Source organism: Azospirillum sp. CT11-132 (genome assembly GCF_047302835.1).
In the GTDB taxonomy this organism is placed as follows: domain Bacteria; phylum Pseudomonadota; class Alphaproteobacteria; order Azospirillales; family Azospirillaceae; genus Azospirillum.
Genome location: NZ_JBGLZA010000003.1, coordinates 2336216 through 2390791 on the forward strand (window position 1 = coordinate 2336216; position 54576 = coordinate 2390791).

Annotated in this window: 57 protein-coding genes and 1 tRNA gene (2 of these 58 only partly in view); 28 read left to right on the forward strand and 30 right to left on the reverse strand. The window is 67.9% G+C overall.

The annotated features are described in order from the left end of the window. The 4 genes from cobT to ACCD06_RS17035 form a co-directional block, all read right to left on the reverse strand. Window positions 1-1080, reverse strand: partial view of a cobaltochelatase subunit CobT gene (gene cobT / locus ACCD06_RS17020; RefSeq protein WP_413341985.1) — the 5' portion only. 792 nt of this gene lie to the left of the window's left edge; the window shows 1080 of its 1872 coding nt (coding positions 1-1080); it begins with the start codon at window positions 1078-1080; its stop codon lies off the left edge, out of view. An 81-nt stretch (window positions 1081-1161) separates the two neighbouring features. Continuing rightward, complete coding sequence (locus ACCD06_RS17025; protein ID WP_413341987.1) at window positions 1162-1557, reverse strand: GxxExxY protein; 396 nt, start codon at window positions 1555-1557, stop codon at window positions 1162-1164. A 111-nt stretch (window positions 1558-1668) separates the two neighbouring features. Next, window positions 1669-2673 carry a cobaltochelatase subunit CobS gene (cobS, locus tag ACCD06_RS17030; RefSeq protein ID WP_109074988.1) on the reverse strand — a complete coding sequence of 335 codons (1005 nt, stop codon included), beginning with the start codon at window positions 2671-2673 and terminating at the stop codon, window positions 1669-1671. Between the two features lie 75 nt (window positions 2674-2748). Continuing rightward, on the reverse strand, window positions 2749-3333 hold the full coding sequence (locus ACCD06_RS17035; protein ID WP_109074989.1) for a DnaJ domain-containing protein: 585 nt from the start codon (window positions 3331-3333) through the stop codon (window positions 2749-2751). Between the two features lie 211 nt (window positions 3334-3544). Here ACCD06_RS17035 and ACCD06_RS17040 point away from each other — a divergent pair, with 211 nt between their 5' ends. Further along, a complete protein-coding gene (locus ACCD06_RS17040) occupies window positions 3545-3820 on the forward strand; it encodes a BolA family protein (RefSeq protein WP_109074990.1) in 276 nt (91 codons plus the stop codon). A gap of 255 nt (window positions 3821-4075) precedes the next feature. Further along, entirely contained in the window at window positions 4076-4558 is a 483-nt protein-coding gene (locus ACCD06_RS17045) for a ribbon-helix-helix domain-containing protein (protein WP_413341990.1), read from the forward strand. A gap of 61 nt (window positions 4559-4619) precedes the next feature. Here ACCD06_RS17045 and ACCD06_RS17050 read toward each other — a convergent pair whose 3' ends face one another. The 5 genes from ACCD06_RS17050 to ACCD06_RS17070 all read right to left on the reverse strand — a co-directional run bounded on the left by ACCD06_RS17050 (window position 4620) and on the right by ACCD06_RS17070 (window position 8444). After that, window positions 4620-5237 carry a DUF2889 domain-containing protein gene (locus tag ACCD06_RS17050; RefSeq protein WP_109074992.1) on the reverse strand — a complete coding sequence of 206 codons (618 nt, stop codon included), beginning with the start codon at window positions 5235-5237 and terminating at the stop codon, window positions 4620-4622. Window positions 5238-5357: 120 nt separating this feature from the next. Next, a complete protein-coding gene (locus ACCD06_RS17055) occupies window positions 5358-5819 on the reverse strand; it encodes a CBS domain-containing protein (RefSeq protein WP_109152042.1) in 462 nt (153 codons plus the stop codon). Window positions 5820-5985: 166 nt separating this feature from the next. Next, a complete protein-coding gene (locus ACCD06_RS17060; RefSeq protein ID WP_413341993.1) occupies window positions 5986-6474 on the reverse strand; it encodes an SRPBCC family protein in 489 nt (162 codons plus the stop codon). Between the two features lie 118 nt (window positions 6475-6592). Next, a complete protein-coding gene (aroB, locus tag ACCD06_RS17065) occupies window positions 6593-7738 on the reverse strand; it encodes a 3-dehydroquinate synthase (RefSeq protein ID WP_413341995.1) in 1146 nt (381 codons plus the stop codon). A gap of 49 nt (window positions 7739-7787) precedes the next feature. Further along, window positions 7788-8444 (reverse strand): shikimate kinase, encoded by a 657-nt coding sequence (locus tag ACCD06_RS17070; RefSeq protein WP_413342518.1) that lies wholly within the window; start codon window positions 8442-8444, stop codon window positions 7788-7790. A gap of 360 nt (window positions 8445-8804) precedes the next feature. On the opposite strand from ACCD06_RS17070, the gene ACCD06_RS17075 reads away from it, so the two are divergent. The 3 genes from ACCD06_RS17075 to ACCD06_RS17085 are packed head-to-tail and all read left to right on the forward strand — an operon-like array spanning window position 8805 to window position 11904. Then, window positions 8805-8945 (forward strand): hypothetical protein, encoded by a 141-nt coding sequence (locus ACCD06_RS17075; protein WP_199230887.1) that lies wholly within the window; start codon window positions 8805-8807, stop codon window positions 8943-8945. After that, window positions 8926-10800: a hypothetical protein gene (locus ACCD06_RS17080; RefSeq protein WP_413341997.1), complete on the forward strand. Its 1875-nt coding sequence runs from the start codon at window positions 8926-8928 to the stop codon at window positions 10798-10800. Before ACCD06_RS17075 ends, ACCD06_RS17080 begins: the two co-directional genes overlap by 20 nt. Window positions 10801-10842: 42 nt before the next feature. After that, on the forward strand, window positions 10843-11904 hold the full coding sequence (locus tag ACCD06_RS17085; protein ID WP_413341999.1) for a site-specific tyrosine recombinase XerD: 1062 nt from the start codon (window positions 10843-10845) through the stop codon (window positions 11902-11904). Window positions 11905-12078: 174 nt separating this feature from the next. On the opposite strand, the gene ACCD06_RS17090 is transcribed toward ACCD06_RS17085, so the two are convergent. Both ACCD06_RS17090 and ACCD06_RS17095 read right to left on the reverse strand, forming a co-directional pair. Continuing rightward, on the reverse strand, window positions 12079-12390 hold the full coding sequence (locus ACCD06_RS17090) for a polyhydroxyalkanoic acid system family protein (RefSeq protein ID WP_413342001.1): 312 nt from the start codon (window positions 12388-12390) through the stop codon (window positions 12079-12081). A gap of 103 nt (window positions 12391-12493) precedes the next feature. Beyond that, complete coding sequence (locus tag ACCD06_RS17095; RefSeq protein ID WP_413342003.1) at window positions 12494-12796, reverse strand: 4a-hydroxytetrahydrobiopterin dehydratase; 303 nt, start codon at window positions 12794-12796, stop codon at window positions 12494-12496. Window positions 12797-12952: 156 nt separating this feature from the next. On the opposite strand from ACCD06_RS17095, the gene ACCD06_RS17100 reads away from it, so the two are divergent. After that, a complete protein-coding gene (locus tag ACCD06_RS17100) occupies window positions 12953-13303 on the forward strand; it encodes a metallopeptidase family protein (RefSeq protein WP_083896940.1) in 351 nt (116 codons plus the stop codon). Window positions 13304-13332: 29 nt separating this feature from the next. Here ACCD06_RS17100 and ACCD06_RS17105 read toward each other — a convergent pair whose 3' ends face one another. Together ACCD06_RS17105 and cobB are read right to left on the reverse strand one after the other, a co-directional pair. Continuing rightward, a complete protein-coding gene (locus tag ACCD06_RS17105) occupies window positions 13333-13944 on the reverse strand; it encodes a uracil-DNA glycosylase family protein (protein ID WP_109074377.1) in 612 nt (203 codons plus the stop codon). Continuing rightward, entirely contained in the window at window positions 13937-14677 is a 741-nt protein-coding gene (gene cobB, locus ACCD06_RS17110) for a Sir2 family NAD+-dependent deacetylase (RefSeq protein ID WP_413342006.1), read from the reverse strand. Before cobB ends, ACCD06_RS17105 begins: the two co-directional genes overlap by 8 nt. 108 nt (window positions 14678-14785) lie before the next feature. On the opposite strand from cobB, the gene ACCD06_RS17115 reads away from it, so the two are divergent. Both ACCD06_RS17115 and ACCD06_RS17120 read left to right on the forward strand, forming a co-directional pair. Then, the gene (locus ACCD06_RS17115) at window positions 14786-15283 is read left to right on the forward strand and encodes a low molecular weight protein-tyrosine-phosphatase (RefSeq protein WP_413342008.1); all 498 of its coding nucleotides are present in this window, start codon (window positions 14786-14788) and stop codon (window positions 15281-15283) included. A 69-nt stretch (window positions 15284-15352) separates the two neighbouring features. Continuing rightward, on the forward strand, window positions 15353-16549 hold the full coding sequence (locus ACCD06_RS17120) for a sensor histidine kinase (protein ID WP_413342010.1): 1197 nt from the start codon (window positions 15353-15355) through the stop codon (window positions 16547-16549). Window positions 16550-16565: 16 nt separating this feature from the next. Here the strand turns inward: ACCD06_RS17120 and ACCD06_RS17125 are convergent, their stop codons facing one another. The 5 genes from ACCD06_RS17125 to ACCD06_RS17145 form a co-directional block, all read right to left on the reverse strand. Beyond that, window positions 16566-17039, reverse strand: a complete 474-nt coding sequence (locus tag ACCD06_RS17125; RefSeq protein WP_413342012.1) for a DUF2000 family protein — start codon at window positions 17037-17039, stop codon at window positions 16566-16568. Window positions 17040-17083: 44 nt separating this feature from the next. Next, complete coding sequence (locus tag ACCD06_RS17130; RefSeq protein ID WP_413342014.1) at window positions 17084-17929, reverse strand: AraC family ligand binding domain-containing protein; 846 nt, start codon at window positions 17927-17929, stop codon at window positions 17084-17086. 13 nt (window positions 17930-17942) lie between these two features. Next, window positions 17943-18965, reverse strand: a complete 1023-nt coding sequence (gene fliG, locus ACCD06_RS17135; protein ID WP_109074382.1) for a flagellar motor switch protein FliG — start codon at window positions 18963-18965, stop codon at window positions 17943-17945. 190 nt (window positions 18966-19155) lie between these two features. After that, on the reverse strand, window positions 19156-20535 hold the full coding sequence (locus ACCD06_RS17140; protein ID WP_136704885.1) for a leucyl aminopeptidase family protein: 1380 nt from the start codon (window positions 20533-20535) through the stop codon (window positions 19156-19158). 704 nt (window positions 20536-21239) lie between these two features. Further along, complete coding sequence (locus tag ACCD06_RS17145; protein WP_413342017.1) at window positions 21240-21917, reverse strand: alanyl-tRNA editing protein; 678 nt, start codon at window positions 21915-21917, stop codon at window positions 21240-21242. Window positions 21918-22153: 236 nt separating this feature from the next. On the opposite strand from ACCD06_RS17145, the gene ACCD06_RS17150 reads away from it, so the two are divergent. Beyond that, window positions 22154-22804 carry a glutathione S-transferase family protein gene (locus ACCD06_RS17150; protein WP_413342019.1) on the forward strand — a complete coding sequence of 217 codons (651 nt, stop codon included), beginning with the start codon at window positions 22154-22156 and terminating at the stop codon, window positions 22802-22804. Continuing rightward, entirely contained in the window at window positions 22801-23331 is a 531-nt protein-coding gene (locus ACCD06_RS17155) for a GNAT family N-acetyltransferase (protein WP_413342021.1), read from the forward strand. Before ACCD06_RS17150 ends, ACCD06_RS17155 begins: the two co-directional genes overlap by 4 nt. Window positions 23332-23566: 235 nt before the next feature. Here the strand turns inward: ACCD06_RS17155 and gltB are convergent, their stop codons facing one another. Both gltB and ACCD06_RS17165 read right to left on the reverse strand, forming a co-directional pair. Further along, entirely contained in the window at window positions 23567-28114 is a 4548-nt protein-coding gene (gltB, locus tag ACCD06_RS17160) for a glutamate synthase large subunit (protein ID WP_413342023.1), read from the reverse strand. 97 nt (window positions 28115-28211) lie between these two features. Further along, a complete protein-coding gene (locus ACCD06_RS17165) occupies window positions 28212-29660 on the reverse strand; it encodes an NAD(P)-dependent oxidoreductase (protein WP_136704889.1) in 1449 nt (482 codons plus the stop codon). Window positions 29661-30045: 385 nt separating this feature from the next. Here ACCD06_RS17165 and ACCD06_RS17170 point away from each other — a divergent pair, with 385 nt between their 5' ends. After that, complete coding sequence (locus tag ACCD06_RS17170) at window positions 30046-30846, forward strand: undecaprenyl-diphosphate phosphatase (RefSeq protein WP_109074389.1); 801 nt, start codon at window positions 30046-30048, stop codon at window positions 30844-30846. Between the two features lie 3 nt (window positions 30847-30849). Here the strand turns inward: ACCD06_RS17170 and ACCD06_RS17175 are convergent, their stop codons facing one another. The 3 genes from ACCD06_RS17175 to ACCD06_RS17185 all read right to left on the reverse strand — a co-directional run bounded on the left by ACCD06_RS17175 (window position 30850) and on the right by ACCD06_RS17185 (window position 33971). Then, window positions 30850-32037 (reverse strand): MFS transporter, encoded by a 1188-nt coding sequence (locus ACCD06_RS17175; RefSeq protein ID WP_413342026.1) that lies wholly within the window; start codon window positions 32035-32037, stop codon window positions 30850-30852. A gap of 102 nt (window positions 32038-32139) precedes the next feature. Continuing rightward, window positions 32140-32967: a sulfite exporter TauE/SafE family protein gene (locus ACCD06_RS17180; RefSeq protein ID WP_413342028.1), complete on the reverse strand. Its 828-nt coding sequence runs from the start codon at window positions 32965-32967 to the stop codon at window positions 32140-32142. 17 nt (window positions 32968-32984) lie between these two features. Beyond that, window positions 32985-33971 carry a complex I NDUFA9 subunit family protein gene (locus ACCD06_RS17185; protein ID WP_136704892.1) on the reverse strand — a complete coding sequence of 329 codons (987 nt, stop codon included), beginning with the start codon at window positions 33969-33971 and terminating at the stop codon, window positions 32985-32987. A 287-nt stretch (window positions 33972-34258) separates the two neighbouring features. Here ACCD06_RS17185 and ACCD06_RS17190 point away from each other — a divergent pair. The 10 genes from ACCD06_RS17190 (at window position 34259) to ACCD06_RS17235 (ending at window position 42488) form a co-directional block, all read left to right on the forward strand. Continuing rightward, a tRNA-Leu gene (locus tag ACCD06_RS17190) sits at window positions 34259-34345 on the forward strand. 120 nt (window positions 34346-34465) lie between these two features. Further along, window positions 34466-35092, forward strand: a complete 627-nt coding sequence (locus tag ACCD06_RS17195; RefSeq protein WP_085087104.1) for a ribonuclease D — start codon at window positions 34466-34468, stop codon at window positions 35090-35092. A 306-nt stretch (window positions 35093-35398) separates the two neighbouring features. Continuing rightward, complete coding sequence (locus ACCD06_RS17200; RefSeq protein WP_109074393.1) at window positions 35399-36439, forward strand: KpsF/GutQ family sugar-phosphate isomerase; 1041 nt, start codon at window positions 35399-35401, stop codon at window positions 36437-36439. 52 nt (window positions 36440-36491) lie between these two features. Continuing rightward, on the forward strand, window positions 36492-37241 hold the full coding sequence (gene lptC / locus ACCD06_RS17205) for an LPS export ABC transporter periplasmic protein LptC (protein ID WP_247871209.1): 750 nt from the start codon (window positions 36492-36494) through the stop codon (window positions 37239-37241). Next, window positions 37238-38113 (forward strand): LptA/OstA family protein, encoded by an 876-nt coding sequence (locus tag ACCD06_RS17210; RefSeq protein ID WP_413342031.1) that lies wholly within the window; start codon window positions 37238-37240, stop codon window positions 38111-38113. The genes lptC and ACCD06_RS17210 overlap by 4 nt, the downstream gene beginning before the upstream one ends. After that, window positions 38110-38901, forward strand: coding sequence for an LPS export ABC transporter ATP-binding protein (gene lptB, locus ACCD06_RS17215; protein WP_109152708.1), 792 nt, complete (start codon window positions 38110-38112; stop codon window positions 38899-38901). The genes ACCD06_RS17210 and lptB overlap by 4 nt, the downstream gene beginning before the upstream one ends. 33 nt (window positions 38902-38934) lie before the next feature. Next, window positions 38935-40551: an RNA polymerase factor sigma-54 gene (gene rpoN, locus ACCD06_RS17220; RefSeq protein WP_136704895.1), complete on the forward strand. Its 1617-nt coding sequence runs from the start codon at window positions 38935-38937 to the stop codon at window positions 40549-40551. A gap of 152 nt (window positions 40552-40703) precedes the next feature. Next, the gene (gene hpf, locus ACCD06_RS17225) at window positions 40704-41294 is read left to right on the forward strand and encodes a ribosome hibernation-promoting factor, HPF/YfiA family (RefSeq protein WP_109074397.1); all 591 of its coding nucleotides are present in this window, start codon (window positions 40704-40706) and stop codon (window positions 41292-41294) included. Window positions 41295-41329: 35 nt separating this feature from the next. After that, the gene (gene ptsN, locus ACCD06_RS17230; RefSeq protein ID WP_109074398.1) at window positions 41330-41788 is read left to right on the forward strand and encodes a PTS IIA-like nitrogen regulatory protein PtsN; all 459 of its coding nucleotides are present in this window, start codon (window positions 41330-41332) and stop codon (window positions 41786-41788) included. 154 nt (window positions 41789-41942) lie between these two features. Continuing rightward, the gene (locus ACCD06_RS17235; protein ID WP_413342034.1) at window positions 41943-42488 is read left to right on the forward strand and encodes a Uma2 family endonuclease; all 546 of its coding nucleotides are present in this window, start codon (window positions 41943-41945) and stop codon (window positions 42486-42488) included. On the opposite strand, the gene ACCD06_RS17240 is transcribed toward ACCD06_RS17235, so the two are convergent. Both ACCD06_RS17240 and ubiG read right to left on the reverse strand, forming a co-directional pair. After that, on the reverse strand, window positions 42433-44199 hold the full coding sequence (locus tag ACCD06_RS17240; protein WP_413342036.1) for a hypothetical protein: 1767 nt from the start codon (window positions 44197-44199) through the stop codon (window positions 42433-42435). The genes ACCD06_RS17235 and ACCD06_RS17240 overlap by 56 nt on opposite strands. A gap of 202 nt (window positions 44200-44401) precedes the next feature. Then, window positions 44402-45196: a bifunctional 2-polyprenyl-6-hydroxyphenol methylase/3-demethylubiquinol 3-O-methyltransferase UbiG gene (gene ubiG, locus ACCD06_RS17245; RefSeq protein WP_413342038.1), complete on the reverse strand. Its 795-nt coding sequence runs from the start codon at window positions 45194-45196 to the stop codon at window positions 44402-44404. Between the two features lie 183 nt (window positions 45197-45379). On the opposite strand from ubiG, the gene ACCD06_RS17250 reads away from it, so the two are divergent. The 4 genes from ACCD06_RS17250 (at window position 45380) to ACCD06_RS17265 (ending at window position 51225) form a co-directional block, all read left to right on the forward strand. Next, a complete protein-coding gene (locus tag ACCD06_RS17250) occupies window positions 45380-46615 on the forward strand; it encodes an aspartate kinase (RefSeq protein ID WP_109074401.1) in 1236 nt (411 codons plus the stop codon). A 53-nt stretch (window positions 46616-46668) separates the two neighbouring features. Then, window positions 46669-47754 carry an NAD(P)H-dependent flavin oxidoreductase gene (locus ACCD06_RS17255; RefSeq protein ID WP_109074402.1) on the forward strand — a complete coding sequence of 362 codons (1086 nt, stop codon included), beginning with the start codon at window positions 46669-46671 and terminating at the stop codon, window positions 47752-47754. A 41-nt stretch (window positions 47755-47795) separates the two neighbouring features. Beyond that, window positions 47796-50075, forward strand: a complete 2280-nt coding sequence (gene ptsP, locus ACCD06_RS17260) for a phosphoenolpyruvate--protein phosphotransferase (protein ID WP_413342520.1) — start codon at window positions 47796-47798, stop codon at window positions 50073-50075. A 340-nt stretch (window positions 50076-50415) separates the two neighbouring features. After that, window positions 50416-51225 carry a transglutaminase-like domain-containing protein gene (locus ACCD06_RS17265; RefSeq protein ID WP_109152700.1) on the forward strand — a complete coding sequence of 270 codons (810 nt, stop codon included), beginning with the start codon at window positions 50416-50418 and terminating at the stop codon, window positions 51223-51225. A gap of 19 nt (window positions 51226-51244) precedes the next feature. Here the strand turns inward: ACCD06_RS17265 and ACCD06_RS17270 are convergent, their stop codons facing one another. Both ACCD06_RS17270 and ACCD06_RS17275 read right to left on the reverse strand, forming a co-directional pair. Then, window positions 51245-51601: a hypothetical protein gene (locus ACCD06_RS17270; RefSeq protein ID WP_413342041.1), complete on the reverse strand. Its 357-nt coding sequence runs from the start codon at window positions 51599-51601 to the stop codon at window positions 51245-51247. A gap of 4 nt (window positions 51602-51605) precedes the next feature. After that, the gene (locus ACCD06_RS17275; RefSeq protein ID WP_413342042.1) at window positions 51606-51845 is read right to left on the reverse strand and encodes a hypothetical protein; all 240 of its coding nucleotides are present in this window, start codon (window positions 51843-51845) and stop codon (window positions 51606-51608) included. A gap of 95 nt (window positions 51846-51940) precedes the next feature. Between ACCD06_RS17275 and ACCD06_RS17280 the strand changes: the two genes are divergently transcribed. Further along, window positions 51941-52183, forward strand: coding sequence for a hypothetical protein (locus ACCD06_RS17280; protein WP_413342044.1), 243 nt, complete (start codon window positions 51941-51943; stop codon window positions 52181-52183). 167 nt (window positions 52184-52350) lie between these two features. On the opposite strand, the gene ACCD06_RS17285 is transcribed toward ACCD06_RS17280, so the two are convergent. Next, on the reverse strand, window positions 52351-52950 hold the full coding sequence (locus ACCD06_RS17285; RefSeq protein WP_413342045.1) for a hypothetical protein: 600 nt from the start codon (window positions 52948-52950) through the stop codon (window positions 52351-52353). Between the two features lie 99 nt (window positions 52951-53049). On the opposite strand from ACCD06_RS17285, the gene ACCD06_RS17290 reads away from it, so the two are divergent. Continuing rightward, window positions 53050-53385: a Crp/Fnr family transcriptional regulator gene (locus ACCD06_RS17290; RefSeq protein ID WP_413342047.1), complete on the forward strand. Its 336-nt coding sequence runs from the start codon at window positions 53050-53052 to the stop codon at window positions 53383-53385. Between the two features lie 41 nt (window positions 53386-53426). After that, entirely contained in the window at window positions 53427-53861 is a 435-nt protein-coding gene (locus ACCD06_RS17295; RefSeq protein WP_413342049.1) for a hypothetical protein, read from the forward strand. Between the two features lie 16 nt (window positions 53862-53877). Here the strand turns inward: ACCD06_RS17295 and ACCD06_RS17300 are convergent, their stop codons facing one another. Together ACCD06_RS17300 and ACCD06_RS17305 are read right to left on the reverse strand one after the other, a co-directional pair. After that, window positions 53878-54279, reverse strand: a complete 402-nt coding sequence (locus ACCD06_RS17300) for an MAG6450 family protein (protein ID WP_413342051.1) — start codon at window positions 54277-54279, stop codon at window positions 53878-53880. A 1-nt stretch (window position 54280) separates the two neighbouring features. Continuing rightward, a protein-coding gene (locus ACCD06_RS17305; RefSeq protein WP_413342053.1) for a Panacea domain-containing protein crosses the window boundary here: on the reverse strand, window positions 54281-54576 show its 3' portion. 172 nt of this gene lie beyond the right edge of the window; the window shows 296 of its 468 coding nt (coding positions 173-468); its start codon lies off the right edge, out of view — the gene reads right to left on this strand; it ends in the stop codon at window positions 54281-54283.

The window sequence follows — 54576 nt, forward strand, 5'->3', positions numbered from 1 at the left end:
CAGCCGGCGCTGCAGCCGGTTCGCCAGCTTGGAGATCACGCCCTGCAGATGCTGCAGCTGCTGGTCCAGCAGGTGGCGCAGCCGCTCCAGTTCCGCCGGGTCGCAGAGGTCGGCGGCGTCCACCACCTCGTCATACTGGGTGGTGAAGGCCTTGTAGGCGTTGGGGTCGGGTTCGTTGCGGCGGTTGACGTCATTGCGCCAGGGCTGGCCGGGGCCGGCGGGCTCTTCCGCCCCCTCGCCCTCGCCCATCTCCATGTCGCCTTCCTCGCCGGCGCCCTCCTCGGCGCTTTCGCCGGCCTCCGACGAATCCTGCATGTCGGAGGACGCCATGGATTCGGAGTCGGACTGGTCCTCGTCCTGGCCGCGGGTCTGGCCGTGCTCCGGCGATTCGTCGTTCTCGGAGGACTGGGTCTGCTGGTCCTCCTCCTCTTCCTGGTCGGCTTCCTGCCCGACTTCCATGTCGAGGTCGGCCAGCAGGCGGCGGACGGCCTTGGCGTAGGCTTCCTGGTCGCCGGCATAGTTGGCCAGCCCCTTCATATCCTTGCCCAGCCGCTCCTCGATCCAGGGACGCCAGAGGTCGACGGCATGGGCGGCGGCAGGCGGCGGCGGCGCACCGGTCATCGCCTCGCGCGCCATCAGCCGCAACGCTTCGGACAGCGGCACCTGCCCGCGATCCTCGACGCGGTCGAGGCCCTGGCGGGCGTAGCGGTCTTCCAGCGCCGCTTCGAGGTTATGGGCGACACCGGCCATGTCGCGGCTGCCCAACGCTTCGCAGCGCGCCTGCTCCAGCGCGTCGTAGGCCTGACGCGCGGCATCGCCCAGCGGCATGCGGTGGGCATGCACCGTGGAATCGTGATAGCGCAGCCGCAGCGCCACGGCATCGGCCGCCCCGCGCAGCTTGGCGACCTCGACCGGGTTCAGATCGCGCGCCGGCAGCGGCACCCGCACCCGCTGGCCCGACAGCCCCGGCGGATCGGACGAAAAGCCCACCTGCACCTCCGCCCGGCGGGACATGGCGCGCACCGTGGCGGTGGTGGACCGCTTGAAGGCCTCGACGGGGGTGTCGTTCTGGGTGGTCATCGCGGGGGCGTCTTCGTTCTTGGGAGAGTTACGGCGCGGTGGGCAAGATTGACACGGATGTCACGGATTTAGACACGGATTTCACGGATGTCTTGACCGTGGCAGTACACGCCTGATCGCAAGGCGCGGCTCAGCAAAGTTGAAAAGGAGAGCCGTAGGCAAACCACTGACATGGAGGTAGTTCAAGACCTGCCTGACATGTGAATCGCCCAACGCTTCGCATGCTTTCAATTCGATGATGACCTGTCCTTCCACAACGATATCCGCATAGTAGCTTCCCACCGGGTCGCCTTTGTAACGGACTTGGAACGGTACCTCGGCAGCGGCCTCCAGTCCGCAGTCCGCCAGTTCGCGCAGCAAAGCCTTTTTATAGACTGCTTCGACGAAGCCATGACCGAGGCCGTTGTGTACGGCGAACGCGGCGCCGACGATGCGCTTGGTCAATTCATCCAGCGCGTCGCCAAGGCTCACCTTCATCCGTGACATCCGTGTTTAAATCCGTGACATCCGTGTCGATCTTGTGTGCGTGGCCGCGACCCTGCGCAAGGCGGATACTGTCCTGGCGAGTTCCGCGGCCGAACACCATCATCACACGAGGTTCGCCTGGACCCCCGTCTCCGGCAGTTCGACGCCGAAGCAGCGCTGGTAGTATTCGGCGACTGTCGGCCGCTCCACCTCGTCGCACTTGTTGAGGAAGGTGATGCGGAAGGCGAAGGCGACGTCGTTGAAGATGCGCGCGTTCTCGGCCCAGGTGATGACCGTGCGCGGACTCATGACGGTGGAGATGTCGCCGTTGATGAAGCCGGCGCGGGTCAGGTCGGCCAGACGCACCATCGACGCCACCGTGTCGCGGCCCTTGGCGTCGTCATAGGACGCGACCTTGGCCTGGACGATCTTCACCTCGGCATCCACAGGCAGGTAGTTCAGGGTCGCCACGATGTTCCAGCGGTCCATCTGGCCCTGGTTGATCTGCTGCGTGCCGTGATACAGGCCGGTGGTGTCGCCCAGGCCCACGGTGTTCGCGGTGGCGAACAGGCGGAAGGCCGGATGCGGGCGGATGACGCGGTTCTGGTCGAGCAGCGTCAGCTTGCCTTCCACCTCCAGCACGCGCTGGATCACGAACATCACGTCGGGACGGCCGGCGTCATACTCGTCGAACACCAGGGCGCAGGCATGCTGCAGCGCCCAGGGCAGGATGCCCTCGCGGTACTCGGTGACCTGCACGCCGTCGCGCAGCACGATGGCATCCTTGCCCATCAGGTCGATGCGGCTGATGTGGCTGTCCAGGTTGACGCGGATGCAGGGCCAGTTCAGCCGTGCCGCCACCTGTTCGATGTGGGTCGACTTGCCGGTGCCGTGATAGCCCTGGACCATGACGCGGCGGTTGTAGGCAAAGCCGGCGAGGATGGCCAGCGTCGTGTCCCGGTCGAACCGGTAGGCGCTGTCGAGGTCGGGGACATGCTCCGAGCGCTGGCTGAAGGCCGGCACCTGCATGTCGCTGTCGATGCCGAAGACCTCGCGCACCGAGACGGTGGTGTCGGGCGTGTGGTCGAACAGGGCCGAGCTGGCCTGGGTCGCTCCTTGGGAAGCCATGGGTCGGGTTCTTACGTTCCAGCGAGTGTCGGTTGTCCGGCGGCCGCGGGATCGACCCGGCCCGCCAACGGGGTTTCAGGCAGCATAACAGGCTTTCAGCGTATTGTAGGCCTGATTGATTTCTTTCAGGCGTTCTTCCGCAGCCTTGTCGCCGCCATTGGCATCGGGATGATGCTTTTTCGCAAGCTCCCGATAGCGTGCCTTGATGCGTGTGAAGTCCACGGGCGGCGTCAATTCCAGGACCGCCAGCGCCTTTTCCTCGTCGGTGCGGGCGTGGTGGCGCCGGTGCGCCTTTTCCTCATCCTTCGTCTTGCCGGCCTCGTGACCGAATTCGAAACTGAAGCCGTTGACCACGCGCTCGCGGATGAAGCGCTCCTGCGTCGCCCATTTGCCGAGAGGCCAGCTCGGCCGCTGCCAGGTGGTGTCGCGCCGCACCTCGGCCTCGATCTGGTCGGTCGACATGCCGGCGTAATAGTCCCAGGCGCGGTTGTATTCCCGGACATGGTCCAGGCAGAACCACCAGTACTCGTTGAGACTGCTGCGGCTTTTCGGCGCACGGTATTCGCCCGCGGCGACGCACTCGGGGTGGTCGCACACACGGGTGGCCGCACGCGGAGCGGCGTAGCTGTCGTAACTGGAGCGGGTGCGGTTCCTGGTCATCGGCCAAGTATGGGAAGAGCCGATGCCTCTGGCAAGCGCGCCGAATCGGGCTTCCGTCATCCGCAATCCGCGGGGCGTTGTGCTTGACAGGCGCTTGACAGAAGCGGGGCTCGCACCCTCTCCTGGCTGCCGGCGCGGCCGACGGGAATCGCTTGCCCGGCGCCGCCCGTCCCACGCATTCCCGACCAGTGCCCAGACATCAGGACCCGCCATGGAATACGCCACCCGCATCCGCGAAAAGCTGACCGCCGGACTGGCTCCGGACCGGCTCGAGGTCGTCGACGACAGCGCCCGCCATGCCGGCCATGCCGGGGCGGACGCCGCCGGGGAAACCCATTTCCACGTCACCGTCGTCTCCGCCGCCTTCGCCGGCAAGTCGCGGGTGGAGCGCCAGCGGATGATCTACACCCTGCTGGCCGACGAACTGCGCGAGCGGGTGCATGCGCTGGGCTTGACCACCTACGCCCCCGGCGAAGCCGGGGCCTGATCGGACCAACGGATCAGGCGCCGTCACCGATCGACCGTTCGCACGCTCCAAATAATGGGCGGGTGGACGCCGGAAATAGCATACATATGGATGCAACCAAGAGTCGATTTTAGGAAATCATATAAGAATGAAAGACGCTAGCGTGGTTGCATTTCCCGCCACGTTTAGTAAAGTGCGATATATGCAACCATTTATCGCGCCGTGGCGGACACAAACTTCGCATGTCCGCCGGCGGCTTCGTGGAAGGGGCTGCGGATGGCGAAGCGTGGGCCGAAGAAGAAGCGGGTGAACACTCCCCAGACGGGGGTGGAACCGTTGAGGAGCCAGAACATCATGATCGGCGGGCACCGCACGAGCATGCGGCTGGAGCCGTCGATGTGGGATGCTCTGGAGGATATCGGCCGTCGGGAAGGTCTGACCGTCAACCGTCTCTGCACCCAGATCAAGGAGCGGATCGAAGAGCAGGCGCGCCGCCGGGGCATCAACCCGGAGGATGCGGATGTCACCCTGACCTCCGCGGTGCGGGTCTTCATCGCCTCCTATTACCGCCGGGCCTGCACCGAGGACGGCCATCAGCGCGCCGGACACGGCGGCAGCGATCCGTTCGTCGGCACGCCGTTCGACCTGCCGCCGTCCGACGAGGCAGAAGGCGTCAAGACCGCGGTCGCCGTCGGCGGCAATTTCCCGTCACCCGGTCCGGCCCTGACCGGTTCCACCCAATCCCATCTGGACGCCTGAGCGGGACCGATTCGGCACCCGCCCGGCGGATTTCCCCAGCGGATTTGCTGGAGACCGCGGCCTATTCCGCCGCCTCTTCACGGGCATCTTCGTTTTCCCCGCCGGTGTAGTGCGCAGGCCAGTGCTTGCGCACCACCTCCCCGTTGCTGTCGAAGATGTGGCACATGTTCAGCAGGACCGGCCGCTTGCCGTCGTCCTGGGCCGGCTTGCCGGCTGCCTTGGCGCGCTCCGCCGCCTCGCGCGCCAGGATCGGGTAGACGGTCTGGAAGGCGGTGGTCGCCAGCGGCCCCAGCAGCTCCACCAGATGGGTGCAGCCCTTCGCCCCGCCCAGCCGCTCCTTCACCGCGCGGGTCCAGCCCGGCCCGACGCGCAGGCCGACCAGCTGCTGGAAGCGCGGCGTGATGCTGCCGCAGGCCTTGTAGGGGCTGTGTTCGGTCACCGCCTCCACCGCCTGGACGGTCAGCTTGTCGTCCACCGTCAGGCGCATCCACATCTGGTGGATCGGCGTTCCCGGCTCCAGATGTCCGCGCTCCTCCGTGTGGAAGCCGTAGCTCTTGACGTCGGTCAGGTGGCCTTCGATGTCCCACAGCCCGTCGGCGCGCCGGAAGCCCTGGCAGGTGACGCGGCGGGTGTGGATCGGCTCGCGCGCGGCGGGGGCGGACAGCGAGGGCGCGGACATCGGGCGTTCCAGTTCAGCAGTGAGGATGGCTCACCCTCGACTATCGGCGGGGCCGGGCGCCCGGTCAACCCGACCCCGCCGCAACGCAGCGTTACCTATAGGTCAGCCCCCGGCTCGCGCTCAGCCGAGGGTGGCCTCCGCCGAATAGCCGCTGCCGAACATGTAAGCCTCGCGGCTGCGCAGTTCGTCCTCCAGATGGGTGCGCACCACGGCGAACAGGTCGCGGATCGACACCATGCCGACGACCTCGCCGCCCACCGCGATGGGCAGGTGGCGGTAATGGTGCCGTTCCATCAGTTCCAGCGCCGCCAGAGCGGTGGCCGAGGGTTCCAGCGTGTCCGGATCGGCGGTCATCACCGCGGACAGCCGGGTGGTGTCGGGGTCGAGTCCGGCCGCGACCACGCGGGCGGTCATGTCGCGCTCGGTGACGATGCCCTTCAGCGTGCGCCCTTCGGTGACCAGCACCGCGGCGATGCGCTTTTCGGCCATCAGCGTGGCGGCATCGCGCACGGTGGCGCCCGGCGGCAGGCAGGACAGCTCCTGGTTCTTGATGACGTCAGGCATCAGTCGGCGTGTCGGCATGTGTCCCGTCTCCCTCGTGATTGCAGGTTTTGTGGACGAACGATGCACTCGACCGCGATTTCGCAGCGCGGCATACCGATCCTGTCAGCTTGATGCACGGATAGTCAATAGAACCGATTGCTGGGAATTTACCGCATATCGCGGTATGTCTTTGCCGACGGCGCGGTTACTGGGCGGATTCCAACCGCTTGCGCAGCCCGTCGAAGCCGCTGGTGTAGATGCCGGCAATCGCCTTGCGGGCTTCGGCGTCGGAGGCGCCCTTGGCCTCGAAGTGCGAGGACCAGGTGATGCGGGTGGTGTGGGCATCCACCGCGCTCAGCCGGATGGTGGAGTTGTAGTTCTTCACCGGCAGCGGTCCGCTCAGCAGCGTGTAGCGCATCCGGTGCTTGGCGGCGGACAGGCCGGTCAGCCGTTCCTGAATGGCGCCGCCGCCCTTCAGCGCAAGGTCGCGTTCCTGCTTGTTCCCCGTCTTGCGAAGATTGCAGCTCTCCACTGCCGGATGCCAGTCGCCGATGGCGCAGAAGGGGCCGATCTGTTTCCACACCTGCTCGATCGGCGCCTTGATCGTCGCCTGCTCGCGCACCTCCAGCGCCATGGCCGGCGCCGCCGCCAGCAGCAGGACCGCAACGGCCGACATGCCCATCATTGCCTTCATCACCCATCCTCCCCGATTCCGCCGCGGCGGAATGGCCGCGGTCTTGTCGGGGGAGTATGGGCGGGCAACCGTCGGCGCGGCTATTGTGCGAAAGGCGGATTGTCCGTGATATAGCGGATCAGGCGGACCGGACCGACTCGTCCAGCACGGCGCGGACGGCGGTGGCATCGACGTCGCGGCGGGTGAAGGCGTTGCCGATGCGGTCGGCCAGGATGAAGGTGATGCGGCCGTCCTGCACCTTCTTGTCCTTGGCCATCGACCTCACCAGCCCATCGACGTCCCAGGCGACGCCGGGAATGTCGGCCGGGCGCACCGGCAGGCCGACCTCGGCCAGATGGGTGCGGGCGCGCCGGGCGTCCTCGGCCGGGCACAGCCCCAGCCGGACCGACAGGTCGAAGGCCAGCACCATGCCGATCGCCACCGCCTCGCCATGCAGCAGGGTCTGGCCGAAGCCGGTCGCCGCCTCCAGCGCATGGCCGAAGGTGTGGCCCAGGTTCAGCAGCGCGCGGTCGCCGCTCTCCCGCTCATCCACACCGACGATGTCGGCCTTGGCGCGGCAGCTGACCGTCACCGCATGGCGCCGGGCATCGCTGTCTCCGTCCACCACCCGCCGGCCGTTCCGCTCCAGCCATGCGAAGAAGTCGGGCTGGCGGATCAGGCCGTATTTCACCACCTCGGCATAGCCGGCCAGCACCTCGCGGCGGGGCAGGGTGTCCAGCGTGGCGGTGTCGGCGATGACCAGCCGTGGCTGGTGGAAGGCGCCGATCAGGTTCTTGCCGTGGCGGCTGTTGATTCCGGTCTTGCCGCCGACCGAGCTGTCGACCTGGGACAGCAGCGTCGTCGGCACCTGGATGAAGTCGATGCCGCGCAGCGCCGACGCCGCGGCGAAGCCGGTGATGTCGCCGATCACCCCGCCGCCCAGCGCCAGAAGGACGGTCGACCGCTCGATGCCGCGGCCCAGGATGTCGTCCATCAGCTGCTGGAAATGGGCGAAGTCCTTGGTCTTCTCACCGGCCGGCAGGACGATGGCCGGCTGCGGCGCGATCCCCGCCCGCTGCATCGCGGCGTTCAGCGTGTCCAGATGCAGCGGCGCCACGTTGGCGTCGGTCACCACGATGGGCGCCCGGCCGCGGGTGACGGCGGCGATGCGCTCGCCGGCATTGGCCAGCACGCCGTCGCCGACCAGGATGTCGTAGCTGCGGGCGCCCAGCTCCAGGCGGACGGTGTCGGGTGCGGCCGGGGTGGTGGCGGAGACGGAGGTCATCGGGGCAGTCCGCGAAGCTGGTGGATCGGGAAGGGGGCGGAGAAGAGGATCAGGAGGCGTCTGTCTTGGGAGCGTCTGTCTTGGGGGTGTCGCTCTTGCCGGGCCGTCCGCCGCGCGGCGCACGGTGGGGAAGCTGGACGCCGAAATGCGCCTCCAGCGCGTCGATCACCAGTTCCACCGTCACGTCGGGCGGACGTTCGTCGCTGACCACGGTCAGGTCGGCCTCGGCATAGATGGGATAACGCTGCTCCATCAGCCGGCCCAGGATGGCGCGCGGGTCGCCCTGGTTCAGGATGGGGCGGTGGGTGCGCCGGGCGGTGCGGGCGACCAGCACGTCCAACTCGGCGCGCAGCCAGACCGACACGCCGTGCTCGCGGATGGCGGCGCGGGTCTCCGGGTCCATGAAGGCGCCGCCGCCGGTCGCCAGGATATGCACCGGCTCGTCCTTCACCAGACGGCTGATGATGCGGCGTTCGACGGAGCGGAAGACCGGTTCGCCGTCGCGGGCGAAGATTTCGGCGATGGTGCAGCCGGCCGCCGCCTCGATCTCGGTGTCGGCGTCGCGGAAGGGCAGGTGCAGGCGCGTCGCCAGCCGGCGCCCGATGGCGCTCTTGCCGGCCCCCATCAGCCCGACCAGCACCACGGTGCGCGGAAGCAGCGGCTCCGCATCCTCCGCCGCACCCGTGCCCGGACCTTGGGCCGTCATCGCCTTGCGCAGTCCCATCACATCCATCCGATCCGCCACCCGTACCCTTCGATGCCAGCAGGCCCATGTCCCCGGCCCATGTCCCCGGCCCATGTCCTCGCAGGCCGTCACACCGCTGAAACAGACAACACTCATACCCGCCGACAGCTGGCCGGCACAAGCGCCCCGGCCTTGTCCAAAGATCGGGTGGACGGGTTGCGCCGCGGTCCGACCTGTGGCTACACTGCGCCGCCTCCCGGCCCCCGGCCGGGACCGCGGATGCTTTAGCAGAAAAGCCATTGCTTGTCCCAAGCCCTGCGGACGCAGGGCGTGGTAGCTCCGCTCCTCCGTTTTTTTCCGACACAACACGTCCCTGGTGCCATGAGCCGGTTTCTCTCGATCCTCTTCGTCCTGCTGTTGCTGGTGATCGCCGGTGGCGTGGTGTTCCTTGCCTCGTGGGATCTGCCGGCTCCGTCGAAAACGGTGGAGAAGGTTCTGCCGGATGAGCGCTTCCCGCGCTGAACCCCGACCATCGGCCGGGGGCGTCCCCCGGGTCGCGGTTCCGCTGCTGGCCGGGCTGCTGGCGACTGGCTGGGCCATGGCCGCCGCCGCCCAGGCCCTCGGCCCGCCGATCCGGCTGACGCCCGACGTGGCGTCCCCCGCACCCGCTCCGGTCCCAGCCCCGGTCGTCGTGCCGGCCTATCCGCCCGCGGTAACCCCGCCGCCCGCCGTCTCCCCCATGGTGGCGCGGCCGGCGCCCGTCGCGAGCGAGTCGTTGGGTGCGCCCGACCCGGACGGGGCCGGCACCCTCAGCGGCATGCGGGGGTTGGGCGGCGACCCTTGGCGCGGCATCGGCCGGGCGGAGCTTCTGCCCCTGATTGCCGCGCTTCCGGTCGACACCCCGTCCCCCACCGTCAAGGCGCTGGAGCGCCGGCTGCTGTTGAGCGCGGGCTCCCCCGCCGTCGCCACGGGTGAGTCGCCACCGCCCCGCCGTTTCGGCGCCCTGCGCATCGAGAAGCTGGCTCGGCTCGGCGACCCCACCGGGGCGGCCGAGCTGGCCGACCTGCTTCCGGCGGCGTTGGCGGCGGACGAACCGGCGGCCAGGGCACTGACCGATGCGGAGCTGGTGCGCGGCGGCCTGGACTGCACGCGGGCGCTGGCCCGCGGCAGGAGCTTCACCTCCGCCTACTGGAGCAGGCTGGCCCTGTTCTGCCGCGCCCGCGTCGGCGATCAGGCCGGCACCGACGAGGCGCTGGCCACGCTGCGCGGCGCCGGCCGGCGGTCCGACCCGTTCCTGATGGTTGCCGAGGCGCTGGCCGGAGCTGCGCCGCCGCCGGCCCGGATGCTGTCCCTGCAGGGCGACGGCGAGGGGCTGCCGCTGCTGCTCGCCGCCATGCGTACGGCGCGGATCGGCGTGCCGTCCGACCGGCTGCCGCTGGACAGCCCGCCGGCGCTGGCCGCCATCGCCACCAACCCCTCCACCGATCCCACCACCCGCGCCGCCGCCGGCGAGCGGGCGGCGGCCTCGCTGTTCCTCGACGCCCGCCAACTGCTGGACCTCTATGCCCAAGTGCCGGCGGTGGGGGACGAACTGCTGCGGGTGCGCGACATCGCCCAGCGCGACCGCAGCGCCCGCACCCGCGCCCTGGTCCATCAGGCGATGGCGGCGGCGATGGACGGGCGGCGCCGCGTCGCCCTGGCCGCTCTGGCGGTGGAGCTGGTCGATCCGCGCCTGCGCGCCGGCCCGGTCGGCAATGCCGCGGCGGGGCTGCTCGACAGCGTGTCGCCGAGCGGCGACGTCGCGGCGCTGGCACCGGCGGCGGCCCGGCTCTATTACGCGCTGGGCCGACTGGATCAGGCGCGGCGATGGCAGGATCTGGCGCTGCGCAGCGGGCGGAGCGCCGACACCGCCTGGCTGTGGCCGCTGTCCGTGGTCGCCACCGGGCGCGGTGCCGAGGATCCGCGCGCGCTGACCGCATGGCTGGACGAGGCGCTGCGCGGTGCCGACGGCCTTGCCCGCAACCGCATCGCCGGCCAGCTGGCGCTTCTCCAGGCCACCGGAGTCGCCATCCCGGACGAGGCGTGGATGAAGGCCACCGATGGCGCCGGCCCACCCAGCGGCAGCGATGCCGGCGTCGACCCGGCGCTGTGGCAGCGGCTGGGCGACGCCGCGGCCGGCGGCCGCATCGGCGAGACGGTGGCCGTCGCCCTGCTGCTGATAGGGGAGGCCGGACCCGCCGCCCTGCCGCCGGTCGTCACCGCCCGCGTGGCGGCCAACCTGAAGGCGGTCGGGCTGGAGCCGGATGCCCGCGCGCTGGTCCGCGAGGCGATGGCCGCCCTCGCCGGCCCGTCCGTGCCCACCTCGACCGCCGACTGACCTCATGACCGGGGAACCCATCACAACCATGACGCCGACACCATGACCGGCAGCAAGCCCCCAGCCAAAGCCACTGCCAAAGCCGCTGCCACAGCCACTGGCAAAGCCGCCGGCAAACCCGGCGCCAAACGCCGCGGCCGGCCGTGCAAGCCGCGCACGCTCGCCACCTCCCCGCATCTGGACGCCTTCCTCGACATGCTGACGGCGGAGCGCGGGGCGGCGGTGAACACGCGGCTGGCCTATGAGCGCGACCTCGCCGACCTCGGCCGCTGGCTGGCCCAGCGTAGCGTGGCGCTGGAGGCGGCCGGGACCGAGGACCTGCGTGCCTATCTGGCGGTGCAAAGCAAGGACGGCGCGCCGCGCACCGTGGCGCGGCGGCTGTCGGCGATGCGGCAGTTCTACCGCTTCCTGCTGTCGGAAGGCCGCCGCGTCGACGATCCCGCCTCGCCGCTCGACAGCCCCAAGCAGGGCCGCCCGCTGCCCAAGATCCTGACGGAGGCGGAGGTCGGCGCCATGCTGTCCACCGCCGAGGCGCGCGGCGGGCCGGAGGGGCTGCGGCTGGTGGCGCTGCTGGAGGTGCTCTACGCCACCGGCCTGCGCGTGTCGGAACTGGTCGGCCTGCCGATGACCGCGATCATGCGCGACGGCCGCGGCCTGCTGGTGCGCGGCAAGGGCGGCAAGGAGCGGATGGTGCCGCTGTCCGACCCGGCGCTGGCAGCGCTGGCCGGCTACATCCCGTTGCGCGGCCACTTCATCCCGCCGGCTGCCGGAGCGGACGCCGGGCACAGCCCCTTTCTGTTCCCGTCACGCAGCTCCGGCGAAGGGCACCTGACGCGCCAGCGCTTCGCCCAGTTGTTGAAGCAACTCGCCATCGACTCCGGCATCGACCCGGAGAAGGTCAGCCCCCACGTCCTGCGCCACGCCTTCGCCACCCATCTGCTCGACCATGGCGCCGACCTGCGTTCCGTTCAGAAGATGCTGGGCCATGCCGACATCGCGACGACGCAGATCTACACCCATGTGGTGACCGAACGGCTGAAGAAGGTCATGCACGACCACCACCCGCTGGCGCGGCGCAAGGTGGACGAGCCTTCGGAGGGGTAGGGGAGGTAAGGATGGGTGGGGAGGTGCGGGCTTCGATTGCCCCCTCCTAACCTCCCCCGCTTCGCAGGGGAGGGACTGCCGCTGCCTTCCCAATCAAGCACTCGCTCCCTCTCCCGCGAGAGCGGGGGAGGGTTGGGGAGGGGGCATCGTCGGCCGACACCTCCCCACAAACCCTTACTTCTTCTCCAGCATCAGCGTGCCCTGGCGGGACACCTTGTTCTTGATCTTGTCGGCCAGCAGCGCCAGCGCCCAGGGTAGCTGCACCTCCATCTCGACGCTGTCGTCCAGCACGTCGATGTGACCGGCAATGGTCTGGGCCAGCGCCACGACGCGGAAGTTCAGGCGGTCGTCGGTCCAGCTGTCGTCGACGCTGGCCGCCACGGCGCTGAGGCGCGCCCGCACCTCGCCCATGCCGTCGACCAACCGGCGCTTGGCCTCCGCCCGGCCGAGCGAGTGGGGGATGGACAGGGTCAAGGGTTTCGGCATGGTCGGCGGCTCCGCACTGCACGGGTCGGGTGTCCCGCCGGTACCGCACCGACGGGACAAGGGTAACGCCCGTGGTGGGCCGATGGGTCCCGTGCCAGCCACCTCAGCGGTCGTGCAGCGGCGCCATCTGGTCCAGGCGGTGGGCGAAGTCGATGTCGGCCTGGGTCACGGCGTCGGCGCTGCGGGTGTAGAGGATCACCTCGACCCGGCCGACGTCGTTGAACCATTCGGGGTGGTGGCCGGTCTTCTCGGCCAGCAAGGCGACCTGGGTCATGAAGCCCCAGGCGGCCGGGAAATTGGCGAAATGGTAGGTCTTGCGGATGGCGTCGCGCTCCAACACCTCCGCCCAGCCGTGCAGTTCCTTAAGCGCCGTCTGGCGATTCGTGCCGACAAGGCGATCGGACATGATGACCTCCCTTTCCTTCGTCACTCTTTTGCCGTCACTCTTTTTGCCGCCCGCAGCTTCTTGGCGAACGGGCAGCGGTTCGCTACCTTCTGCGGCATGATACGGAAACCTTCAGGTCCCCATACGGTTCCGCCCACGGTCGAAGACCTGGAGCGCATGGCCGAAGAGGCGCTCGACACCATCCCGGCGGAGCTGCTCGCCCCGGTCGGGAACCTCGTCATCCATGTCGAGGATTTTCCCGATGAGGATACCGAGCGGGAGATGGAGCTGGAAAGCCCATTCGACCTGTTGGGGCTCTATCGGGGCGTGGATCTGACGCGGCAAAGCGTCGCCGACCTGCGCGGCGGGCCGGACATGATCTTCCTCTACCGCCGCCCGATCCTGGATTACTGGTGCGAGACGGGGGAGGAGCTGCCCGCCATCGTCCGCCATGTCCTGATCCACGAGATCGGCCACCATTTCGGCTTCTCCGACGAGGACATGGAGCGGATCGAGACCATGGAGTAGGCGGGGGGAGTAGGGCGGGGCAGGGCCGTTCAGCCCTCCAGCGCGTCGGCCACCCGGCGGCGCAGTGCCGGCACCAGCTCCTCATCGAACCAGGGGTTGCGGTTCAGCCAGGCGGTGTTGCGCCAGCTCGGGTGCGGCAGCGGCATGAAGGCCGGGCCGTACTCGCGCCAGCTCGCCACCGTCTCCGTCATCGTCGCCTTGCGCCGCTCGCCCAGGTAATGCGTCTGGGCGTACTGCCCGATCAGCAGGGTCAGCCGCACGCCCGACAGCGCGTCGAGCAGCGGCGGGTGCCACAGCGGCGCGCATTCGGGCCGCGGCGGGTAATCGCCGCCCTTCGGCATGGTCCCGGGATAGCACAGCCCCATCGGCACCACGGCGATGCGGGATTCGTCGTAGAAGGCGGCGCGGTCCATCGCCAGCCACTTGCGCAGCCGGTCGCCGGAGGGATCGTCCCAGGGAATGCCGCTGGCATGCACCCGCGCGCCGGGCGCCTGCCCGACGATCAGCAGGCGGGCGGTCGGGCTGCCGCGCACGACCGGGCGGCAGCCATGGGGCAGCACCCCCGCACACAGCGTGCAGGCGCGCACCCTCGCGAACAGGCGGTCGAGGCTTGAGCCGCCTTCGGCAATGTCATCAGACAAGCGTCAGCAAATCCTGGACGAAGGCCGGCACCACCTCGGTCGCCGGGCCGTGGATCGAGCTGTGGAAATAGGAGGCGCCCTCCGACGGTTCCAGGTTCAGCTCGACCGTATAGGCGCCAGCCGACCGCGCCTCCGCGACGAATCCGGCGGCGGGATAGACATGGCCGGAGGTGCCTATGGAGATGAACAGGTCGCATTCCTCCAACGCCCGCTGGATGCGCTCCATCTGATAGGGCATCTCGCCGAACCACACCACGTCGGGCCGCATGCCGCCCTTGCGCCCGCAGGTCAGGCAATGGTCGTGCACCGACAGGTCTCCCTGCACCTCCGTCACCGTGCGGCAATGCAGGCAGAAGGCCTTCAGCAGCTCGCCATGCATGTGCAGCGGCGCAACAGACCCGCCGCGCTCGTGCAGATCGTCGATATTCTGCGTGACCAGCAGGACGTTGCCCTTCCAGCGCCGCTCCAGCTCCGCCAGCGCCTTGTGCGCCGCGTTGGGCTGCACCGCCGGGTCGGCGAGGCCGCGGCGGCGGTCGTTGTAGAAGCGATGGACGAGGTCGGGGTTGCGCGCGAACCCTTCCGGCGTCGCCACATCCTCCAGATCGACCTGGCTCCAGATGCCGCCGGCGCAGCGGAAGGTGTCCAGCCCCGATTCCTTGGAGATCCCGGCCCCGGTCAGGATGACGATCGAGTCGGTCGGACGCAGTCGGTTGGTCAGCGCGGGTGAGGGCATGGGATCCCCTTAGCGGTTCGGAAACCGGTCATGTGGAAAACTGCTGCGGCGTACGCTCGTCGCGCCCGGAAGTAAAGCCGCTGAAAAGAAAGAAGGGGGATACCGCAGGTGGTCAAGGTCCTGTTCGTCTGCACGGGCAACATCTGCCGCTCGCCCACAGCCGAGGGGGTGTTCCGCCATCTGGCCGAACGCGCCGGTCTCGGCCGTCCTGTGATCGCCGACTCCGCCGGCACCCACAGCTACCACGTCGGCGAGCCGCCCGACCCGCGCACCCAACGCGCGGCGCTGGCCCGCGGCGTCGACCTGTCGGCTTTGCGCGCCCGCAAGGTGGTGGCGGCCGACTTCACCCGCTTCGACCACATCCTGGCGATGGACCACGGCCATCTGGCCCAGCTGCGCCGCATCGCTCCGCCGGGCGCCACCGCCGCGCTCCGCCTGTTCCTGGACGACGCGCCCGGTCTGGAAGGGCGGGAGGTGCCCGATCCCTATTATGGTGGTCCCGACGGGTTCGAAGAGGTGCTGGACCTGTGCGAGGCCGGATCGCGCGGCTTGCTGGACCGCCTGTCGCGGGAAAGCACATTTCCGATTCGCGAAAGCATCGGTTAACGTGTCGCAGTTCCCCGGCTGCTTGGTCTATGCTGCCGGGACTAAGCCCTTTCGGAGCATCCGTCAGCCATGACCAGCGCAGCCACCGGCACCACCACGCCCGGCGGGATCCTCGACGGCATCGTCCTGTTCGAGGCCTTCACGCCGGAGGAGCGCGCCGCGGTGGCCTCGCGCGGGCGGGTGTTCGACGCTGCGGCCGGCACGGTGCTGATGCGCGAGGGAGATGTCGCCAACTCGCTCTACGTCCTGCTCGACGGCACGGTGCGGGTGGTGCGCAACGACCCGTTCGGCAGTCAGGTGGAGGTCGGCTTCCGCCGCGCCGGCGACTGTTTCGGCGAGATGGCGCTGATCGACGGCGGCGCCCGCTCCGCCTCCGTCATCGCCGCCACGCCGGTGACGGTGTTCGAACTGGAACGCGACCTGTTCCTGGCGCTGATCTCGCCCTCGCCCGACCTGCTGGCGAAGCTGCTGCGCGAACTCAGCCGAATGATCCGCGAGGTGTCGGAACGGGTGGTGCGCGAGGATCTGGAACGCCGCGCCCGCATCGCCGAATCGGCGCTGGCCCGTCAGCGCGCCATCACTCAGGCGGTGACCGGGCTGGCGCATGAACTGAACACACCGCTCGGCGTCTGCGTCACCGCCGCCAGCCACCTGCAGGATCTGGCCCGGCCCGGCAGCGGCCCGCTGTCGTCCGAGGAATTGCGGGAACCGGCAGCCTTGCTCGACGCCAACCTTGCCCGTGCGGTGGAGCTGGTGGAGGCGTTTTCCGCCATCGCCGCCTGCCAGAACTCCGAACCGCTGGAGGCGCTGGAGTTGCGCCGCATGGCGGAGGATGCGGCGGCCCTGTTCGCCGTCCAGCATCCCGACCTGCCGCTGGTCATCCGGGTCGCACCGGGCCCCGCCTGCCCCTGGATCGGCTGTGCCCCGCATCTGGACCGGGTGCTGCACCACCTGTTCGCCAACGCCGCCGCCCATGGCTATGGCGGCGGTCCGGGCGAAGTCGAGGTGACGATCCGGCCGGCGAAGCTGGACGCGGTCCCGGCCTGGAGCCTCACCGTCCGCGACCGCGGCGCCGGCATTCCGGCCAGCAACCTGCCGACCCTGACCGACGCCTTCTTCACCACCGCCCGCGGCCGCGGCCACAAGGGGCTGGGGCTGGCGGTGGTTTTCAACACGGTGACCGGGCCGCTCGGCGGCCGTCTTGCCTTCGACAGCAAGCCGGGCGCCGGCACCGCCGTGACGATCACGGTGCCGCAGGAGCTGTGACGGGCAGGGGGATCCCTCATCCGTGCAGGGCAAGTCCCTTCACCGTCTTGTCGACCGCCTTCTTCGGCCCGCGCAGGGCCAGCCCGACCAGATCGGGCGCGTTCGGGTCCTCTGCCTGGAAAGCCGCGCGATTGGCGGCGTCGTGGCCGGTGCCGAACATCGCCGCGACATAGGGCACCAGCGTCAGCCCCCGTTCCAGCGCGGCATCGCGGACGGCCCGCAGCTGCCCGCCGTCGGCGGTGAAGATCATCATCGGCTGACCCAGCATCCGGCCATAGCGGCGGTCGGCGCCGTCGACATACTCCTCCCCCAGCGCGTCCGGCGCGGCGGCGGCGATCCCGGTGGCGAGGAAGGCGGCGACGTTCAGCTTCTGCCACACGGCCAGGTCGGCGCGGATGACCAGCGCGACCTTGGTGTCGAAACGAATGGGGGTGTCGAAGCGGACGGGGGCGTCCGCGGGATTGGCTTCGGTCATCAGGCTATCGGGCATGGTGGTCGTCTCCTTTGCCCAACCAGATGCCGGATGATCGCGCCTCAGTCTGGAACGTTCGTGCACAGATCGCGATAGGCGGCCGGCGTCAGGCCATAGGCGCGACGGAACCAGCGGCCGAGATGGCTCTGGTCGGCGAATCCGACCTCCGCCGCAACCAGGGCCGGCGTCTCGCCCTCGGCCAGCCTTCGCCGGGCGGCGCGAAGGCGCAGCCGGACCAGATAGGCGTGCGGCGACAGGCCGAAGGCGGCGCGGAAGGTGCGGTTCAGCCGGAAGCGGTCGACGCCGGCCGCCGCCGCCAGCTCGTCCAGCCCGACATCCTCGGCCATCCGGGCATGCAGCAGCTCACGCGCCAGGGCGGCGGCGCGGTCGGGACGCAGCGGCCGGCGCTCCTGCGGCGGGGCCATATGGCCGGCCAGCCTCGCCGCCAGCCGGTCGACCGACAGGTCGCGGGCCAGCCGCCCCTCGCGCTGGTGCAGGGCCAGGAAGGCGGAGCGGATCGTCGCCGCAAGGCCGGGATCGTCGGCCAGCGTGTCGCGGAAGCCCAGCGGCATGCCGCCACCCCGCGGCATCAGGCTGCGCAGCGCCTCGCTGCGGGCGGACAGCAGCGGCACCGGCAGATAGAGCATGGCATAGGTGAAGCCCTCTTCCCCCGGGCTGTGGCCGTCATGGGCCTCGCCGGGTTCGATCAGGATGACGCGGCCGGGGATGCTGGTGTGCAGCCGCCGCCGGCAGCGGAAGGCCTGCACCCCCTGCTCGGTGACCCCGACCAGCAGCTCGTCATGGTCGTGCAGGTCATAGGCATGGCCGCGGAAATGGGCGCGGATGGTTTCGATGCCGGTCTCCGCATCGCGGCGCACCGCCACCCAGTCGTCCTTTCCGCCGGGCACCCCGTCCTCCCGATCAGTAGATCAGCTCGTTCTCGCCGCCGCCCTCGGAGATGACCAGTTCGCCGCGGGCGGCAAGGTCCTTCGCCAGCTGGACCATGTACATCTGCGCCTCGTCCACGTCGCGGACGCGCACCGGACCCATGGCGGCCATATCCTCGCGCAGGATCTTGGCGGCGCGTTCGGACATGTTGGAGAAGAACAGGTCCTTCAGCGTTTCCGAAGCCCCCTTCAATGCGGTTCCCAGCTTCTGCTTGTCCACGGTGCGCAGCATCGTCTGGACGCCGCTGGGATCGAGCTTCGACAGATCCTCGAAGGTGAACATCAGCGACTTGATGCGCTCGGCGCTGTCGCGATTGCGTTCCTCCAGGGCGGCCATGAAGCGGTGCTCGGTGGTGCGGTCCAGACCGTTGAAGATCTCCGCCAGCATCTCGTGGCTGTCGCGCCGGCTGGTGCGGGCGAGGTTGGTCATGAACTCCGTGCGCAGGGTGCGCTCGACGTCGTCCAGGACCTCCTTCTGCACTGCCTCCATGCGCAGCATGCGCATGATGACCTCCATGGCGAAGCTTTCCGGCAGCTGGGTCAGCACGCGGCCGGCATGCTCGGGACGGATCTTGGACAGGACCACCGCGACGGTCTGCGGATACTCGTTCTTCAGATAGTTGGACAGCACCGACTCGTTGACGTTCGCCAGCTTGTCCCACATCGTCCGGCCGGCCGGACCACGGATTTCCTCCATGATCTGGTCGACCTTGTCCTTCGGCAGGGTCTTCAGCAGCAGGCGCTCGGTCGAATCGAAGGAACCAACAAGAGAGCCGGTGGCCGACATCTGCTCGGCGAACTCGACGAACAGGCGCTCGATCAGGTTGGCCGACACCGTGCCCAGGTTCGCCATCACCTGGGACAGTTCCTTGATCTCCTCGTCGTCCATCAGGGAGAACAGTCTGGTGGCATGCTCCTCGCCCAGCGCGAGCATCATGATGGCGGCCTTTTCCGGGCCGGTGAGGGTCCGGTAATCCTCGCGAACCTTCAACGCCATCTGTCCGCCTCCGCCGCCACCGCCACCGCCCACCTCGCGTTGGGGGCGAGCGGTTCATTCTTACACGTCAGGTTTCCTGATCTTCCGTTTTAATACGATCTTCTGTGGCATTCCATCCCCTCACGGGAGAAAGGCGGGGACAAATTCAGCCCATTCCCCGCCCCTCCTGCCGTCTTCCGCGGCTGTACCGTCAGCCGAACCGCTTGGCGATCACCGCATAGGCGGCGCGCAGGCCCAGCGCCTCGCCGCCTTCCGGACGGCCGGGACGGGCCGAACCGTTCCAGGCATAGGTGTCGAGATGCGCCCAGGGCGTGCCCTTCGACACGAATTCCTGCAGGAACAGCCCGGCGGTGATGGCGCCGGCGAAGCCGTTGGTGGTGACGTTGTTGATGTCGGCCACCTTGCTGTCCAGCCCCTTGCGGTAGGGCGCCCACAGCGGCAGCCGCCACATCGGGTCGTCGACCGCCGTTCCGGCCTCCGTCAGGTCGTTGGCCAGCGCGTCGTCGTTGCACATCAGCGCCGGCAGGTCGGGGCCGAGCGCCACGCGGGCGGCGCCGGTCAGGGTGGCGAAGTCGATCAGCAGCTCCGGCTTCTCCGAATCCGCCTCGGCCAGGGCATCGCACAGGATCAGGCGTCCCTCGGCGTCGGTGTTGCCGACCTCCACCGTCAGGCCCTTGCGCGTCTTCAGCACGTCCTGCGGCTTGAAGCTGTCGCCCGACACGACATTCTCCACCGCCGGCACCAGCACGCGCAGCCGCACCGGAAGCCCGGCCATCATGATCATCCGGCCGAGCGCCAGCGCATGCGCCGCCCCACCCATGTCCTTCTTCATGATCAGCATGGCGGACGACGGCTTCAGGTCCAGCCCGCCGGTGTCGAAGCAGACGCCCTTGCCGACGATGGTGACCTTGGGGTGTTCCGGGTTGCCCCAGCGCAGGTCGATCAGCCGCGGTTCGCGCGGGCTGGCGCGGCCGACGGCGTGGATGGCGGGATAGTCGCGGTCGAGCAGGTCCTGCCCGACGATCACCTCGACCGCCGCGTCGAACTCGGCGGCCAGATCCTGCGCCGCCTGGGCCAGTTCCGCCGGTCCCATGTCGCAGGCGGGGGTGTTCACCAGATCGCGCACCAGCCAGGTGGCGGTCGCCGCCCGCTCCACCTCGCCGTGGTCGGCCTCCGCCGGCCAGACCAGATTGGCGAAGCCCTTCTCCGGCGGCTTCTTGTAGCGGCTGAAGCGGTAGCTGCCGAGCGCCCAGCCCAGCGCCGCCCGCGTCGCCGCCCGCGCGTCCAGCGCCGCGTCGATCCGGTAGGAGCCGGCCGGCAGGGAGGACGGCAGGCCGGCGAAGGCCCACAGGTCGTCGACGGCCGACACGCCGGCCAACACATGGGCGACGGCGCCGTCCGGCCCCGGCAGGAACACGGTCGATCCGGCCTCGCCGGTGAAGCCCACCGCCTTGACCCAGGAGGCGACGGCCGGCGATTGCCCGGCCAGCCAGTCGGCCAGCCCGGCCTTGGTCACGGGGGTGAGGGCGACGGTGTCCGGACCGTCAACGGCAAGCAGGGTGGCGAGCAAGACTGAGGATCCTTCTCACGAGATCACGTCACGCATCCGACACGGATGCCCATCCCCCAAGGATGGCGCGCCGGGCGGCGGCTGGAAAGGGGTGGCATGCGCCGGGCAGGCATGGGCGGGCTGTGAAAGTCGGGGGATGGAACAGGATGGAACGGTTTTCCAGGCATGTTCCACTGTTCCATCGATCGCCATGCCCCATCCGTCGCGTCGTTTCGACGGGCGCGGATGGAACACCGTGAAACAGCTTTCCGGTGATGTTCCATTGTTCCCTGCGCCGGGCGGGTCGCGGTTGGGCGATGCCGCCGGAACGGCATAGGGTGATCGGTTGCAATGGAACGGTGGATCGAAGACATGCCCCTCTCCCCGATTTCATAGGTAAGTTATCCTAACACAGAGAGTGGAGGCCGCCAGTGATTGAATGAACCGGGATAGCGCAGCAAGGAGGGCGCGGCGATGCCGGGCACGTTGCGAGTGTCCCTTGCCGACCACTACGGGATGCAGGCAACTCAGAGCGATATAAGCCCCTGGAATAAAAAGAACTTTGCGTCACCCCCGCGAAGGCGGGGATCCAGGAAGCTCCGCATTGAAGCGGCTGAAACGGCTGGATTCCCGCCTTCGCGGGAACGACGGCCGAATAGACATCATGATTCCAGTGGTTTGAAGGCCCATGAGATCTGCGCATCCCGTTATTGCCGACCAGGGATTTATTCGCTTGTTGGCTGAGGATTGGCCGACGCCTGAGCATCGGCCAGCGTGATTTCGATCCGCTCCTTGCCCTTGCCGGTGTTGCGACGCTTGAGCGTCAGCGCACCAATCTCGCCCGTTCGGCGCAGATGCGTGCCGCCGCAAGGGACCCGGGCGAAGCCGGGGATCTCCCAGAAGCGGCGCTCGGCCGCCTCGTCGCTGAAGCCGCTCAGGATGGGGGTGTCGGCGGCGACGATGCGCGCCGCCTGTTCGGCGAAGCCGGGCAGCAGCGGGGTCAGCGGCTCGTTCCAGGCGAAGTCGATGCGCGCCTTGTCGGCGGCGATATGGGCGCCGACCTTGTGGATGCCGGGCAGACGGGCCATCACCAGTTCAAGCACGATCTCGGCCGCGAAGTGCAGGCGCATCAGCCGGTAGCGGCGCTCCCAGTCGATCGCCACCGCAACGGCGTCGCCGGGGGCGAGGCGGTGGCCGGGCGCAAGCCTGTAGCGGATCTCGCGGCCGTCCTTGCGGGCTTCCAGCACCTCGAAGCCGCCGATGGTGCCGGCATCGCTCTCCTGCCCACCGGAAAGCGCGTAGAGGATGGTGGCCTCCAATATGACCTCGTCGCCGTCCACCCTGGCAATGCGGGTATCCAGGCAGGTGCGGTAGGGATCGTCCCAGAACAGTTTCCGGGTCATCGGGTGCCTCGCGGAAAGCCACAGATCAACGACGTTTTCCAAATGGATGGCCCATCCACCCATTCAGCCGCCCATCCAGCTGCTCAGTATAGCCGCTCCAATGAAACATCCGGAGGAGGTTTGTCGCGCGGGTAGGGCAGATGCCTGCCCCGGCGCAACCGGAAGGCTTGTTGCGGTCCGTGAGGTGGGTCATGCTCACGCCCCCGCTGTTTGCCCGTTTCGAAAGGTGCCGTCCGATGTCCGACCTGACCCTGGTGATTGGGAACAAGACCTATTCGTCCTGGTCGCTGCGCCCCTGGCTGGCGCTCAAGCACACCGGGCTGGCCTTCACCGAGACCGTCATTCCCCTGCGCCAACCCGACACCGCCGCGCGCATCGCGGCGCATTCGCCGTCGGGCCGCGTGCCGTCCTTGATCCATGACGGGCTGACCGTCTGGGACTCGCTGGCGATCTGCGAATATGTGGCGGAGCTGGCACCCGATGCCGGGCTGTGGCCGGCGGACCGGGCGGCGCGGGCGGTGGCGCGGGCGGTGTCGGCGGAGATGCATTCCGGCTTCGTCTCCCTGCGCACCACCATGTCGATGGATCTCAAGCGCGACCGCAAGGGCCAGGGCATGACCGAGGCGACCGCCGCCGACATCGCCCGGATCGAGGCGCTGTGGGCCGATGCCCGCACCCGCTTCGGCAAGCCGGCGGGCGGGCCGTTCCTGTTCGGCGCCTTCACCATCGCCGACGCCATGTTCGCCCCGGTGGTGACGCGGCTGGAGACCTATGGCGTCGCGGTGTCGCCCGAGTCGCGCGCCTATATGGACGCGGTGCTGGCGCTGCCGGCGATGCGGGAGTGGATCGCGGCGGCCAAGGCGGAGCCGTGGGAATTCGAGCCGTGAGCGATCCCGCCTTTACCATCCGCCGGGCGTGGCCGGACGATGCCGGCGCGGTGGATACGGTGTTGGCGGCCTCCTACCCGGCCCTGATGCCCGCCGGCTATCCGCGGGAGGTGATGGAGCGGGTGCTGCCGATCATCACCCGATCGAATCCGGCGCTGCTGGGCGCCGGAACCTATTATCTGGCAGAGGCGGCGGACGGCACGCCGGTCGGCTGCGGCGGCTGGAGCTTCGACTGGCCGGGCGAGCCGACCCGTGCGCCGCAGCCCGGACTGGCCCATGTCCGGCACTTCGCCACCCATCCCGGCTGGCTGCGCCGTGGCGTCGGGCGGGCGCTGCTCGACCGCTGCGTCGCGGATGCCGCCGCGGCGGGCGCATCGCGGATGCTGTGCTACGCCAGCCTGGTGGCGGAGGAGTTCTATGCCTCGGCCGGCTTCGTCGCGACCGGTCGGACTTCAATGGAGGTTCCGCCCGGCAACCGCTTCGACAGCATCGTCATGGTGCTGGAGTTGCCCCCGACCGCCGGTTGACGCAACCGCAAAAGAAAAACGGCGCGCCGTCCTGCCGGATGGCGCGCCGTTTTCATGTCTGACCCTCGACTCCCTCTCCCCCCTGGGGAGAGGGGCGGGGTGAGGGGGATGCATAGCGTGGGTTTTGTGGGGATCGGGGGCGTACGCGGTTCTTGAAGATCCTCGCTGCGCATCCCCCTCACCCTAACCCTCTCCCCGGGGGGGAGAGGGGATTATCCGCTTCATGCGGAAGTTTTCACTCCGCCGGGATGGCGCGCGGCAGGGTCACCGGCACGGCCAGACGGTGCAGCATCTCCTTCGGAACCACCTGCCAGAAGTGGCCGAGTTCGCGCTGCCAGTCGTTGAGGATCTCGGCGGCGAAACGGCTCTGCGTCTCGGCGACGTGCTCCTCGATCAGGGCGCGGAGCTGGGCCTCGTAATGGGACACCTCGATCCGCTGGAAGATGACGCTTTCCTCGTTGATGTGCAGCGGCAGCGAGTCTTCCGGATCGTACAGGTAGGCCATGCCCCCGGTCATGCCGGCGGCGAAGTTGTCGCCGACCTTGCCCAGGATGACCGCCGTGCCGCCGGTCATGTACTCGCAGCCGTTGGAGCCGCAGCCCTCCACCACCACGGTGGCGCCGGAGTTGCGCACCGCGAACCGCTCACCGGCCTGACCGGCGGCGAACAGCTTGCCGGCGGTGGCGCCGTACAGCACCGTGTTGCCGATGATGGTGTTCTTGTTCGACTCCAGCGGGCTGCTGGTCGCCGGACGGACGACGATGGTGCCGCCCGACAGGCCCTTGCCGACATAGTCGTTGGCGTCGCCCATCACCTCCAGCTTGATGCCCTGGACGGCGAAGGCGCCCAAGGACTGGCCGGCGGTGCCGCGCAGGCGGACGGTGATGTGGCCGGGCTGCAGCCCGAACATCCCGAACTTCCGCGTGACCATCGAGGACAGCCGCGTGCCGATGGCGCGCTGCGTGTTGCGGGCGTTGTAGGCGAGCTGCATCTTCTCGCCTTCCTCGAACAGCGGGCGGGCATCGGCGACGATGCGGGCGTCCAGCGTGTCCGGCACCTCGTTGCGGCCCTGCAGCGTGCAGTAGCGGGCGTTCTCGCCCGGATCGACCTGGGCCAGCAGCGGGTTGAGGTCGAGGTCGTCCAGGTGGGCGCCGCCGCGGCTGACCTGATGCAGCAGGTCGGTGCGGCCGATCACCTCGGTCAGCGAGCGGAAGCCCAGGCGGGCCAGGATCTCGCGGACCTCTTCGGCGAGGAAGGTGAAGAGGTTGACGACCTTCTCCGGCGTGCCGACGAACTTCTCGCGCAGCTTTTCGTCCTGGACGCAGACGCCGACCGGGCAGGTGTTGGAATGGCACTGCCGGACCATGATGCAGCCCATGGCGATCAGGCTGGCGGTGCCGATGCCGAACTCTTCCGCGCCCAGCATGGCGGCGATGACGATGTCGCGGCCGGTCTTCAGGCCGCCGTCGGTGCGCAGCCGCACGCGGTGGCGCAGCTTGTTGAGCGTCAGGACCTGATGGACCTCCGACAGGCCCATCTCCCAGGGCAGGCCGGCGAACTTGATCGAGGTCTGCGGCGAGGCGCCGGTGCCGCCGGAGTTGCCGGAGATCAGGATGATGTCGGCATTCGCCTTGGCGACGCCGGCGGCGATGGTGCCGATGCCCGACCGGCTGACCAGCTTCACCGTGACCTTGGCGTCCGGGTTGATCTGCTTCAGGTCATAGATGAGCTGCGCCAGATCCTCGATCGAATAGATGTCGTGGTGCGGCGGCGGGCTGATGAGCATCACGCCCGGCGTCGAGTGACGCAGCCGCGCGATCATCTCCGTCACCTTGAAGCCGGGCAGCTGGCCGCCTTCGCCGGGCTTGGCGCCCTGGGCGACCTTGATCTCCAGCTCGCGGCACTGGTTCAGGTACTCGGCGGTGACGCCGAAGCGGCCCGACGCCACCTGCTTGATGGCGGAGTTCCAGTTGTCGCCGTTCTTGTCGGGACGGAAGCGCGCCGGATCCTCGCCGCCCTCGCCCGAGTCGGACTTGGCGCCGATGCGGTTCATGGCGACGTTCAGCGTGCCGTGCGCCTCGGGCGACAGGGCGCCCATCGACATGCCCGGCGTGATGAAGCGCTTGCGGATGGCGGTGATGCTCTCCACCTCGTCCACCGGGACGGCGACCTTGGTGGTGCGGAACTCCAGCAGGTCGCGCAGCTGCATCGGCGGCCGCTTGTTCACCTGCTCCGAATACTTCTTGAAGGTGGTGTAGCTGTCGTTGGTGACGGCCTGCTGCAGGGTGTGGATGATCCCACCCTCCCAGCCATGGCGGTCGCCCGACTTGCGGAAGCGGTAGAAGCCGCCGACCGGCAGCGGCAGCGCCTCGCCGGCATAGGCCAGCGCGTGCTGCTCCAGAACCTTCTTCTGGATGCCGTTCAGGCCGATGCCGGAGATGCGGCTGACCATCGCCGGGAAATGCTCGGCGACCAGGGCGCGGCTGAGGCCGATGGCCTCGAAGTTGCCGCCGCCGCGGTAGCTGCTGATGACCGAGATGCCCATCTTGGACATGATCTTCAGCAGGCCGTCGTCGATGGCCTTCTTGTAGTTCGTCATCGCCTTTTCCAGCGACAGCGAGCCGAGCAGGCCGCGGCGCTGGCGCTCGGCCACCGCTTCCTGGGCGAGATAGGCGTTGACGGTGGTGGCGCCGACGCCGATCAGCACCGCGAAGTAATGGGTGTCCAGGCATTCCGCCGTGCGCAGGTTCAGCGAGGTGAAGGTGCGCAGGTTGGAGCGGATCAGGTGCGTGTGGACCGCACCGGTCGCCAGGATGGCCGGGATGGCGGCGCGGGCCGGGCCCATCGCCTCGTCGGTCAGGATGACGTGGTTGGCACCGCCGCGCACGGCATCCTCCGCCTCCTGACGGATGCGGCGCAGCGCGTCGCGCAGGGCGTCGGGGCCGCCGTCCACCGGGAAGGTGGCGTCGATCACCGCCGCCGTCTCGCCCATATACTCCCGCATCGCGTGGAATTCGGCGGTGGTCAGCACCGGGCTGTCGAGTTGCAGCAACCGGGTCTGGCTTTCATCCTCGTCCAGGATGTTGCCGAGGTTGCCCAGGCGCGTCTTCAGGCTCATCACCCGGCGCTCGCGAAGCGAGTCGATGGGCGGGTTGGTGACCTGGGAGAAGTTCTGGCGGAAGAAGTGGTGCAGGCCGCGGTACTTGTCGGACAGCACGGCGATCGGGCTGTCGTCGCCCATCGAGCCGATGGCTTCCTTGCCGTCCTCCGCCATCGGGTGGAGGATCAGCTCCATGTCCTCCATGGCGAGGCCGAAGGCCATCTGGCGACGGCGCAGCTCCTCCTTCTCCATCTCCGACGGCTCGCCCTTCAGCGCGGCGGACTTCACCAGCTCGTCCAGGTGCGTGGTGTTCTTGACCCACTGGCCCCAGGGCTTCTGGGAGGCCAGATGGTCCTTCAGCTCACGGTCGTGGAACAGCTTGCCGGCCTGGAGGTCGACGGCGATCATCTCGCCCGGGCCGAGGCGGCCCTTCTCGATCACCTGGTTCTCCTCGATCTTGACCATGCCGGTCTCGGAGCCGGCGATGATCAGGCCGTCGGTGGTGATGGTGTAGCGCATCGGGCGCAGGCCGTTGCGGTCCATGCCGCCGACGACCCAGCGGCCGTCGGTCATCGCCAGCGCCGCCGGGCCGTCCCACGGCTCCATGACGGAGTTGCAGTAGGCGATCAGGGCCTTGTGGTTGTCCGGCGTGGTCTGCGAGCTGGTCAGCGCCTGCGGCACCAGCATCATCTTGACCATCGGCGCGGTGCGGCCGGCGCGGACCATCACCTCGAACACCGTGTCGAGCGCGCCGGAGTCGGACAGGCCGACGCCGATCACCGGCTTCAGGTCGCCCATGTTGGCGCCGAACACCGGATGCTCCATCCGGGTCTCGTGCGCCTTCATCCAGTTGACGTTGCCCTTCAGCGTGTTGATCTCGCCGTTGTGGGCGAGCATGCGGAAGGGCTGGGCCAGCGGCCAGGTCGGGAAGGTGTTGGTCGAATAGCGCTGGTGGTAGATGGCGAAGGACGACTCGAAGCGGTCGTCGGTCAGGTCCGGATAGAAGGTGGACAGCTGTTCGGCCAGGAACATGCCCTTGTAGATGATCGAGCGCGCCGACAGCGAGCAGATGTAGAAGTCGTTGATGCGCTCGTTCTGCACCGCCTTCTCGATCCGGCGGCGGATGATGTAGAGGTCGAGTTCGAACTGCTCGTCCGACACGCCCTTCGAATTGCCGATGATGATCTGTTCGATCTCGGGCCGGGTGGCGTTGGCCTTCTCGCCGATGATGTCGACGTTGATCGGCACCTGGCGCCAGCCATAGATGTAGTAGCCGAAGGCCAGGATCTCGGTCTCGACGATGCAGCGGCAGGCTTCCTGCGCGTCCAGGCTGATGCGCGGCAGGAAGACCTGACCGACCGCCAGATTGTTCTCCGGCGGGGTGTGGCCGATGACCTTGACGTGGTCCTTGAAGAACTTCTGCGGCACCTGGACATGGATGCCGGCGCCGTCGCCGGTCTTGCCGTCGGCGTCCACCGCGCCGCGGTGCCAGACCGCCTTCAGGGCCTCGATGCCTTTCTCGACCACCGAACGGCGGGGCTTGCCGTCGATCGCGGCGATGAAGCCGACGCCGCAGGCGTCGTGCTCGTCGGCCGGATTGTAGGCGTGGGCAGTGGTCAGCGCCGCGGCGTTGGCGCGGAAATCGGCGACGAACTGCTCACCCTGGTTCAACTCGGTGGTCATGGAACGACCCTTTCACAGTCTGGACGTTGACCTGGGGGGCCGAAGGGAAGGCCCCCTGGGGTAGACGGTGGTACTGATGTCAGAAGGAAGGAGTGGCTTACTCAGCCGCGACGGCCAGCTTGGGCGCGCCGACGGTCTGGGCGTAGGCGTGCATGGCATCGGAGGCGTCGCGGCCGTCGCGGATGGCCCACACCACCAGGGACGCGCCGCGGACGATGTCGCCGGCGGCGAAGACGCCGTCCAGGCTGGTCATCTTGGTGCGGTGGTCGACCAGCAGCGTGCCCCAGCGGGTGACGGTCAGGTCCGGCGAGCCGAACATGCCCGGCAGATCCTCCGGCTCGAAGCCGAGAGCCTTGATCACGAGGTCGGCCGGCTCGGTGAACTCGGAGCCCTCGATCACCTGCGGGGTCTGGCGGCCGGTGGCGTCGGCGACACCCAGATGGATGCGGACGGCGCGGACGCCGGTCACCACGTCGTTGCCGGTGAAGGCTTCCGGCGCGGCCTGCCAGACGAACTCGACGCCCTCTTCCTCGGCATGCGCCACTTCGCGCTGCGAGCCCGGCATGTTCTTGCGGTCGCGGCGGTACAGGCACTTGACGGAGGTCGCACCCTGGCGGATCGCCGTGCGCACGCAGTCCATCGCGGTGTCGCCGCCGCCGAGCACCACCACCTTCTTGCCGGCGGCGTTCAGCGAGCCGTCCTCATACGCCGCGACCGAGTCGCCCAGCCCGACCTTGTTGGAGGCGGTCAGGTAATCCAGCGCCGGAACGATGTTCTTCAGCCCCGAGCCGGGGGCCTTGATGTCGCGGGCCTTGTAGACGCCGGTGGCGATCAGGATGGTGACGTGGCGCTCGCGCAGCTCGGCCAGCGAGGCGTCGCGGCCGACCTCGAAATTCGGATGGAAGATCACGCCGGCATCGGCCAGACGCTGGACGCGGCGGGCGACGACGTCCTTCTCCAGCTTGAAGCCGGGGATGCCGTAGACCAGCAGGCCGCCCATGCGGTCGTAGCGGTCGTAGACATGCACCTCGTAGCCCTTGGCGCGCAGCTCCTCGGCGGCGGCGAGACCGGCCGGACCGGCACCGATCACGCCGACCGACAGGCCCAGCTCGCGGGCCGGCTTGCGCGGCTTGACCCAGCCGTTCTCCCAGGCGGTGTCATTGATGTACTTCTCGACCGAGCCGATGGTGACGGCGCCGTGGGTCGACTGCTCGATGACGCAGTTGCCCTCGCACAGACGGTCCTGCGGGCAGATGCGGCCGCAGATTTCGGGGAAGTTGTTGGTGGCCTGGGAGACCTCGTAAGCCTCCTCCAGACGGCCCTCGGCGGTCAGCTTCAGCCAGTCGGGGATGTTGTTGGAGACCGGGCAATGCACCTGGCAGAAGGGAACGCCGCACTGCGAGCAGCGGTTGGCCTGCTCGACGGCGCGCTCGTCGCTGAAGCGGGCGTAGATTTCCGCGAAGTCGTGGCGGCGGTCGGCGGCAGACCGCTTGTCGGGCATCTTCTGCGCGGTGTGCACGAAGCCCAACATTTTCTGGTTCGCCATGACGTCTGCTCCTTCGCTTCGCGGCCCCGCTGTCTGCCACGGGACATCGCCTTGCTGGGCCTGACCGGGGGCTGCGGCGTGGGCCTACACCGACCGGCTGGGTTGAAATCGAACGTCCGCAAAGTGGCGGACGCTCGTCATATAACGCATGAGACGGGCCTGCGAAAGCACAAAAGCGCCGATAGGTCCGGTTTGTTGACCTTTTCCTTCGCAAGGCTGGAATGCGTAGGCGTGGCGGTAGGGTGTCACAAAAACGAGACAGAAAATTAGTCTCGAAACAGGACTATCGCTCGAATAGGAGTACCGAACCCTCGCCATCGCCAAGTGCGGCCATGCCCTGCTATAAGCGCCGCAACATCCAACCTGCCGAAGGCTGCGTGCCGCGATGATGATCGATCAATATCTGGACGCCACACTCATGGGGCTGGTGGAGGGGCTGACCGAGTTCCTGCCCGTCTCCTCGACCGGCCACCTCATCATGCTGGACGAGTTGCTGGGCTTCCAGGGACCGCCCGGCAAGGTGTTCGAGGTGGTGATCCAGCTTGGCGCCATTCTGGCGATCTGCGTGGTCTATTTCCACAGGCTGTGGCGTGTTGCCACAGGGCTGAAGGACGATCCGGGCGCGCGGCGCTTCGTCATGGCGGTGCTGATCGCCTTCCTGCCGGCGATGGTGCTGGGCGCTGGGCTGCACGGCATCATCAAGTCGGTGCTGTTCAACCCGACCGTGGTCAGCATCGCGCTGATCCTGGGCGGCATCGCCATCCTGATGGCGGAGCGGCTGATCCCCGTCGCCCGCTATCACCAGATCGAGAATTTCTCCGCCCCGCTGGCGCTGAAGATCGGCTTCTGCCAGTGCCTGGCGCTGGTTCCGGGCGTGTCGCGCTCGGGCGCCAGCATCCTGGGCGCGCTGCTGATGGGCGTCGACCGCAAGGCGGCGGCCGAGTTCTCCTTCTTCCTGGCGGTGCCGACCATGGCCGGCGCCACCGTCTACGACCTGTACAAGAACTGGTCGGTGATGAGCATGGACAGCGGCCTGCTGATCCTGGTCGGCTTCGTCACCGCCTTCATCGCCGCGGCCCTGGTGGTGAAGACGCTGGTCGATTTCGTCGGCCGCTACGGCTTCACCCCCTTCGGCTGGTACCGCATCGCCATCGGCACCGGCATGCTGGCGTTCCTGTATCTCTAAGCGTCAAACCGCCTGCCGCGGCACCGCACGGGCCGCGGCGGCGGCCATCCCCAGCGCCAGCAGCGCGATCAGCGCGAAGGCGGTGGCGAGGCTGGTCGCTTCGGCGATGAAGCCGACCAGCGGCGGACCGGTCAGCACGCCGGCATAGCCCATGGTGGACACCGCGGCGACCGCATGGTCGGGATGCCCGGTCTCCACCGCGCCCGCCGTGCTGAACAGCACCGGCACCATGTTCGACAGGCCGATCCCGGTCAGCCCAAAACCGGCGATCGCCAGCATCGGCGTCCCGTCCGCGACCATTCCTCCCGCCAATACGAGTCCCAGCCCGGATGCGGCCAGCAGCCCGCCGGCGCGCATCAGCGTCGCCCCGCCGAAGCGGTGGCGCAGCCGGTCGCCGCTGAACCGTCCCACCGCCATGGCGGCGCAGAACACGCCGAACCCCATGCCGGCGATCGAGGCCGGCGCGCCAAGGTCGTCGCGCAGGTGGATGGCGCTCCAATCGAGGATGGCGCCCTCGCTCATGAAGGACAGGGCGGCCAGCAGCCCCAGCAGCAGGGTCTTGCGATCGGGCAGCACCAGTGCGCCGCCGCCGGCATTGCGGTCGGGCAGGAAGCGCCCCTGCAGCAGCAGGAAGGGCACGAGCAGCCCGGCCGACACCAGCGCGGCCTGCGCCGCCGTCGGCATCAGCGGCAGCAGCAGGCCGCCGAGGCCGGCACCGGCCAGCCCGCCCAGGCTCCACATCCCGTGCAGCGACGACATGATCGGCCGGCCGAGCCGCCGCTCCACCAGCGCACCCTGCGCGTTCATGGCGACGTCCATGGTGCCGCCGGACGCGCCGAACAGCGCCAGCACGATGCACAGCGTCACCACGTCCGGCACCAGCGCCGGCAGCGGCAGCAGACCGGCGAACAGCAGGGCGGTCACCCGCGTCACCGGCGCGCTGCCGATCCGCCCCAGCAGCGGGCCGCTGGCGATCATCGCCGTCAGGGCGCCGACGGCAAGGCAGAGCAGAGCCACGCCCAGCACCGCCGGGCTGAGGTCCAGCCGGTTCTTCAGCAGCGGGATCTGAGTCGCCCAGACGCCGAAGACGGTGCCGTTCAGGAAAAAGGCGGCGACGGTCGCCCAGCGCGCGGCGGACGCCTGTTCCACCATCCGCCCCGACACGCCCCGGATATCCTCTGCGCCCGTCATCGCCGTTCCCGCCACAGTTGAACCGCCCACATGACGGCGCCATGCCGGGAATTCAAGCGGCGATGGGGCAGGCGTGCCATGCCGGAAACCGGCGGGAACTCTTCAGTGCCGCCACATCCGGACGGCCGACAGCAGCAGGATCGCCGCCAGCCCCGGCAGCAGCACCCACTCCGGCACCACGCCCAGCAGCTTCCCGCCGATGAGGGCGCCGGCCAGCGATCCCGCCGCCATCAGCAGGACAAAGCCGCGCTCCCGGACCAGCAGGGTCAGGCTGCGGTCGCGGGCGTAGCGGGAGAAGCCGACGAGCATGGTCGGCAGGCTGATCGCCAGCGACAGGCTGCCCGCCAGCTTCACGTCCACCCCGAACAGCAGCACCAGCGTCGGGATCAGCAGCTCGCCGCCGGCCACGCCCAGCAGCGAGGCGACGACTCCGATGCCAAAGCCCGCGGAGACCCCGGCGATGGTCAGCGCCGGCCCCTCCAGCAGCGGACCCGCCCCTCCAGACAGGCCGTGCCCGAACAGCAGGGCGACGGCGATCAGCGCCAGCAGAGCGGCCATCACCCGCTGCAGCCGGGCCGCCTCCATCCGCATCGCCCAGCCGGCGCCGATCCAGGCGCCCAGCAGGCTGCCGGCCAGCAGGGTGGCGACCACCGCGCCATTGGCGGCGACGAGGCCCAGCGGCACCGTCCCGGCGCGCAACGGCAGGGCGGCGGCGACGACGACGAGGCTCATCGCCTTGTTCAGGATGACGGCGTCGAGCGCTTTGAGGCGGAAGGCGCCGATCAGCAGCGGCAGGCGGAACTCCGCCCCGCCCAGCCCGATCAGGCCGCCCAGCGTGCCGATGACCGCCCCGCAGGCGAAGGCGGCCAGCGCGCGCAGCCTTGAGAACGCAAAAGCCCCGGCGCGGGGGCCGGGGCTTTCGGGTGTCATGGACCTTACCCGCCCGATCAGTGGGCGTTGTTGGAGCGGGCGTTGTTGGTCGGGCCGCTGTACTTGCCGCCGACGATGAAGCGCGACAGGTAGGTCGGCAGGATCACCTCGCAGGTCGCCAGCTCGGTGATGCCGAGATCCTTGAAGCCCAGCGCGGTCGGGGAGACGACGTTGTCCCGCTTCAGCAGCGCGACCTGATCGCGGGTCAGCGCCGGGGCCAGCAGCGGAACCTTCTCCAGGATGCCGCCCAGCGATTCGGCGAAGTTCCAGGGGATGGTCACCAGCGGACGGTGGCGCTGGATGTCCTTCTGGGTCAGCTCCAGCAGCTCCCGGAACGTGTAGACGCGCGGGCCGCCCAGCTCATAGGTCTTGCCGCGGCTGCCGTCGCTCTCCAGCGCGGCGACGACGGCGTCGGCCAGATCGCCGACATAGACCGGCTGGAACAGCGTCTTGCCGCCGCCGATCAGCGGCAGGGCGGGAGCCTTCTGCGCCATCGCGGCGAACTTGTTGAAGAAGTTGTCCTCCGGCCCGAAGACGATGCTGGGGCGCAGGATCGTCGCCGCCGGGAAGGCCGACAGCACCGCCTGCTCGCCGGCCGCCTTGGAGCGGGCATAGACCGACGGCGAAGACGCGTCGGCGCCGATGGCGGAGACATGGATCAGCCGGTTGACGCCGGCCTTGGCGGCCAGACGGGCGATGCGCGAGGCGGCGTCGACATGCACGCCCTGGAAGCTCTGGCTTCCGCGCTCGTACAGCACGCCCAGCAGGTTGATGGCGACATCCGCCCCCTGCAGGGCGCGGGCGACCGACACGTCGTCGGTGCAGTCGGTGGCGAACGGCACGATCTGGCCGACGGCGCCGGCCGTCTTCAGGAAGGTGGCCTTGCCCGGGTTGCGGGTGGCGATGCGGATGAGGGCGCCTGACTTGGCGAGGCGCCGGATCAGGTGGCGGCCGATGAAGCCCGAACCGCCGAACACCGTGATAACCTGAGTGCGATAGGACATCGACCGTCTCCCGTGTCGTTGCGCGCCAAATCCAGGGGGGAACCGGGGTTTCCGCGCGGCGGCCTTTCCAGGGCCCGCCTCGCGCCCCCCCGCGCGTCGTCCGACTGTGTGTCGCCTGGATGACTGCTGGAACTGCGGGCATGCTTATAGCGAATGGACCGCCGCCAAGCTAGGGACTGCATCGCCGCGCCCCCTTGCCGTGCGACAAAAAAATGAAGGGGTTGAAAAAAAGCTGTTGACGCCCTCCGGCCGGATCATTAAACAACCGCCCACACACCGAGCACCGAGCCCAGGTGGCGGAATTGGTAGACGCGCAGGTTTCAGGTACCTGTGGCAGAAATGTCGTGGAAGTTCGAGTCTTCTCCTGGGCACCATTTCTTTCTACCCGGCTGCGCCGCATGCACAGCTCCTTCGATTGAGAAGGGGATAGTGCAGAGCGGCGTTCGTCGTTTCTAGGGTCCATGGCCGGGGGCCTGACCACCCGGGAATCGACCATGCCCATCGACCTTCATGACGGCGACCTCCCAGACGGCCTCGACCTCGCCGCCGGCGCCCGCGACAACTGCGTGGCCATCGACACCGAGACCATGGGTCTGAACCCCCACCGCGACCGCCTCTGCCTGGTGCAGCTGTCGGCCGGCGACGGCGCCGTCCATCTGGTCCAGTTCCGCCCCGGCCAGTACGAGGCGCCGAACCTGAAGCGCCTGCTGACCAACCCCGGCGTGACCAAGCTGTTCCACTTCGCCCGTTTCGACGTGGCGGTGATGAAGGCCTATCTCGGCGTCAGCTGCCAGCCGGTCTATTGCACCAAGGTGGCCTCCAAGCTGGTCCGCACCTTCACCGACCGTCATGGCCTGAAGGATCTGTGCAAGGATCTGCTAGGCGTCGAGATCTCCAAGCAGCAGCAGTCCTCCGACTGGGGCGCGCCCGAGCTGACCACCGACCAGATGAAGTATGCGGCCTCGGACGTGCTGCACCTGCATGACCTGAAGGCGAAGCTGGACGTCATGCTGGCGCGCGAGGGCCGCACCCATCTGGCCCAGGCCTGCTTCGACTTCCTCCCCGCCCGCGGCGAGCTGGACCTCGGCGGCTGGGAAACCCCGGACATTCTGGCGCACTGATCGCGCGATCCATGCCCTCTCCCGTCCCGGGAGAGGGAGGGGACCCACGAAGTGGGGAGGGTGAGGGTTGATCCAAGCATCCCGAACCGCATGGCTTCGTGCCTAACCCCTCACCCTTCCCACCGCTTCGCGGCGGGCCCCTTCCCTCTCCCGGGACGGGAGAGGGAGCCACCTGCGACACCTCACCCCCTGACCGGCCGTGGATTTGACCCGGCGTCCGCCGGGGGGCATACTGCACGCCGCGCCTGCCGGGAGTACTCCGGGCAGGCGCCGTGTTTGTGAACGGCCCGCGGACGGGCCTTTTGAATGGAAGGCATGACAGCCTTGACCAGCGTTATCACCTCCAGCCTGACTGGCAGCCTGACCGACAGCTCCACCGCTTCGACGGAAGTGGAGAACCGCGATCTCGCCTGCGCCACCCGCGTCCTGCGGACCGAGGCCGATGCGCTGGTCGCGCTGGCCGGCAGCCTCGACGGGGAGTTCCTGCGGGCGCTCGACATCCTCCAGGGCATCCAAGGCCGCGTCGTCGTTACCGGCATGGGCAAGTCGGGACATGTCGCCCGCAAGATCGCCGCGACCATGGCCTCCACCGGCACGCCGGCCCTCTTCGTCCATCCGGGCGAGGCGAGCCACGGCGACCTCGGCATGATCGCCAGGATCGACGCGGTGGTGGCGCTCTCCAACTCCGGCGAGACGCACGAGCTGGCGGACATCATCGCCTACACCCGCCGCTTCGGCATCCCGCTGATCGGGATGACGCGGCGCGCCGCGTCCTCGCTGGCCGAACAGTCGGACGTGGCGCTGGTGGTCCCCCCGGAGCCGGAAGCCTGCCCGCTGGGTCTGGCGCCCACCACCTCCACCACGATGATGCTGGCGCTGGGCGACGCGCTGGCGGTGGCCCTGCTGGAGCGGCGCGGCTTCTCCGCCGCCGATTTCCGCGAGTTCCACCCCGGCGGCCAGTTGGGCCGCGCATTGCTGAAGGTCACCGACATCATGCACAAGGGCGATGATTTGCCCCTGTGCCGCCTTGACTCGCCGCTGTCCGACGTCATCTTCGAGATGACGGCCAAGCGGCTGGGCTGCGTCGGGGTGACCGACGAAGCCGGGGCGCTGGTCGGGATCATCACCGACGGCGACCTGCGCCGTCATCTGACGCCGGAGCTTCTGGCGGAACGCGCGGACAGCATCATGTCGCCGCGGCCCAAGACCATCCGCCCGAAGGCGTTGATCGTCGAAGCGCTGCGCGAGATGAACGACAAGAAGATCACCACCCTGTTCGTGATCGAGGCAGACCGGCCGCTCGGCATCGTGCACATCCACGATGTCCTGCGCGCCGGTGCCGCCTGACGCCGTTCCCACCCATCATGGAAGCCAAGCGCCGAGCCGGAGGGACGAAGAGTTGAGCCTGGACGACCTGCGCAGCCCCGACCGTACAGCAACCGGCCGCACCGCACCCGCCCCGACCGCCGGCGGGCAGGGTGGGGCCAAGCCCGCCCCGGTTCACGCCCTGGCGGAGCCGCCGGCGGTTCTGCGGGCGCACCGTCGGCGCGACACCCGTCCGGTCAGCCGGGTCTACAGCCGCTTCGTCTCGGCCATGAAGTTCGTGCTGCCGGCGGCGGCGCTGGCGATGGTGGCTCTGCTCGCCGCCTGGCCGTCGCTGAACAGCCCGCCGACGCCGCGCGTCTCCGCCGACGCCGGGCAGAGCGAGATGCTGAAGCCGCGCTATTTCAGCCTGGACGAACACAACCAGCCCTTCTCGCTGGTGGCGGCCAAGGCCGACAAGTCGGCTGACCAGCCCGACATCGTCCTGCTGGACGAACCGCAGGCGGAGATGACCGAGAGCACCGGCACCTGGGTGACGATGCGCTCCGACAAGGGCTGGTACAATCAGAGCACCGGCATCCTGCTGATGCGCGGCAACGTCCATGTCCTGCGCGACGACGGCAACGAGTTCACCACCAGCGAGGCCGAGGCCGACATCCGCAAGGGCAACGCCTGGGGCGAGCAGGCGGTGACCGGCCAGGGTCCGCAGGGCGAGATCAACGCCAAGGGCTTCCGCATGACGGACCGCGGCAAGAACGTCGTCTTCCTCAACCAGTCGAAGGCCGAGGTCCAGGCCGCCGAGCGCCCCGGGAGCAAGAAGCCGTGACGTCCAAACGGTCGCCATTCCGTACCGTCTTGACCCTGTCGGCCATCCTGGCCGGCGGGTTTTTCTCTTTCGTACCTCTGGTTCCGGGGCATGCCTTCGCCCAGGGGCTGCCCGGCATGGGCGGCAAGCAGCCGGTGGAGATCAACGCCGATCAGGCGATCGAATGGCACCAGGACGTCCGCGCCTATGTGGCGCGCGGCAACGCGTCGGCCAAGCGCAACGACTCGACCGTCTTCGCCGACGTGCTGACCGCCTATTACCGCGAGGTTCCCGGCAAGGGGAACGAGGTGTTCCAGCTGGTGGCCGACGGCAATGTCCGCATCGTCAGCCCGACCCAGCAGGTGTTCGGCGACCATGCCGTCTATGACGTCGACAAGCAGGTGGCCGTCGTCACCGGCAAGGACCTGAAGCTGGTCACCACCAAGGACGTGGTCACCGCCCGCGACAGCCTGGAATATTACGAGGCGCAGGACCTGACCGTGGCGCGCGGCGACGCGGTGGCGGTGCGCGGCAACGACCGGCTGCGCGCCGACGTGCTGATCGGCCGGCTGAAGAAGATGCCGGACGGCACCACGCAGATGGAGCGGATCGACGGATCCGGCAACATCGTCGTCACCACGCCCACCGACGTGGCGCTGGCCGACAAGCTGGTCTATTCCGTCGCCGACAACGTCGCGGTGCTGATGGGCAACGTCAGGATCACCCGCGGCGACAACCAGCTGAACGGCGAAGCCGCCGAGATGAACATGAACACCAAGATCAACCGCGTCATCGCCGGCCGCGACGCCGGCGGTCGGGTCAGCGGCCTGCTGATCCCCGGCGAGAAGAACGAGGGCGGCAAGAGCGCCGCCGCCGCGGGCAAGAAGCCGTGACCGTGCTGACCGCGAACGGACCCGGCGCCGCTCCCGCCGGCAGCAGCCCCACGGCATCCGCCCCGACCGAAGGGCTGGTGGCGCAGCATCTCGGCAAGTCGTTCAAGAAGCGGCCGGTGGTGCGCGACGTCTCCATCAGCGTCCAGCGCGGCGAGGCGGTCGGGCTGCTCGGCCCCAACGGCGCCGGCAAGACCACCTGCTTCTACATGATCACCGGCCTGATCGCCGCCGACTCCGGCACGATCACGCTGGACGGCCAGGACATCACGGCATTGCCGATGTACCGCCGCGCCCGGCTCGGCATCGGCTATCTGCCGCAGGAAGCCTCGATCTTCCGCGGCATGACGGTGGAGAACAACATCCGCTCCGTGCTGGAGGTGGTGGAGAGCGACCGCGACGCGCGCGAGGCGATGCTGGACGAGCTGCTGGCCGAATTCTCGGTGACGCATCTCCGCCGTTCCCCCGCCCTGGCGCTGTCCGGCGGCGAGCGGCGGCGCGTGGAGATCGCCCGCGCGCTGGCCGGACAGCCGCACTTCATCCTGCTGGACGAACCGCTGGCCGGCATCGACCCCATCGCCGTGAACGACATCCGCGAGCTGGTCGGCCATCTGCGCGACCGCGGCATCGGCGTGCTGATCACCGACCACAACGTGCGTGAAACGCTCGACCTCGTCGATCGGGCATACATTTTGCACGATGGTGTGGTACTAATGGAGGGACGGCCGGACGAGATCGTGGCGCACGAGGGCGTGCGCCGGGTCTATCTCGGCGACCGGTTCAGTCTGTAGCCCTCCGTTCCCACTGGTCCCGGTTCCACAGCCATGGCGCTTGCTCAACGTCTCGACCTTCGACAAGCCCAGACACTGGTGATGACGCCGCAGCTGCAGCAGGCCATCAAGCTGCTGCAGCTGTCGAACATCGAACTGTCGGACTTCGTCGACCGCGAGATCGAGCAGAACCCGCTGCTGGAGCGCGACAGTGGCCCGAGCGACGGCGGCAGCGACCCCGTCGGCGACGGTGCCGGCGGCGAGGCGCCGGGCGGGCTGGACGGCCCCGGCGGCATGGAGGCGAACGGCCTCAGCGTCGACGGGCTGAACGGCCGCGACGACGGGCCGGCGCTGGCGCCGACCGACGGGCGCACCCGCGACACCGTGGAGATGACCTCGTCGGACACGATGGCCTCGTCGTCGGAGGCGCCGCTCGACACCGATTTCGAGAATGTCTATGGCGACGACCGCTTTTCCGACGGCTCGGACGGCGGCAGCGAGGTCTACGGCTCCTATGGCGAGCGCGGCGGCCGCAGCGGCTTCGACGATGACGACAGCAACCTCGAAGCGACGCTGACCAGCGAAAAGAACCTGCGCGACCATCTGACCGAACAGCTGAAGATCGACCTGCCCGACCTCGGCGACCAGCTGATCGGGCTGGCCCTGATCGACATGCTGGACGAGGCCGGCTGGCTGGTCGGCTTCGACGCCCAGGCGATGGCCGAACAGCTGGGTTGCGGCGTGGAGCGGGTGGAGCGGGTGCTGGCCGCCTGCCAGCGCTTCGACCCGCCCGGCATCTTCGCCCGTTCGCTGAAGGAATGCCTGGCGATCCAGCTGCGCGAGAAGAACCGGCTCGACCCGGCGATGGCGGCGCTGCTCGACAATCTGGAGCTTCTGGCCGCGCGCAACCTGCCGGCCATCATGAAGGTCTGCGGCGTCGATGCCGAGGACGTCGCCGACATGGTCGTCGACATCCGCAAGCTGAACCCGAAGCCGGCGCTGGCCTTCGACCACACGCCGGCCCAGCTGGTCACCCCCGACATCCTGATGCGCGCCAATCCCGGCGGCGGCTGGCTGATCGACCTGAACCCGGACACGCTACCGCGGGTGCTGGTCAACCACCGCTATTTCGCCCGCATCTCCGACAGCGCCCGCAACAAGGCCGACAAGGAATACATCTCCGAACGCTTCCAGTCGGCGAACTGGCTGGTGAAGTCGCTGCATCAGCGCGCCACCACTATTTTGAAGGTGGCGAGCGAGATCATCCGCCAGCAGGATGCGTTCTTCATCCATGGCGTCTCGCACCTGCGACCGCTGATCCTGCGTGACATCGCGGAGGCCATCGGCATGCATGAGAGCACCGTCAGCCGCGTCACCACCAACAAGTTCATGGCGACGCCGCGTGGCGTCTTCGAGCTGAAATACTTCTTCACCTCCGCCATCCAGGGTGCGGACGGCCAGGCTTCCCATTCCGCGGAAGCGGTTCGGCACCGCATCAAGACCATGATCGATGCGGAAAAGCCGGAAGACGTGCTGTCCGACGACAAACTGGTGGAGATTCTCCGTGCAGAAGGGATCGACATTGCGCGGCGGACGGTCGCGAAGTATCGTGAAGCTATGAAAATACCGTCATCGGTGCAGCGACGACGTGCCAAGATGTCACGCATGTAGGCGGGTCGGGCGGGGGAGGGCTCGATTGACAGTCCGGTGACCCTTGCTTATCGTCCCGGCCCGCAAGCGGCGGACCAGCATCTTCGAACCCGGCATCTTAGAACGTCGTGTCTACACCGTCCCCAGCGGACCAATATTGGAAACGTTCCACCATGCAACTCTCCGTCAAAGGCAAGCAGCTCGATGTGGGCGACGCTCTGCGCACCCATGTGGCCGATAGCCTGAACGCCGTGGTCGGCAAGTACTTCGACAAGCCGATCGAGGCGAATGTCGTCCTGACCAAGGACGCGCATCTCTACAAGGCCGACATCCAGGTCCATGTGGGCCGCGGCATCGTCCTGCAGAGTGCCGGCGACGCCACCGAACCCTACCCGGCCTTCGACATCGCCTGCGAGAAGCTGGCCAAGCGCCTGCGCCGCTACAAGCGCCGCCTGCGCGACCACCACGCCGCCGAGAACGGCGCCGCCGTCCCGGCCAGCTACCGCGTGCTGGAAGCCGAGACCGAGGAGCATCACGACGAGGTCGAGGCTTCCGCCGACGGCGTCGCCAACCCGATGGTCGTCGCCGAGATGGAGACGAGCATCGCCACCCTGTCGGTCAGCGAGGCGGTGATGCGCCTTGAGCTGGCGCAGGCCCCCGCCCTGATGTTCCACAACGGTGCGCATGGCCGCCTGAACATGGTCTACCGCCGCGCCGACGGGAACATCGGCTGGGTCGATCCGGCGGAGAAGGCCGGCGCCTGACGGCGCCGACCCGTCCTCCTGGTCAAGAAGCGTCCATGCTCGACCTCATCTCTCCGCACGCCATCCTCCCGAACCTGAAGGCCGGCAACAAGAAGCAGGCCCTGCAGGAGATGGCGCGCAAAGCGTCCGAGCTGACCGGTCAGCACGAGCGGGCGATCTTCGACGTGCTTCTGGAGCGCGAAAGGCTGGGCACGACCGGCGTGGGCCATGGCATCGCCATCCCGCACGGCAAGCTGTCCAGCCTGGACCGCGTCCATGGCGTCTTCGCCCGCCTGGAGCGGCCCATCGATTTCGACGCGATCGATGAGCAGCCGGTCGATCTGATCTTCCTCCTCCTCGCCCCGGAGCAGGCGGGAGCCGACCATCTGAAGGCACTCGCCCGCGTCTCGCGCCTTTTGCGGGACCAGTCCATGTGCGAGAAGCTGCGCGGAGCCGAATCCGGCGACGCGATGTACGCGCTCCTGACCCAGCACGAGCCGACCCCGTCCAACTGACGGGCCGCCGGTGAGGGGCACAGCATGCCGAAAGGGCCGCCGCACGGGATCGTGCGCGGCCCTTTTTCTTTTGCGGCGGATGCACCAAGTGGAGTGGGGCCGGGTGGGCTGGTACACTTGCACCGTGCCGACATGACGGATGGGGGCCAAGGCCATGGCAGGCGTATCGCGCAAGCCCTGGATTACGCCGCAGGATTACCTCGCTGCCGAGCGGGGCGCAGAGGTCCGCCACGAATATGTCGACGGCGAGATCTTCGCCATGGTCGGGGCGAGCCGCCGTCACGCGACGATCGTCGGCAACCTGTTCGTCGCCCTGCGGCAGGCGGCCCGCGCCCGCGGATGTCATGCCTATGCGAATGATGTGAAGGTCCGCGTCGAGGCGGCGAACGCCTTCTACTATCCCGACCTCCTCGCGATCTGCGCCGGTGGCGACGACGACCCCTATGTCGTCAAGGACCCGGTGCTGGTTGTGGAGGTGCTGTCCGACAGCACCGAGGCCATCGATCGCCGCGAGAAGCGGACCAACTACCAGAAGATCCCGTCCCTGCGCGAGATCGTCCTCGTCTCGCAGAGTGAGCGTCTGGTCGAGGTGTACCGCCGCGACGGCAATGGTTGGACCGTCGATGCGGTGCGCGAGGGACCGGTCATGCTGGCCGCGTTGGACCTCTCTCTGCCGTTGGACGCTGTATACGAGGACTGAGCGGCGGTTCGGTGCTCGGCGGCGGTGCGGGAGGCTTGCCTTCGCCTGCTTTCAGAGCATTGAGGCGTTCAAAGATTCTTCCGATCTCCGGGAAGACTTTGGCGATGCCGCTGGCCGGTTCAAGGAGCATCACGGTCAGGTAAGCAGCCGCGATAGGCAGGCCGACGATTGCCTTCGCCGTTCCTTTGACCGCTTCGGGACGGAGTTCCTTACGGACATCCTTGGCAAAGCGCACCAGTTCGTTCGCTGCCCCCTTGCTGGCGCGAAGCAGCGTGGTCAGCAGGTTGCGCGCGGTAAGGCCGAACATCGCGATGCGCCGATGCCGCACATCCTCGGCGTCTGGTTCGGCGCTGTCTTCGGACAGGGTGTCGAAGGCCGCTTGCACGTCCGGCCCGATGATATCGGCGTCCTTGATTCCATCGCGCAGCGCGTCGAGGTGATGGAGCAGAGCCGATGCGCTGTCCGGCGACAGGCTGTTCGCCAACCGCTCGACATCCCGCTGCCACAGGGCGGGCAGGCAGTTGCACAGGCGGCGCGCGGTGTCGGCAAGGTCGCCCAAATCCGCCAGGATGCGGGTCGGAATTTCCGCCGCGTCCTGCGGGTTGTCGAGCGCCTTGACATGGCGTTCGACGGAAATGCTGCGCGAGTCCACCAGCGCGGGGCGCAGGTCGGCGGTGCGGTCTGTCAGAACCTCCCGAAGCCTGCCGACCTTGCGGGCGATGGTGGGATCGGTGTTGCTGCGGGCCAGGGCTTCGAGAAGGTCGTCGGCCTTCTCCCGCGTCTCGTTGAGGTAATCCTGGGCAATCCCGCCATCCTCGGGCAGGGCGTCGGGCGGAAGAACCTCCATGCGCCCGTCGCGCCAGTCAAACTGATAGGGGGCAGGTTGCTGTAGGGGGAGGGCATCCAGGGCCTGGACAAGGTCGTGCTGCGGGTCGGAGCGATTGCCGGACGCGGTTTCCTCACGCAGCCAATTTGCGATGTCGGCGTTGACCTCTTTCGCCGGGCGCTTCCACCACTCGTCGGGCTGGGTGGCGATGCGCAGGGCCAACGCGTCGCTAAACACCGGCCGTGGGGATCGGCCGTCCTCCAGCGAGGCCAGTGCCTCATACCACTGGATCCAGGGTTGGAAGCCATGCTCGACGGCGAAGGAACTATTTGCGAACTGGCTCCATGCGGTACGAAGCGGTTCCGGGGCGCTGCCCTGCCAAAGCGGTTGCCGAAGCAACAGAACGCCACGGTCTGGAGCAGGAGCGTCTTCGGTTGCCTCCAGCCAAGTCGCATCATGGGACAGGGATTGCCAGATGGAGGCGTCGGTTTCGTCGTAGGCGGCTGCTGCCGCTGCTGCTGCGTAGGCGGCGGCGTTAGGGGCATAGGCGGTTGTGGCGGCGTAGTAGGCGGCAATGCCGTAGGCGGCGGCGCCAACTGCGGCGGTGGCGAAGGCGGCGTCGTCGGCGGCGGCGGTGGCGAAGGCGGCTGTATGATTGGCTTTCTGAACAAGTACCACGGTAGTTACAAAATTCGCGCGCGCGACGGCAACGATTCCGCGGCTTGGTGCCCTGTTGTCTTTGAATTTTGAGTCAATGATTCGACCGATCACCGGAAGGGCGCGTAGGGCCGCGCGGATGGCGATCGCCTGCGCCCACGGGTGGGGCTTGTCCTTCAACCAATCGCGCAACGCATCTTTGGAGGTCAAGCGCACGATGCTCGTCATCAGAAACCCTCAGCGTCCGCAGGAGTGCCCAGGATGGGCGACTTACGAACTAAAAGCGCCCCTATAAGGGGAATAAATTAGGAAAACGTGACCTATGCGGGTGTCTTTGGTCAAGTTACGGCAACAAGACGCCCACGGAAATTGCATGTGGCGATCATCGCCCTCTCCCCGCACGGGAGAGGGCGTCATTAAAGAGCCCCCCTCACCCCCGCTCCGCCCAGCCCATGTAGTTCACGTCCAGGTCCCGCGCGTTCAGCCGGAACTCGTCGCTCAGCGGGTTGTACGTGATGCCGGTCAGGTTGCGTACGCTCAGCCCGTACGTGCGTACGGCGGCGTTCAGTTCGGACGGGCGCAGGAACTGGCGCCAGTTGTGGGTGCCACGCGGCAGCCAGCGCAGGATGTACTCCGCCCCGACGATGGCCAGCGCGAAGGATTTCGGCGTGCGGTTCAGGGTCGCCAGGAACAGGACGCCGCCGGGGGCCAGCAGGTCGGACAGCGACTTCAAGAACAGGGGCACGTCGGCGACATGCTCGATCACCTCCATCGCCAGAACCACGTCGAACTTCTCACCGCTGGCGGCCAGAGCCTCGGCGGTGGTGGCGCGGTAGTCGACGGCCGTGCCGGTCTCGGCGGCGTGGGTGGCGGCGGTCTTGATGTTCTTCTCCGACGCATCGACGCCGACCACCGTGGCGCCCATCCGCGCGATCGGTTCGGCCAGCAGGCCGCCGCCGCAGCCGATATCGACCACGCGCAGGCCCGACAGCGCGTTGGGCGCCAGCGGGTCGCGGCCCAACCGCTTGCACACCTCATCGCGGATGTAGGTCAGGCGCAGCGGGTTCAACCGGTGCAGCGGCTTGAACTTTCCGGTCGGATCCCACCATTCGGCGGCGATGGCGGAGAAGCGGGCGACATCCTCCGGGTCCACGGTTCCGCCACTGGGTCCACCGGCCGGAGCGGTTGCGGACGCGTGCGGGAAGGCGGAGGATGAGGCGGTCATGGTGAAAATCCGTAAACTGTGAGGCGGGACGGGTGCGGGCAACTTGCCTCGCTTCCACCGACGGAGTATGGATACGCCGCCCCGCGCCGGCAACGGTGGAGCGGGGGTGCGCTCAGCCGACCCGCATGATCCTGATGGCATGATCCAGATGGCATGACCGGGCGGCCAGACATGGTGTGAGGTATGGCGCGGATCGTCCTGAAGTTCGGAGGCACGTCGGTCGGCGACATCGACCGCATCAAGAACGTGGCCCGGAAGGTCGAGCAAGAGGTGAAGGCGGGGCATCAGGTCGCCGTCGTCGTGTCGGCGATGTCCGGCGTGACCAACCAGCTCGTCAAATACTGCAACGACATCGACAAGCTGCACGACGCGCGCGAATATGACGCGGTCGTCGCCAGCGGCGAGCAGGTGACCTCCGGTCTCCTGGCCATCGCCCTGCAGTCGCTCGGCATTCCCGCCCGCTCCTGGGCCGGCTGGCAGGTGCCGATCCGCACCGACGACACGCACGGCAAGGCGCGCATCGTCTCCATCGACACCACCGAGATGGAAAAGTCCCTGCAGACCGGCGAAGTCGCCGTGGTCGCGGGCTTCCAGGGCGTGTCGGAACAGGGCCGCATCGCCACGCTGGGCCGCGGCGGCTCGGACACCTCGGCGGTGGCGCTGGCGGCGGCGGTGAAGGCCGACCGCTGCGACATCTACACCGACGTCGACGGCGTCTACACCACCGACCCGCGCATCGTCTCCAAGGCGCGCAAGCTCGACAAGATCACCTACGAGGAAATGCTGGAGATGGCCTCGCAGGGGGCCAAGGTGCTTCAGACCCGCTCGGTCGAGATGGCGATGAACCACCGCGTGCGCGTGCAGGTGCTGTCGAGCTTCGAAGCCGCTGCGGGCAGTTCGCTTCCCGGAACCCTGGTTGTTGACGAGGACGAGATCGTGGAAAAGGAAGTTGTTAGCGGCATCGCCTACAGCCGCGACGAGGCGAAGATCACCCTGGTGGGCGTCGCCGACCAGCCGGGCGTCGCCGCCGCCATCTTCGGTCCGCTGACCGACAACGCCGTCAACGTCGACATGATCGTCCAGAACGTGTCGGAAGACGGCAAGTCCACCGACATGACCTTCACCGTCGGCAAGGCCGATCTGGCCCGCGCCGTGAAGGTGCTGGAGGACGCGCAGTCCACCCTGAACTACAAGCGCATCATTTCCGATGCCAACGTGGTCAAGGTGTCGGTCATCGGCGTCGGCATGCGCAGCCATGCCGGCGTCGCCCAGCGCATGTTCAAGGCGCTGGCCGACAAGGGCATCAACATCCAGGTCATCTCGACCTCGGAGATCAAGATTTCGGTCCTGATCGCCGAGGAGTATGCGGAGCTGGCGCTGCGCGCCCTGCACACCGCCTACGGCCTGGACGCCGCCTGAGCGCAGGTGGCGACCCGGGTGCCGGGGATCGCAACAGCAGGGGAGGGCCGGCCATGACCGACGCCACATCATACGCGGCGGCAGCATCGGCCCGGCTCGACCGGCTCTGGAAACGGGGCCGGGAGTTCCTCGGCACCCGCACCGCCGTGATGGGCGGAGCCATGAGCTGGGTGTCCGAACGGCACCTGGTCTCCGCCATCTCCAATGCCGGGGGCTTCGGCGTTCTGGCCTGCGGCTCCATGGCCCCGGACCAGCTGGCGGTGGAGATCGCCGGCACCCGGGCGCTGACCGACAAGCCGTTCGGCGTCAACCTCATCAACATGCACCCGGCGCTGGACCAGCTGATCGACGTCTGCCGCGAGCAGCGCGTCGGCCATGTGGTCGTCGCCGGCGGCCTGCCGTCCGGCGCCACCCTGCGCCGCATCAAGGACGGCGGGGCCAAGGCGATGGCCTTCGCGCCGACGCTGACCGCCGGCCGCCGGCTGGCGAAGCACGGCGCCGACGCGCTGGTGATCGAGGGAACCGAGGCCGGCGGCCATATCGGCCCGGTCTCCACCACCGTGCTGGCCCAGGAAATCCTGCCCGAGCTGCGCGAGGTGCCGGTGTTCGTCGCCGGCGGCGTCGGCCGGGGCGAGACGATCCTCTCCTATCTGGAACTGGGGGCGGCCGGCGTGCAGGTCGGCACGCGATTCGTCTGCGCCACCGAATGCGTGGCCCATCCCAATTTCAAGCAGGCCTTCATCCGGGCGTCGGCCCGCGATGCCCAGCCGTCGGTGCAGATCGACCCGCGCTTCCCCGTCATCCCGGTGCGGGCGCTGGCGAACGAGGCGTCCAAGCGCTTCATGGAATTCCAGCGCGACGTCATCGCCAGGGTCGATTCCGGCGTCATGAGCCGTGACGAAGGCATGCTGGAGATCGAGCATTTCTGGGCCGGGGCGCTGCGCCGCGCGGTGATCGAGGGCGACGTGGAGAACGGCTCCCTGATGGCCGGGCAGAGCGTCGGACTGGTCACCCGCGAACAGCCGGTGGCCGACATCCTGGCCGAATTGATCGCCCAGGCGGAATCGGCACTGGCCCGGCGGACGATGGATGAGGCATCGTTAAGCCTGATGGCGGAGCCGCCCGTGGGAGCGCTGTAGCGATGACCGACACCCTCGACACGGCAACCGGTGGCGGCGGTATGGAGGGGGGAATGGACGTCCGTTTCGACGGCACCTCGTCGCGCCGGCTGCTCGCCCGGCTGCGCGATATCATGGCCGGGTCGGGGTCGGGTCAGGACCGGCTGGACAAGATCGTCACGCTGATCGCGGCGGAGATGAAGGCCGACGTCTGCTCCTGCTACGTCATGCGCGCCGGCGAGGTGCTGGAGCTGTTCTCCACCGAGGGCCTGAACAAGACCGCCGTCCACAACACCCGCCTGCGCGTGGGCGAGGGCATCGTCGGCTACATCGCCGGCCACGCCCGCCCGGTGGCGCTGGACAATGCGCCCTCCCACCCCAGCTTCGCCTACCGCCCGGAGACGGGGGAGGACCCGTTCCAGTCGCTGGCCGGCGTGCCGATCCTGCGCGGCAGCAAGGTGCGCGGCGTGCTGGTGATCCAGCACAAGGACCGCCGCCGCTACGTCGAGGAGGAGGTGGAAACCCTCCAGACCATCGCCATGGTCGTCGCCGAACTGGTGGCCCAGAGCGAACTGGTCAACCCGGTGGAGGTCACCACCACCGGCGACCCCGTGCTGCTGCCGGCCCGCCTGTCGGGCACGGCGATGAGCGCCGGGCTGGCCATAGGCCTTGCCGTCATCCACCGGCCGCAGCTGACCGTCCGCCAGATGGTGGCGGAGGATGCCGATGCCGAGCTGGAACGCTTCAACACCGCGCTGCAGACCATGCACAGCGCCATCGACGATCTGCTGGAAGCGGCGTCGCTGGCGGGCCTCAGCGAACCGCGCGACATCCTGGAGACCTACCGGATGTTCGCCGAGGACCGCGGCTGGCTGTCGCGCATCCGCGAGGCGATCCGCGTCGGCCTGACGGCGGAGGCGGCGGTGCAGCAGGTGCAGAACGACACCCGCGCCCGCATGAGCCACCTGACCGATCCCTACATCCGGGAACGGTTGATGGATTTCGAGGACCTGACCAACAGGTTGCTGCAACATCTGGCCGGCAAGACCACCGGCACCGACAGCGCGACACTGCCGGACGACATGATCCTGGTCGCCCGTTCCATGGGGCCGGCGGAACTGCTGGATTACGACCGCACCCGCCTGCGCGGTCTGCTGCTGGAGGAAGGATCCCCGGCCAGCCATGTCTGCATCGTCGCCCGCGCGCTGAACATCCCGGTGGTGCAGGCGGGCGACGCGCTGAACCGGATCGAGCCGCTGGACCAGCTGATCGTCGACGGCGACCATGGGCAGGTTTTCATCCGCCCGGCCGAAGACATCCAGATGGCCTTCGGCGAAGCGGTGGCGTTGCAGCACCGCAAGGAGCAGATGTATGCGGAGATCCGCAAATTCCCGTCGGTGACGCGCGACGGGGTGCCGATCTCCATGCACCTGAACTGCGGCCTGCTGATCGACCTGCCGCACCTGACCGCCAGCGGGGCGGAGGGTGTCGGGCTCTACCGCACCGAAATCCCCTTCATGGTCCGCGCCTCCTACCCCGACGTGAAGGCGCAGACCGATCTCTATTCCCGCATCATGGACGAGGTCGGCGAGAAGCCGATCGTCTTCCGCACGCTGGATGTGGGCGGCGACAAGATGCTGCCCTACATGACCGGCGGCGAGGAGGAGAACCCGGCGCTGGGCTGGCGCGCCGTGCGCATCGGGCTCGACCACCCGTCGCTGCTGCGCCAGCAGTTGCGCGCCCTGCTGCAGGCCGCCGCCGGCCGGCCGCTGTCGGTGATGTTCCCGATGATCGCCGAGGTCGCCGAGTTCGACGGCGCCCGCCGCCTGCTGGAGCTGGAGCTGAAGCGGCTGGCCGCCCAGGGTATCGAGCCGCCCAGCAGCCTGCGCGTCGGCACGATGCTGGAGGTGCCGTCGCTGTTGTGGCAACTCCCGGCATTGCTGCCCAAGCTGGATTTCCTGTCGGTCGGCTCCAACGACCTGACCCAGTATCTGTTCGCCGCCGACCGCGGCAACCCGCGCACCTCGACCCGCTACGACCCGTTGTCGCCGTCGATGCTGTGCGTGCTGCGCCGGCTGGTCGACGAATGCGCCCGGCACAAGGTGTCGCTCAGCATCTGCGGCGAGATGGCCGGCCGGCCGCTCGATGCCATGGCGCTGATCGGCGTCGGCTTCCGCACTTTGTCGATGTCGCCGCCGTCGGTCGGCCCGGTGAAGACGATGCTGCGCTCGCTCGAGGTGGCGGCGCTGCGGGACTACATGAGCGGGCTCTACACCGGGGCCGACCACAGCCTGCGCGACAAGCTGAAGACCTTCGCCAAGGACCATGGCGTGATCATCTGAGGGGACCGTCGCCTCGGTCCTGTCGAGCCTGTCGCAAAGAAAAAAGGGCGGCGCCGTTGTGGCGCCGCCTTTTTCATGGGCTGCTCCTGCTGAAAAAACAGGCTGAGAAATTCAAAGAGCAGGCAGAGGAGTGCCGGTGTACTCCATTCGCGCTGCAGTGCGACGGGAAGCGAAATCGCGAAAACCTGTATGAGTCCGCGCAAAGTCTGTTAGGCTTTTTCAGAGGATTTACAGCGCAGTCCATGCGCCGGGCGCCCATTCTTTTCCCCCGATCCCTTGCTGCCGCGGGTCGACATCGGCACGCGCCGTCACCGGCATGTTTTTTCATCGGAGGGCCTTCATGCGCATTCGCCTGGGTTACCGGCTGAATTTCAGCTTTCCCGCCCCCACACCGATGATCGTGATGCTGAACGTGCATTACACGCGCGTCGGCGATCTGGAGCGGCCCGACCACATCGTCACCAGCGTGCCGGCGCCGATCCAGGGCTATCGCGACAGCTTCGGCAACTGGTGCAGCCGGCTGGTCGCGCCCGCCGGCCCGGTCACCATCAGCGCCGACAGCATCATCCGCGACAGCGGTGCGCAGGACCCGGCGGACCATGGCGCCGTGCAGCACCGCGTGGACGAGTTGCCGGCCGACACCCTGCTGTTCCTTCTGGGAAGCCGCTATTGCGAGACCGACGTCCTGTCGGAGGAGGCTTGGCGGCTGTTCGCGGGCACCCCGCCGGGCTGGGCGCGGGTGCAGGCGATTTGCGACTTCGTCCACGGCCATGTGACGTTTGGCTACGAGCATTCGCGCCCGACGCGGACCGCGGCCCAGACCTATGCCGAGAAGCGCGGGGTCTGCCGCGACTACGCCCATCTCGCCATCGCCTTCTGTCGCGCCATGAACATCCCCGCGCGCTACTGCACCGGCTATATCAGCGACATCGGCGAGCCGCCGCCCTATGCGCCGATGGATTTCGCCGCCTGGATGGAGGTGTATCTGGGCGGCCGCTGGCATGTCTTCGACCCGCGGAACAACGCTCCCCGGATCGGGCGCATTCTGATCGCGCAGGGACGCGACGCCGCCGACGTGCCGCTCACCCACACCTTCGGTCCCAACACCCTGACGGAATTTCAGGTCTGGACCGACGAGGTGACCGCCTGATCCGCGTCCGTCCTTCCGGTCATGCCTGGCCCACCGCCACTTGGCCCGCCTTGGCGTCCAGCGCCGGGGAGGACGGCGGGACGGGGGTGCGGGCCCGTTCACGGCGCGGCAACTGGGCGATCCGGTGCAGATCGGCCACCCAGGGCGAGGGGTAGCTGTCGGTGCCGAAGACCCAGACGGCATCGACGGCGCCACCCGGCTTGCGCAGCAGCACGCGGGCGTCATGCCCGTCCTTTCCGGCCTGGTTGGCGGCCTGAACCGCAGCGATCAGCGCGCCGGCCTGTCCGTTGACGAAGGGGCCATAGCGCTCCCCCTCGAACCGGATGAACCAGCCGTCCGTTCGGCACGACACGATGTAATGGGCTGAAAGGCTCATGAGATCACTGCTCCTTGAAGGCGGTCGCGCCGGCGGCACGGGCCATGGTGAGACGGGTCAGCAAGGCGCCCCGTGGCAGGCCGGCATTGCCCTGTGGCGGAAAGGCGGGGGGAAGCCGGCCAGCCTCCGTGCCCTGGGGCAGCGGATGCCAGCGGCGCTCGGCATTGGTCCAGCGCAGTTGCTCGCGCAGCAGGTCGGCGCCATGGGGGCATTGCCCCTCGATGGAGTGGAGCGGGGATGTCATGGCCATTCCCCCGGCCGGGATGTCAGAATGAAGAAGGCAAGGCTTGTCCCTGCGTCCATGGGTGCTCTCCGACACTGTTCTCCGACGATGGCCGGATGATCGGCAAGATCGGTGGTCATGCCGTCCGGATGGAGTCACGCCAGGAAAACGCTTCGGATGCACCATCCTCGGCAAAGAGGAAGCAAGCCTGGAGTGGCTTCGGTAAATTTCAAATGGTGATCCGCCGAGAAAATTGCAATGAATGTTTTAAATGTACCGTGAGTTTCTTGGCCGGCCAAATCGAAAGCAAAGGTATTTTTGCCGGGTTTTTATGGGATCATTCTCTGTTTTCATTGTAATTTCCTGTGGAAGACGAGGCTGGTTGTCCGGACATCTGCAGGAGTCCGGACAACCAGCGCGCCTTCGGCCGGCTGCTCCACGCCTGCGTCTGCTGCAACGCCGCGCCGCCGCCGATGCCGCCGCCCTCCTGCCCGAACGCTGGTCTGAACGGGGCGTGATTCTGCCATCAATGACTGAACTCCCCTCTCGCCATGGCGAGGTGGTGCATCTGGTGGTGGCCTCCCTGGGCCATGATGCCGATGAACCCAAGTCCCCGGATATGGGCCGTCTGCTTCGGGTCGGCGGCGGTGACGGTCAGCGAGACGCCGTTCGGCAAAGGCTCGGCCTTGACGGTCCAGCCGTTCGTGCCATCGATCTCGTGAGCGTGCGCCGGCACCATGCGGCGGATCGCTTCCAGGGTCCGCCCGTCGCCGGTGACGGCATAGATGGCTCCGCCGTCCACCGGGGTCGCAACGGCCGTCGCGTTGAGCGTGACTTCGTTCATGTCGACGAGGTGCCGGCGCAGCGCCTCGATGTCCACCCGGGACCAGTCGGTGGCCGGGTCGGCCTCCAGGATGCGGACGATCTCCTGAATGGTGCCGAAGGCATCCTGGCCGGGCATGGTCGGGACCGGGCCGGATGGCGGCATGGCGGTGCCGGCATGCTGGGTGCCATGATGGGCGGCGTGGTCCATCGGCATCGCGGTCTGAGCCGTGGCGCTCCCAAATCCGATGCCAAGTCCAACGGCGGTGACGTGGGCGAGGGTGGCGGCGGTGCGGATCGGCATGGGATCCTCCTGGTGGGTGACTTCCTCGGACGGTAGCCGGACTCCCTGCGACGCCATATGATTGCAATCATATGGCGGAGAATTCCGGGTGAGGCGGTTTTGGGAAAGCTGGGGGCAAGCGCATGGGTCGGACTCGTCGAACCGCAACGGCTCCATCGCCGATGCCTGAAGCTGGGCGAGGTGTTGTTCCGGCAGGGCGATCCGACCGTGGCGGTGTTTCATGTCGGCCGGGGCCGGGTGCGCCTCGTGCGGCACCTCGAAGACGGTTCGTCGGTGACGCTGCACGTTGCCCGCACCGGTGAGAGTTTTGCCGAGGCCGCCCTGTGGGCGGAGGCCTACCACTGCGATGGCGTCGCCGAGACGCCATCCGAGGTCACGGTGATCCGGTATTCGGTAGCAAACACACCCACGCCGCCGTATCAGCCAAGCCATTGATTTAGCTACACTATAGCCCACTCCCTTCCAATGAGGAAGCCATGGGCGACACCTACCTGATCTCCGGCTTGACTGCCAAGCGCGCCGAAGTCTCCGGCATCATCGCCGACCTTGAAAAGCGCATCGCCCAGCACCGGGCGGACCTTGTCCACATCGACGCCGTGCTGCGCCTATGCGCCCCGGATGTCGTCCCCGAAGAGATCGCACCCAAGGCCGTCAGGAAGCGGAACGACTGGTTCAAGCCGGGGGAGTTGGCCCGCATGGTGTTGGACGTTCTCCGCATCGCGCCCGCCCCCATGACTGTCCGAGACATCGCCGTCGAGGTGATGCAGCGCCGGGGGATGGACGCCACCGACGCACGCACCGGGAAGCTGGTTACGAAGCTGGTCCATAACGCCGTCACCCGGCAAGCCAACGATCTGGTGGAGCGGGTGGAGGATGGCAGGGTGACGGAGTGGAGAATATCCGCAAACTAATGCCTGTCTCGGCTACTCATTTCCCATCAGGAAAAGCTGCATGAACCCTATCAAGCCACACCAAATAGAATGTTGTTTCAACTATAGCCCCATGAATTCGAGCCTTGCTCCCAGCTCTTAGTTCGCAAAGCTGCACGTCCTTAGATAATCCACTTGGCCTAGAAAACCCCGTAGCCGGTGGACCCTTGTGACTTTTCCAGTAAAGCCCTGGGTCAGTCTTTATCTCGCTAACGGTAAGTTTTTGCACTTTATCTATTAGCTTACTGAGCTTGCCAAGCTCAGCTTTCTGCCACTCTGATAGACATTGCACTCCTGAATGCCAGTACTTTAACGAGACTGTCACCTTCTCTTTGCTTTCAAGCGTGATCGCTTTTTCGCAATCATCGGCGACAGGAATGTTGAATTTCCCGTTTGCCACGTTAGCCCTTTAATTCAACAAATAATTTTGCAATGTCATCCTTCGATATGACGGTTGTGCATCGAGCTTCCGGCGGCAGGTTGCCGCGGGCTTTCTTCCACGGCATCTCTTCATGAGTTTTCTTTTCAAGAGCTTTCGCAGAATACATGCCATATTTATCGTTTACGGACTCCAATAGGCGCACCGCATCACCAGTTATTTTCCTGGTTATTTTCTGTTCCGGAATAGCTTGATAGCCGCAATCTCGGAAATACTCCCACACGCTCACTGCCACGGGGCCATGTGCCCATGCCTGCA

Coding starts and splice junctions, on each gene's coding strand:
- cobS (WP_109074988.1), bottom strand. CDS start 2,673: ATGGCTTCCCAAGGAGCGACCCAGGCCAGCTCGGCCCTGTTCGACCAC.
- ACCD06_RS17080 (WP_413341997.1), top strand. CDS start 8,926: ATGAGCGCTTCCCGCGCTGAACCCCGACCATCGGCCGGGGGCGTCCCC.
- cobB (WP_413342006.1), bottom strand. CDS start 14,677: ATGCCCTCACCCGCGCTGACCAACCGACTGCGTCCGACCGACTCGATC.
- ACCD06_RS17295 (WP_413342049.1), top strand. CDS start 53,427: ATGGGCGACACCTACCTGATCTCCGGCTTGACTGCCAAGCGCGCCGAA.
- ubiG (WP_413342038.1), bottom strand. CDS start 45,196: ATGACCGCCTCATCCTCCGCCTTCCCGCACGCGTCCGCAACCGCTCCG.
- ACCD06_RS17250 (WP_109074401.1), top strand. CDS start 45,380: ATGGCGCGGATCGTCCTGAAGTTCGGAGGCACGTCGGTCGGCGACATC.
- aroB (WP_413341995.1), bottom strand. CDS start 7,738: ATGACCTCCGTCTCCGCCACCACCCCGGCCGCACCCGACACCGTCCGC.
- hpf (WP_109074397.1), top strand. CDS start 40,704: ATGCAACTCTCCGTCAAAGGCAAGCAGCTCGATGTGGGCGACGCTCTG.
- ACCD06_RS17075 (WP_199230887.1), top strand. CDS start 8,805: ATGAGCCGGTTTCTCTCGATCCTCTTCGTCCTGCTGTTGCTGGTGATC.
- ACCD06_RS17060 (WP_413341993.1), bottom strand. CDS start 6,474: ATGAAGGCAATGATGGGCATGTCGGCCGTTGCGGTCCTGCTGCTGGCG.
- ACCD06_RS17195 (WP_085087104.1), top strand. CDS start 34,466: ATGCCCATCGACCTTCATGACGGCGACCTCCCAGACGGCCTCGACCTC.
- ACCD06_RS17235 (WP_413342034.1), top strand. CDS start 41,943: ATGGCAGGCGTATCGCGCAAGCCCTGGATTACGCCGCAGGATTACCTC.
- ACCD06_RS17240 (WP_413342036.1), bottom strand. CDS start 44,199: ATGACGAGCATCGTGCGCTTGACCTCCAAAGATGCGTTGCGCGATTGG.
- ACCD06_RS17170 (WP_109074389.1), top strand. CDS start 30,046: ATGATGATCGATCAATATCTGGACGCCACACTCATGGGGCTGGTGGAG.
- ACCD06_RS17255 (WP_109074402.1), top strand. CDS start 46,669: ATGACCGACGCCACATCATACGCGGCGGCAGCATCGGCCCGGCTCGAC.
- ACCD06_RS17050 (WP_109074992.1), bottom strand. CDS start 5,237: ATGTCCGCGCCCTCGCTGTCCGCCCCCGCCGCGCGCGAGCCGATCCAC.
- ACCD06_RS17280 (WP_413342044.1), top strand. CDS start 51,941: ATGATCGGCAAGATCGGTGGTCATGCCGTCCGGATGGAGTCACGCCAG.
- ACCD06_RS17070 (WP_413342518.1), bottom strand. CDS start 8,444: ATGACGGCCCAAGGTCCGGGCACGGGTGCGGCGGAGGATGCGGAGCCG.
- ACCD06_RS17095 (WP_413342003.1), bottom strand. CDS start 12,796: ATGTCCGATCGCCTTGTCGGCACGAATCGCCAGACGGCGCTTAAGGAA.
- ACCD06_RS17055 (WP_109152042.1), bottom strand. CDS start 5,819: ATGCCGACACGCCGACTGATGCCTGACGTCATCAAGAACCAGGAGCTG.
- ACCD06_RS17180 (WP_413342028.1), bottom strand. CDS start 32,967: ATGACACCCGAAAGCCCCGGCCCCCGCGCCGGGGCTTTTGCGTTCTCA.
- ACCD06_RS17035 (WP_109074989.1), bottom strand. CDS start 3,333: ATGACCAGGAACCGCACCCGCTCCAGTTACGACAGCTACGCCGCTCCG.
- ptsP (WP_413342520.1), top strand. CDS start 47,796: ATGGAGGGGGGAATGGACGTCCGTTTCGACGGCACCTCGTCGCGCCGG.
- ACCD06_RS17270 (WP_413342041.1), bottom strand. CDS start 51,601: ATGAGCCTTTCAGCCCATTACATCGTGTCGTGCCGAACGGACGGCTGG.
- ACCD06_RS17200 (WP_109074393.1), top strand. CDS start 35,399: ATGGAAGGCATGACAGCCTTGACCAGCGTTATCACCTCCAGCCTGACT.
- ACCD06_RS17275 (WP_413342042.1), bottom strand. CDS start 51,845: ATGACATCCCCGCTCCACTCCATCGAGGGGCAATGCCCCCATGGCGCC.
- ACCD06_RS17085 (WP_413341999.1), top strand. CDS start 10,843: ATGACCGGCAGCAAGCCCCCAGCCAAAGCCACTGCCAAAGCCGCTGCC.
- ACCD06_RS17285 (WP_413342045.1), bottom strand. CDS start 52,950: ATGCCGATCCGCACCGCCGCCACCCTCGCCCACGTCACCGCCGTTGGA.
- ptsN (WP_109074398.1), top strand. CDS start 41,330: ATGCTCGACCTCATCTCTCCGCACGCCATCCTCCCGAACCTGAAGGCC.
- ACCD06_RS17165 (WP_136704889.1), bottom strand. CDS start 29,660: ATGGCGAACCAGAAAATGTTGGGCTTCGTGCACACCGCGCAGAAGATG.
- ACCD06_RS17025 (WP_413341987.1), bottom strand. CDS start 1,557: ATGAAGGTGAGCCTTGGCGACGCGCTGGATGAATTGACCAAGCGCATC.
- ACCD06_RS17120 (WP_413342010.1), top strand. CDS start 15,353: ATGACCAGCGCAGCCACCGGCACCACCACGCCCGGCGGGATCCTCGAC.
- ACCD06_RS17185 (WP_136704892.1), bottom strand. CDS start 33,971: ATGTCCTATCGCACTCAGGTTATCACGGTGTTCGGCGGTTCGGGCTTC.
- rpoN (WP_136704895.1), top strand. CDS start 38,935: ATGGCGCTTGCTCAACGTCTCGACCTTCGACAAGCCCAGACACTGGTG.
- ACCD06_RS17150 (WP_413342019.1), top strand. CDS start 22,154: ATGTCCGACCTGACCCTGGTGATTGGGAACAAGACCTATTCGTCCTGG.
- ACCD06_RS17125 (WP_413342012.1), bottom strand. CDS start 17,039: ATGCCCGATAGCCTGATGACCGAAGCCAATCCCGCGGACGCCCCCGTC.
- ACCD06_RS17040 (WP_109074990.1), top strand. CDS start 3,545: ATGGAATACGCCACCCGCATCCGCGAAAAGCTGACCGCCGGACTGGCT.
- ACCD06_RS17100 (WP_083896940.1), top strand. CDS start 12,953: ATGGCCGAAGAGGCGCTCGACACCATCCCGGCGGAGCTGCTCGCCCCG.
- ACCD06_RS17045 (WP_413341990.1), top strand. CDS start 4,076: ATGGCGAAGCGTGGGCCGAAGAAGAAGCGGGTGAACACTCCCCAGACG.
- fliG (WP_109074382.1), bottom strand. CDS start 18,965: ATGGCGTTGAAGGTTCGCGAGGATTACCGGACCCTCACCGGCCCGGAA.
- ACCD06_RS17090 (WP_413342001.1), bottom strand. CDS start 12,390: ATGCCGAAACCCTTGACCCTGTCCATCCCCCACTCGCTCGGCCGGGCG.
- ACCD06_RS17265 (WP_109152700.1), top strand. CDS start 50,416: ATGCGCATTCGCCTGGGTTACCGGCTGAATTTCAGCTTTCCCGCCCCC.
- ACCD06_RS17145 (WP_413342017.1), bottom strand. CDS start 21,917: ATGACCCGGAAACTGTTCTGGGACGATCCCTACCGCACCTGCCTGGAT.
- ACCD06_RS17175 (WP_413342026.1), bottom strand. CDS start 32,037: ATGACGGGCGCAGAGGATATCCGGGGCGTGTCGGGGCGGATGGTGGAA.
- gltB (WP_413342023.1), bottom strand. CDS start 28,114: ATGACCACCGAGTTGAACCAGGGTGAGCAGTTCGTCGCCGATTTCCGC.